Consider the following 48,092-nt stretch of genomic DNA (forward strand, 5'->3'; position numbering starts at 1 on the left):
ACCGATCTCCACGCTTTCCCCCTACACGACTCTTTCCCGATCTAGGGTGTTATCTCGATTCAGCTTCTTTGGGAAATAGCACATAACTTCATCGTCTGTGCACATTTGGATAAATGGGTCGGTGTCGGCGTCTTGGTATTAGATTTGCATAAACTTATTAGGGATGAGTATACAGTTTTTTTAAAAATTTATGTAATTTCAAAAGGTTGCGTTAAGGGGCTTAGGTAACGCCGAGTTTAATGAGTTATATAAAGCTTTGAATAAGTTGCATGAGGAAAACACCTATGCTTTAGATATAAAAAATTGAAGTAGATGTTCAAACTTATAACGATAAATTCCCATATTTGTATGACTATTACCAATAATTTCTTGAAAATAAAGAAAATTATGAAAAACTAGCTAAAAATTACCTTATTGCAAAATAAGAAAACCCCGCACTCAGCGGGGTTTTTACTTAATCAAATGAATGGTTAAGCATTTTCACGAGCAATCGCACGGTAACCAATATCTTTACGGTATTGAACACCATCAAAAGTCACTTTTTGACAAAGCTCGAGCGCTTTTGCTTGCGCTTCACCAATGGTATTACCGAGTGCAGTCACACAAAGTACACGACCACCAGCCGTTACGATGTCACCATTCTCAAGTGCTTTCGTACCTGCATGGAATACTTTCGCATCTGCCATTTCTGTGTCTAAACCAGAAATTACATCACCATTGCTAGAAGTTTCTGGGTAGCCTTTAGATGCAAGTACGATACCTACAGTTTTACGTTCATCCCATTCAGCTTCCGCAGGTAAGTTACCCGCAATACCAGCTTCAACCAAATCCACTAAAGATGATTTTAAACGCATCATGATTGGTTGAGTTTCAGGGTCGCCAAAACGACAGTTGAACTCGATCACTTTAGGCTGATCTTGTTCATCAATCATCAAGCCAGCGTACAAGAAACCAGTATAAACGTGACCGTCTTTTTTCATACCTTCAACGGTAGGACGCATTACTTCGTTCATGGTTTTTTCAAATACATCAGCTGTCACAACAGGCGCAGGAGAGTAAGCACCCATACCGCCCGTGTTAGGACCTTGGTCACCTTCAAAGATACGTTTGTGATCTTGTGAAGTCGCCATAGGTAAGATGTTGTCGCCATCAATCATACAAATGAAAGATGCTTCTTCGCCTGCAAGGAATTCTTCAATTACAACGCGAGAACCCGCATCGCCAAACTTGTTGCCTGCAAGCATGTCATCGATCGCATCGAAAGCTTCTTGATTGGTCATGGCAACGATCACGCCTTTGCCCGCAGCAAGACCATCCGCCTTGATCACGATTGGCGCGCCATTTTTTTCTACAAATGCTTTTGCTGCATCAACTTCTGTGAATACATCATAGAAAGCAGTTGGAATGTTATGGCGTTTTAAGAAATGTTTCGCAAATGCTTTAGAGCCTTCAAGCTGCGCAGCAAACTGGGTCGGTCCCCAAACTTTTACACCTGCTTCACGGCAGGCATCAACCACGCCATTTACCAGTGGCGCTTCAGGGCCAACAATCACAAGTTCAATGGCATTATTTTTAGCAAAATCGATAATCGCAGCATTGTCTAAAATGCTTAAATTCACGTTTTCACATTTATTTTCAGTGGCTGTACCTGCATTGCCCGGAGCAACAAAGACTTTAGCAACTTTATCATCTTGGGCGATTTTCCATGCCAATGCATGTTCACGACCGCCATTACCCAGAACTAAAATATTCATCTAAAAATCCCTCAAAAGAATAAAATCCCACCTTGCGAAGCCATGCTTCTCACCCTGTAAAAAAGAAGGGCTTCACGAATAAAAATGTCCCTTTATTTGTGAAAAGTCCCCCTTTTTACAAAGGGGGATTTAGGGGGGATTAATAAATACGACTTTGAATCAATTAGTGACGGAAATGACGCATGCCAGTGAACACCATCGCAATACCTGCTTCGTCAGCAGCCGCAATGGTTTCTTCGTCACGCATAGAACCACCCGGCTGGATAATACATTTGATACCTGCTTTCGCAGCGTTATCAATACCATCACGGAATGGGAAGAATGCGTCAGACGCCATGACTGCACCCTCAACCACCAAGCCAGCATGTTCAGCTTTAATTGCAGCAATACGAGCAGAGTTAACACGGCTCATTTGACCTGCGCCAACACCAATGGTTTGACGGTTTTTCGCATAAACAATCGCATTAGATTTCACGTATTTTGCGACTTTCCAGGCAAAGATCATGTCATCGATTTCTTGTTCAGTCGGAGCGCGCTTGGTCACCACTTTAAGATCAGCTTTAGTAATCATGCCCAAGTCTTGATCTTGTACTAACAAGCCGCCATTCACGCGTTTGTAATCAAGTTGCGATTGACGTGCATCGATTGCTGGAAGTTCACCGCAAACTAAAACACGTACGTTTTTCTTCGCACCAGTCACTTCAAGTACGCCATCAGCAATACTTGGTGCAATGATCACTTCAACGAATTGACGCTCAACAATCGCTTGTGCAGTTGCAACGTCTAATTCACGGTTGAATGCAATGATGCCGCCAAATGCAGATTCGGGATCTGTTGCATACGCAAGGTCATAAGCTGCTTGAATGCCGTCTAAAGACACTGCAACGCCACATGGGTTTGCGTGCTTAACGATTACACAAGCAGGTTTCGCAAAAGATTTAACACATTCAAGTGCAGCGTCTGTGTCTGCAATGTTGTTATAAGAGAGTTCTTTACCTTGTAGCTGTTTCGCAGTTGAAACTGAGGCTTCTGTCGCTGTGTCTTCAACGTAGAACGCAGCAGACTGGTGCGGGTTTTCACCGTAACGAAGATCTTGAACTTTGTTCAATTGTGTATTGAAGGTACGTGCAAACTTGTCCGCTTCACCTTCTTGTTTGCCTACGCGAGCGCCAAGGTAAGATGCGATCATGCCGTCATATTGTGCAGTATGTTCAAATGCTTTTACTGCAAGGTCGAAACGAGTCGCATGCGATAAAGCGCCTTCAGCTTTAAGCTCAGCTACAACAGTGGCATAGTCAGAAGCATTCACCACGATGCCTACAGATGCATGGTTTTTTGCCGCAGCGCGAACCATGGTAGGGCCACCAATGTCGATGTTTTCGATCGCATCAGCCAGTGAACAGTTTGGTTTTGCTACAGTTGCAGCAAATGGATAGAGGTTTACAACGACTAAATCAATAGCATCAATGTTGTGTTCAGCCATCACAGCTTCGTCTAGACCACGACGAGCCAGAATACCACCATGAATTTTAGGATGTAGCGTTTTTACACGGCCGTCCATCATCTCTGGGAAACCAGTATGCTCTGAAACTTCTACTACAGCGACACTATTGTCTTTCAACAATTTGTAGGTACCACCTGTAGATAAAATTTCTACCCCTAGAGCAGCAAGTTCTTGTGCAAATTCAACAATACCAGTCTTGTCAGACACAGAGATTAAAGCGCGTTTAATAGTCATGATCTTCGTCACAGTTTTCAAGGAACAGAATAAAACAAAATCAGCAATTTACAGGTTAAAAAAAATGCCTGCGGAAGCCGCAAGCATTTTATCATTTATTCACTCATTAAACCGTGAGCTTTTAACTTTTTACGTAAAGTACCACGGTTGAGTCCGAGAATCTCGGCAGCACGTGTTTGGTTACCACGTGTATATTCTAGAACTACAGATAGAAGAGGTTTCTCCATTTCTGCTAGCACCATGTCGTATACCTGAGATGGTTGCTCGCCCTGTAGTTGCGCAAAATAATGGCGAACTGCGCGATCTACGTGGATACGTAAAGCAACATCAGATTGTGCAGTAAAAATAGGAGATTTGCTATTCATGCGAATTAATCCGAAAAACAAATATCGCTTGGGTAAAGCGATATAAAAAGTGGTCTAAAATTGAAATGAACTCCGCTTTAGATCCTAAAACTGGAGTTCTAAAACTTAATCATTGCATTGAGCCAATAGCTTGACACATCTCAACGTTTTGGTCGAAAAATAAGCGTAACAATAGTTAAAGTTTTGTTACTGACCAAAATCAAAACAAAAAAATCTGCACGATACGCAATAAATTTTATAGCGCATTAGGCAAGACTGTATTTGTTGTGAAAAAGTAGCGAGGAGTTGCAGCACATAGCTTTCGTGGCGCGTATCATACCATTGTCTAAGCAAAAGTGAGCAAGAAAACTGCATTTTTTTTAACTTTTTTTAATTTTTTAATGCTTTCTATTCAGATTAAGGGCGAATTATTTCCAAACTATAGCGATCAAAGCTTTTACGATCGACAGGAAGCTCAAATTTGAATTTAAATGGACTGTTTTTCGGGATACGTTCAATATTGACCAGACTTTCAATCAGATACTCTTTGGCAGACAGGTTATAAGTCGCAACAACTTCACCGCGCTGTTCCAGATTGATTTTTAAAATCGGTAAAGCCAGGCTACGGTCATGGAAGTTGATCAGCTCACCGCTAAATTCAGTTTTCTTGTGACTGGTTGCCTTGATTTTGACTTTATTGACCTGAATCAGCGTGTAGTATTTTTCCAGATTGGAACAATTAAACACCTCGCATACATTGTTAAAGGCCAGACTCATGATATGACTATTTTTGATGTATTGCGGATTAAACCAGAAAAACTGGAACAGCAATACGCCAAATAGCATCAGGTTCAAGATGCTCCAGCCAATATAATACATTGGCCCACGGTATATCTGTTTTTCTGCCTGATCTTCCCAGTTCATGCTCGGCAGTACCGAGATAGGTTCGGTACTGAAATAGTTCAGATTGTTTAAATAGGTTTCCAGATCGATATTTGAATGTTCAACTTTCTGATCGAAAATATATAAAAGACTGTGCGTATTTTGCTGTTGATCGCGACCATATACAGGTGGGTTATATCGAGAATAGGTTTGATCCTGAGACGCTGAGGTAGTGACCGAGTTTTGGGCTTCGGCCACCAGATGCGATAAGGCATTAAATGAAGTGGTACATTTGGGACAGCAAACCATACCCTGCGCAATGGTGAGTTGAGCAACTGTGACCTTGTAGGTGGTGGAACAGGTAGGGCAATGGGTTCGTTTGTCACTCATAAACTATTTGTAGACTCATTCATTCTTATGGCGTTTACCCGAGATACGGCACCAGTGCTCGTCTCGTTTTTCTACGTCTAATATATCAAAATAATTTGAGTAAATGCTAGTAACATCAGCAACTTGCTCTTCGATAACTCCGGCAAGTGCGAACTGTCCCTCAGATTTAATTAAAGTTGCGAACTCAGGAGCCAACATCATTAGTGGCGCAGCCAAAATATTGGCAACAAATACGTCAGCCTTGGTAGTGCCGAGTTCATCTCTAAATTCTTCTGGCAGGCCGACATAAAGTTTGTCCAGTACACCATTCAGTTCAGCATTTTGCTGGGTGGCCAGAACTGCTTGTGGGTCAATATCAGTGGCATATGCTTTTTTAGCACCTAAGAGCAGGGCAGCTACCGCGAGAATGCCTGAACCACAGCCATAATCGATGACGATTTTGTCTTTAACGTCAATTTTGCCGAGCCATTGTAAGCACAAGAATGTAGAGGCGTGGTTCCCTGTACCGAATGCCAGACCCGGATCAAGCTTGATATTGACTGCATCGGCTTCAGGTGCTTGCATCCATTCTGGTACAATCCAGTATTTTTCAGCAATCTGGATTGGCTCATACGCATCCATCCAGGTGCGTTCCCAAGCCTGATCTTCAATGAATTCGTACTTGATCGGCGCTTCTGGCATTTGCGCACCAATAAAGGTTTCTAGTGCAGCAACGTCAATTTCTTCGCCTTCTTCCTGTGCATAAATACCAGTCACAATCACTTTATTCCAGAGTGGTGTTTCGCCTGGAAGTGGTTCCAGCAAATCCTGGTTTTCAGCATCATCCAGGGTCACACTCACTGCGCCTAGTGAGCTGAGTAATGTCTCAGTATAATCGACCTGAGCTTGTTCAACCGTAATATGAATTTGTAACCACTTCACAGAAATAACCTTTATACATTTTTCAAAAAGCTATTGTAACGGAAGTTCAGACACAACGCTGCTATCTTCTTGATGCATACCCAAAATAAAAAGGATGCCGAAGCACCCTGTATAAAGCTCTATAAAGACTTATGAAACCTTAGAGAGAAGAGGTGTTCTGTCTAATGGTGCAAAGCGGTTAAGAAGTAGACCAAAAATGGCAGCAAAAATATACATGAAGATTGAATAAACCGCGGCAGGCATGGCCACAGCAGTGCTGGACATCACGGTCAGGGCAATGGTCATGGCTAATGTGCTGTTGTGAATGCCGATTTCAAAGGCACTGGCCCGTGCCTGAGCGGTATCTATATTCATTAAGCGGGGGACAAAATAGCCGATGGTCAGGCTGAAAATACAGAACAATGCCGTGGCGACACCGACCTGAGTCAGATATTCGGCAATATTGGTGCGTTCACTATAGATGGCCCCGACAATAATCAGAATCAAGAATATGACTGCAAAAATACGCAGCGGTCTATTCAGTTTTTCAGTCAGGCGTGGTGCATGATGTCGAATCAGCATACCAATCGCGACAGGAATAATAATGATGCCAAACACCTGAAGAATTTTACCAAGCTGGAGTGTGATCTGCTGGCTGTCCTGCATAAAATGCATAATCGAAAAATTAACGATCAACGGTAAAGTTAAGGCTGCAATCACTGAATTAATCGCAGTCAGGGTGATGTTGAGTGCCAGATCACCTTTGAAAAGATAGCTAAACAGATTGGCCGTACTGCCGCCAGGTGAGGCAGCTAACAGCATCAGACCCACGGCAAGAAGTGGAGGCAGGGCCAAAACTTTACACAGGATAAATGCAATACCGACCAATAAGACCAGTTGGCAAAATAATGCGACTAAAACAGCTTTAGGATGTTGGGTGACCCGGGCGAAATCTTTGAGGGTAAGTTCGAGACCTAAACCCACCATAATAATCGCGAGCGCAAGCGGCAGTAAAATCGTAATAATGCCAGAATCCATCTGTCATGCTCCTTGTTAAAAATTATTTTAATACTTTTGCTTTTCTTGGGAAAAGCATACAGCTTTATCGCAGACTCAGCCAAATAAATTACAAATCCGATAAACGATTTTTATGGCGATAAGCGATATATTGGCGACTCATCATCACCCCGAAAATAGTCGCAAAACTATACATGACAATGGTGTAAATGCCGGCCGGAATCGCCATGGTGACATTGCCTAAGACCGAAATCGCAATGGTGATCGCAATCGCCGTATTATGAATGCCGATTTCAAAGGTACAGGCCCGTGCCATTTTTTCTGGAATACCCATCAGTAGCGGAATGCAATAACCAATAAACAGGCTGGAAAAACATAAAATCACAGTGGCTAAACCAATACTGGAAAAATATTCAAAGAGATTAAAACGATCTCTAAAAACGGCAAATATCAAGAGTATGCTTAAAAAACTAATTGAAACGAAGCGCATCGATTTGCTGACGGTAATGGATAAATGTGGAAATTTGGCTCGAAGCAGCATCCCGATGATCACGGGGATCAGGGTAATTAAAAACACCTGTATCACTTTTTCAACTGGAAATGTCACAGTCGAGTCGTGACTCATAAAGTATTGTAATGAGAGATTGATAATAAAGGGCAGGGTGAAAATAGAAATGATGGTATTGATGGCAGTCAGGGTGATATTCAGTGCGACATCGCCTTTATACAGATAGCTAAACAGGTTGGCGGTTGGGCCTCCTGGTGAAGCGGCCAGAAGCATTAAACCTACTGCGAGTAAAGGAGCTAAGTCCAGAATCAGGCAAATAAAGAAAGCAATACTGGTCAACAGCACGAGCTGTGTAAATAGGGCAATAAAAATGACTTTAGGATAGCGGCTTAAGCGCAGGAAATCCTTGATTTTTAATTCGAGTCCCAGCCCCATCATCATGATTGCCAAGGTAATAGGCAAAAAAAAGTTAAAAAACCCCGAATCCATGAAAAATCCCTTTTTATTATTGATTTTTAGATAGATTTTAAGTGTAGCGGAGCTGAATAAATAAGCAATATAAAACGGGCAAAATGTATTCACTTTGCCCGTCAAAGCTTTTACTTGAAATGTAAGCTATTTAGAGCTATGACAGCTTACATGCCTGGCTGAGTTTGCATTTGCGCATCAGGCGGAGTCTGCTGGTCATTCATTGGTTGCTGCATTTGCGGCTGGCTCATTTGTGGTTGCATTGGCTGACTGTGCATTTGGGATTGTCCCTGAGGGCGTGGCGGCATAAAGCCTAAAGCACATTTACCTTTGACTTCGGTTCCATTAATGGTGGCGGTGGTCGCGCTACTATTGCCACTACAGGTACTCATGAGTTCAGCTTCATCACCTTTGATTGAAGCATTTTTTGATGAAGCGAAAAACTGTGGCTCACAGGTTCCATTCCAGATAATGCCTCGATGAGCAAAACTGACTTGAGCACCTTGGGTTTTGCCTTTACAAACCTGTTGATACTTTTGCGCATTATAAGTGGTTTCGACCTTATCATTTGCTGAGGCTGCAAATGGCGCAAAACATAAACCACACAGAACAGTTGAGAGAAAAATATTCTTATTCATCAGTTATACCTTTGTTTGTAATGTAAGCAGTATATAGCTTAAAAAATACTCAAAATTAAACAGTGTAAATCGAGTAATTTTCTGAACTTATATGTTTAATTTATATAGTCCCTCTGCAAAGTTAAATTACAGTGCTTGATTCTTGTACAGGATGACTCATTTTTTATCTCAGGATAAATTCGACTGAATCTGTCTACTTTAGAATGAAATTTGCTATAATACTCAGCTATCCTTTTTTATCTCTCAATTACCACTATGCATTATCCTAAAGTATACGATGTCATTGTTATCGGTGGCGGTCACGCCGGTACAGAAGCAGCTCTGGCTGCAGCGCGTATGGGTCGACAGACTTTACTCTTAACTCATAACATTGAGACTTTAGGGCAGATGAGCTGTAACCCGGCCATCGGTGGTATTGGTAAATCGCACTTGGTGCGTGAAATTGATGCCTTGGGCGGTGCAATGGCACTGGCTGCCGACAAAGGCGGTATTCAGTTCCGTATTTTGAACTCGCGTAAAGGTGCAGCAGTTCGTGCAACACGTGCGCAGGCAGACCGTGTCCGTTTTAAAGCGGCAATTCGTGAAACCTTAGAGAATCAGGCGAACTTGGATATTTTCCAGCAAGCGGCTGATGACCTGATTGTTGAAGGCGATACCGTCAAAGGTGTGGTTACCCAAATGGGCATTCGTTTTGATGCCAAAACTGTGGTGTTGACTGCGGGTACATTCTTGGGCGGCGTAATTCACGTTGGTCTGGAAAAATCCAGTGGTGGTCGTGCCGGTGATCCGCCATCGATTTCATTGGCAGCACGTTTGCGCGAATTGAATTTACCTGTGGGGCGTTTAAAAACCGGTACACCACCGCGTATCGATGCACGTTCGGTCGACTTTTCTGTAATGACACCGCAGCCGGGTGATTTTCCATCTCCGACCATGTCGTTTATGGGCGATGCGTCTATGCATCCGGAACAGGTGAACTGCTATATCACCCATACCAATGAACGTACGCATGAGATTATTCGCGGTGGTCTAGATCGCTCACCAATGTATACCGGTAAAATTGAAGGTGTAGGGCCGCGTTATTGCCCATCAATTGAAGACAAGATTCACCGTTTTGCCGATAAAGACTCGCATCAAGTATTCTTGGAACCGGAAGGTCTGGATACGCACGAGCTTTATCCAAATGGTATTTCAACTTCATTGCCATTTGATGTGCAGTTTGAGTTGGTTCGCTCAATCCGTGGTATGGAAAATGCGCATATTTTGCGTCCGGGCTACGCCATTGAATACGACTATTTCAACCCGCAAGCGTTGAAATTTACCCTTGAAACCAAAGCGATTAATAACCTGTATTTCGCTGGTCAAATTAATGGAACCACTGGTTATGAAGAAGCAGGTGCACAAGGTTTGCTGGCAGGTTTAAATGCTGCACGTCGTGCCTGGGATCAAGAGCAGTGGACACCAAAACGCGATGAAGCCTATATGGGTGTATTGGTAGATGACCTGATTACGTTAGGCACCAAAGAACCGTACCGTATGTTTACCTCACGTGCTGAATATCGTTTGATGTTACGTGAAGACAATGCCGACCAGCGTTTAACTGCGATCGGTCGTGAATTGGGTCTGGTCGATGATGCACGTTGGGCGGTTTACTGCGAAAAAATGGAAGCAGTTGAAAAAGAAACCGGTCGTTTGCAGCATCTTTGGGCGGCGCCAAACAATCCGATGGGCAAGAAATTCGTTGAGATGACTGGCGCAGATTTATCTAAAGAATGTTCAGCGATCGATCTTTTGAAACGTCCAAATATTTCATTTGCACAAATTGCCGAGTTAACCGGTTCTGATGTGTCTGCGCAGGTCGGTGATCAGATTGAAATCGCAGTGAAATATGCGGGTTATATCAACCGTCAGCATGAAGATGTGGCACAAATGAAACGTCTTGAGGAAACCCGTATTCCAGGCGACTTCGATTATGACATCGTGTCAGGTCTGTCGCGTGAAATCACGTTGAAACTGAAGGATGTACGTCCTGAAACATTGGCGCAAGCCAGCCGTATTCCGGGTGTGACGCCTGCGGCTGTTCAATTGGTGATGATTACGATTCGTAAGAATGCACAAACGAAAAAATCTGCTTAAGAATACAGTGTGAAAAAGCCCGCGCAATGCGGGCTTTTTATCGGCTGATATTTTTGTATAAGTCTCGGCTATCATTCAATTATAAATAACTACTATTTAACTAAATGCCTTATTTATAAAGATAATAAAAATTATTAAGATGTAAAAAGTCTATAAATTTTAACTTTTAGGTCTAATGGAAAGGGTGTTGAGCCAAGTTGATGAACTTAAATCCGACTATTGTCGTGGTATTTCTCTGACCAGATTAGGATAAGAATAGGGGGAATAGGATCGTCAGGCTATCAAACGATTTATAGGTTATTGATGGAGATCAATCATGATACAGCCTTATAGTGAAAAATTACGAAAAATATTGACGATTTTCTTGTGCTTTTGGGTGGCATTTTTTGAGGGTTTCGATCTTCAGGCTCCTGGAATTGCAGCAAAAGGAATTGCGGCAAGCTTTGCTTTAGATCAGGTTCAGATGGGCTATGTGTTTAGTCTGGGCGTCTTTGGAATGCTCTTTGGTGCATTCTTTGGCGGACGTATCGCGGATTATTTGGGACAAAAGAAAGTCCTGATGTTGTCTGTGGCTATTTTTGGTGTGTTCATGTCGCTGACTGCAATTGCACCGAGCATCGAGGTTTTATATGCTGCGCGTTTCTTGACCGGTTTGGGTCTGGGTGCTGCAATGCCGACCATGATTTCCGTGGTTGGAGATGAAGCAACTGAAGCCAATCGCGGTAAGCTCAATAGCTTGATGTATTGTGGCCTGCCTGTTGGTGCTATTTTTGTCGCCGGTTTGGCTATGCTGCTTCCAGATATTCAATGGCAGACTTTATTTTTAATTGGTGGTTTAACGCCTTTAGCGCTTCTCCCTTTTATGGGCTTTATTCTTAAAGATCAACCTAAAGCAGCGGTAGCGCAAAAAAGATCTGGCGAAGCTGTACCGGGCATGGTCGAGGTTTTGTTCAAGCAGCAACAGTATAAAAATACAGTGCCGCTTTGGGTAGGTTTCTTCTTCACCCTGATGATCAACTATATTTTGATTAGCTGGTTGCCTAATTTGCTGATGGAACAAGGCCTGGAAAGACAGCAGGCTTTTCTGGTGATGCTGGTGTTTCAGGTGGGTGCAGTGATTGGAACCTTGGGTTTGGGGTATTTGTTAGATCGTTTAAAACTATGGCAAATGGCTGTCATTATTTATAGTGGTTTATTTGTTGCGCTGGTATTGTTGTTCACTACCACCTCAATTCCGCTATTAATTTTGGCCGGAGTAATGGGCGGGATCTTCTCTACAGGTGGTCAGTCTATTCTTTATGGCATTTCACCGATTTTTTATTCAGGTGCAGGAAAAGTCACAGGTGTGGGTAGCGCGATTTCTTTGGGGCGTTTAGGTGCCATGACTGGTCCGCTTTTAACCGGAAAAATTCTAGCATTAGGCTTGGGAACCACAGGTATTCTTATGGCAAGTTTGCCAGCTGTCGTGGTGTCGGCAGTAGCGGTGACAGCATTGTCTCGCTATAAAGCAGCGCATAAATAAGCCAATCCTCCATCATCAGATGAAAAAAAGGAATCTCAGGATTCCTTTTTTATTGCTTGGTGTTTTATTTAGCGAAGCCCATAGCAGAAATTTGTTAAAATATGGGTATAGTAAACAGATTGATCTTGATATGCCTTACCAACTGATCCAACTCGATATTCAGGCCACCGATAATATTGCCTGTCCACATTGCCAGCAGAGCATTATTGACTGGACTGAAGAACAATATGTGCAGCCGTGTGAGCATACGCTCTTTATTGCAATGGATATTGGCTTTGAATATATGACCGATGAATTTGAGCATAGCATGCCGCGTTCGGTAGATGATCTGCATGCCAATGACGATCAGGTGAATATGTTTGATGAAATTACCGCCAGTACTTATTCAGACTATCTGATCTTAAAGTCAGACTTGGGCGCAGCAGGTTATTCGCGTTATATCGGCTTGACTGTTTAACTCATCTCAGTATAAAAAAGCACCCGAAGGTACTTTTATAGATCTTGGACTTTCGATTTCTTCTTCTACCTCATCATCGGCCGTATCCATACCGAGTTCTTTGAGCTTGCGGGTCAGCGTGTTACGGCCCCAGCCCAAAAGTTCAGCTGCATGACGTTTGCGACCACGGGTTTGTTGTAATGCAGCATTAATCAGGGTGCGCTCAAACATCGGTGTAGCGACATCCAAAAGTTTCATCTCGCCATTTTTGAGTTTTTGCATGGCCCATTGACCCAGCAATTCATCCCAGTGCTGTGGACCCACTTGGTTTAAGTTTGGAATTGGTGAGCCTAAATCTAAATCTTGAATTGGGATTTGTTTCAGCTCAGGTGGTAGGTCTTCTGGATAGACTTCACGACCTGTGATCATCACGGTCAGCCAGCGACAGGTATTTTCAAGTTGACGCACATTACCTTGCCACGGCAGTTTTTGCATATATTCCTGGGTTTCAGGACGCAAAATTTTGGGATTAACGCCGAGTTCTTTACCAGCACGTGCCAGGAAGTGCTGCGCCAGCATCGGAATGTCTTCACTGCGATGTGCCAGTTTTGGAATGTGAATCCGAATCACATTCAGGCGGTGATACAAGTCTTCACGGAAACGGCCGTCATGTACCAGTTTTTCCAGATCCTGATGTGTCGCTGCCACGATACGCACATCGACCTTAACTGGAATATGACCGCCAACACGGTAGAACTCGCCATCGGCCAAAACACGCAATAAACGGGTTTGGGTTTCAAAAGGCATGTCGCCAATTTCATCCAGAAACAGCGTGCCGCCGTTGGCCTGTTCAAAACGACCTTGACGCTGGGTATTGGCACCGGTAAATGCACCTTTTTCGTGACCAAAAAGTTCGGTTTCGATCAGGTCTTTTGGAATAGCTGCCATATTGAGGGCAATAAAGGGCTTTGCACTACGCGGTGAATGGCGGTGCAAGGCATGTGCCACCAATTCTTTCCCTGTACCGGACTCACCATTAATGAGTACAGTAATATGCGATTGCGCTAAACGGCCGATGGCGCGAAACACTTCCTGCATGGCGGGAGATTCACCGATAATTTCAGTCGATTGAATCGGCGGGGCAACTTTTGCTGATTCTTGTTGTTGCAGCTTGGTAATATGCAAAATCGCACGATTGACCAGTGCCAGCGCTTCATCAATATCAAAAGGCTTTGGCAGATATTCAAAAGCACCAGTTTGATAACTTGATACAGCAGACTCTAGGTCTGAGTGCGCCGTCATGATAATCACAGGCAGGTCAGGATAATTGTGTTTGACCTTACCCAAGAAGGTGAGTCCATCAATCCCCGGCATACGGATATCGGTCAGAATCACATCTGGTGCATCAACACTGAGTTGATCTAGTGCGGATTGTGCTTCTTCAAAGCTGGTCACGTCCAAGCCTTCTTCTTTAAAGGTTTTTTCCAGTACCCAGCGCATGGCACGATCGTCATCAATCACCCATATTTTATTTCGCGACATGATTCGACTCCCAAGGTAAATATAAGCTAAACACGGTTTTTCCAGCCACGGACTGACATTCAATCATGCCGTTATGCTGATGAATAATATTTTGAGCAATACTGAGACCCAGTCCGGTACCTTTGGCGCGACTGGTGACCAGTGGATAAAACACAGATTCGATAATGTCTTCGGGGACCCCAGGGCCATTGTCTTCAATATCAATGCGTACCACAGAGCGATGAATTGCCCCGTTAATGGTAAATAGGCGCTGAATCCGGGTTCTTAAAACCAGTTCAGGCTGGTGATCGACAAAAAACTCTTTGTTCTCGGTCATGGCCTGTACTGCATTGGCGCAAATATTCAAGATCACCTGAATCAGTTGATCACGGTCTGCCAGCACTTCAGGTAAGGACAGGTCATAATCCCGAATAATCTTGATTTTCTTTTTGCTTTGATTGGCGATGAGTGAGCGCACCCGCTCAAGTGGCTCATGTACATTTACCAGCTCATAGCTTGGCAGTTGGCGTGAACCGAGCATGGTGTCGGCCAGATTTCGGAGTCGATCGACTTCACTAATAATAATATCGGTAAATTCTTTGTATTGTGGATCATTCAGACTGCGAGCCAGAAGTTGTGTTGCCCCCCGAATTCCGCCGAGTGGGTTCTTGATTTCGTGCGCGACACCGCGAATCAGCTGGCGAGCCACTTGATGTTGCTGAATCAGGTTTTCTTCACGCGAAATTTTAAGCATACGGTCACGAGGATTGAGCTCGATTAACAACAGTGGGTGATAGGGCTTACCCAGATTTAGTTGAGAAACCGTGTAATCGACATGAATGTCCTTAAAGTTGACAATCAGTGTGGCTTCACGGCGCGTATAAGGTTGGCCTGTAGTTAAAGTGTTGTTCAGCGCTTCTTCAGTATTAAACTCATCGGTCGGATGTTGCAGAAGACCCAGTGCCGGACTTCCACTGGCGCGAAATAAGCTCACATCAAATAAGGCTTCGCAGGCAGAGTTGAGATAATAAATATTAAGATCGCGGTCTACCAATAAGATACACGTGGTCATATTGTCCACTAAAACACGATAGTCGATCGGAATAAGCTGATCCATTCGCGGTTTTTTTCCTGTATTAAAATGGCGCAATGGCATCTTCATAAAGCAATTTAATCAATTTTAAGTTCTGATTTGATGCAAGATGCACGCCAACTTTTATGACTAAAGCTTATTTATTGCGATGAAATGCAGAAATGTGCCACAGCGACACAATTCATCTTAGGTATAGCGGATTAAATTGAGGCTGTAAATCTAAAATGTTCTATTTTGGTGCGCGCGCAAATATGTTGTATATTTTATGGCGTTATTTTAGTGCATGATGCAAAGAGTCAGGTTTTCAACTATTTTTATGATGCGAAAAGACATACAATACGCGCATTCTAGTAGAGCGAAAATTCATGAAGTCCCCCAAAGTCGGTTTTGTATCTTTAGGTTGTCCTAAGGCATTGGTAGATTCTGAACGTATTTTAACCCAGTTAAAGACTGAAGGTTATGACGTCGCTTCGGATTATGACGGTGCTGATTTAGTTGTAGTAAATACCTGTGGTTTCATTGAATCCGCAGTGCAAGAATCGCTAGACGCGATTGGTGAGGCGATGAGCGCGAATGGTCGCGTCATCGTAACAGGCTGTCTAGGTAAAGACGAAGACAAGATTCGCCAGATGCATCCGAATGTCCTGAAAGTGACAGGTGCAGCGGCATATAAAGATGTTATGGATGCGGTTCATCAATACGTGCCTGAACCGCCAAAACACAATCCATTTATTGATTTAGTTCCAGAGCAAGGTATCCGCCTAACACCTAAACATTATGCCTATTTGAAAATATCGGAAGGCTGCAACCATCGTTGTACTTTCTGTATTATTCCAAGCATGCGTGGTGATTTGGTCTCCCGTCCAGTTGGTTCTGTGCTTGAAGAAGCCGCAGCGCTGAAACGTGCCGGTGTTAAAGAAGTACTCGTTATCTCCCAGGATACTTCTGCTTACGGTCTGGACACCAAATACAAGCTGGATTTCTGGAACGGCCAGCCGGTGAAAACCAAATTCTATGACATGTGTGAAGCACTCGGTCAGTTGGGAATCTGGGTGCGTTTGCACTATGTTTATCCATATCCGCATGTCGATGCCGTGATTGACCTGATGGCTCAAGGCAAAATCCTGCCTTATCTGGATATTCCATTTCAGCATGCGAGTCCAAAAATTCTCAAGCTGATGAAACGTCCTGCGCACAGTGAAAACACACTGGAGCGATTGAATATCTGGCGTGAAAAATGTCCTGATCTGGTTATCCGTTCAACATTTGTGGTGGGCTTCCCGGGTGAAACCGAAGAAGACTTCCAGATGCTGCTCGATTGGCTGAAACAAGCTCAATTGGATCGTGTAGGTTGCTTTACCTATTCACCAGTTGAAGGTGCGACAGCAAACGATTTGCCAGACCACGTTCCTGAAGAAATTAAACAAGAGCGTTATGAGCGTTTCATGCAGGTTCAGCAAGAAATCTCGGCAGCCAAACTCCAAAAACGTATTGGTCAGACCATGACCGTGCTGGTAGATGATCTGGAAGAAGAATTCCCGGTGGCAGTTGCGCGTTCTTATGCAGATGCACCTGAAATTGATGGCAATGTTTTTGTGGAAGATATCGATAAAAGCGTCATTAAGGCAGGGGATTTGCTTGAAGTCGAGATTACCGATGCAGACGAGTACGATCTGTATGCAAAACTCATTTCAGTCAAATCTGCTTAAAATTTTGAATTAAAAAAATTTAAATTGAATACTTTGGAGTTTGATGATGTTGGATTCTAAAAAGCCACGCTTTGGTCGCATTCTGTTAAAGCTTTCTGGTGAAGCGCTGGCAGGCAATAAAGACATGGGAATCGATGCACAAGTGCTCGACCAGATGTCGCTTTCTATTGCGCACCTTGTGGGTTTAGGCGTACAAGTAGGTATCGTGGTCGGTGGTGGTAACCTGTACCGCGGTAGCCAGCTGCAAAAAGACGGTCTGGTTGGCCGGGTCACTGGTGATCAGATGGGTATGCTGGCAACCGTGATGAACGGTCTGGCACTACGCGACGCTTTGGTGCGCCGTAATATTAAAACCCGTTTGATGTCTGCACTGCCAATTGGTGCAGTGGTTGAGTCTTACTCGAGCCGTGATGCGATCCGTCACCTGACTCAGGGTGAAGTGTGTGTATTCGTGGCAGGTACAGGTAATCCATTCTTTACCACAGATACCGCAGCATGTTTGCGTGGTATTGAAATCGAATCAGATTTGATTTTGAAAGCCACTAAAGTCGATGGCGTATATAACAAAGATCCAAGCAAATATGACGATGCGGTTAAATATGACACTTTAACCTTTGATCAGGTGCTGGATGAAAAACTGGGTGTCATGGACTTAACTGCGATCTGTTTGTGTCGTGACCATAATGTGCCGCTACAAGTATTCGATATGAATAAATCTGGCGCATTACTTTCAGTGGTGATGGGCGAAAAAGAAGGGACTCACGTTACCAATTAATGACGTGAGCACCAAAGCACTTTATACTACGCGCTAATTTAGCAATTAACTTTTTTAGAATTAAGTAAGGAAGATCATATGATTAACGATCTTAAAAAAGACAGCGAAGACCGTATGAACAAAACTCTAGAATCTCTAGAGCATGGTTTTGCAAAAGTTCGTACCGGTCGCGCGCATCCATCTATTTTAAATAATGTGATGGTTTCTTACTATGGTTCAGACGTTCCATTGAACCAGGTGGCAAACGTTGGTGTTGAAGATTCACGCACCCTGTTGGTTCAACCATTTGAACGTTCAATGGTGGCTGCAATTGATAAAGCGATTCGTGAATCTGACTTGGGTCTTAACCCGATTTCAGCAGATGCGATCCGTGTACCTATGGCAGCACTCACTGAAGAAACACGTCGTGACATGCAGAAAGTTGCCCGTACTGAAGCAGAAAATGCGAAAGTGGCAATTCGTAACATTCGCCGTGATGTATTGGGTGATATCAAAGCTTTATTGAAAGAAAAAGAAATTTCTGAAGATGAAGAACGTCGTGCTGCTGATGAAATCCAGAAAATTACCGACAAATTTGTTGCTGAAGTTGACAAACGCTTGGCTGCGAAAGAAGCTGAATTGATGAAGGTCTAATTCATCGATGACCGCTGCTGAAGAAAACCCCTGTCTTCCGAAACATGTTGCCATCATTATGGATGGCAACAATCGTTTCGCCAAAAAAAATCAGATGCAGAAAGGTGATGGACACCGTGAAGGAAAAACGGTTCTGGATCCGATTGTAGAACACTGTAGAAAAAGAAATATCCAGGCTTTAACTGTTTTTGCCTTTTCCAGTGAAAACTGGAATCGTCCACAGTTTGAAGTCGAATTGCTCATGAAACTCCTGCTTGACACGATTCATGAGCAACTCCCCCGCATGGAAAAATTCAATATTGCCTTACGTTTTATCGGTGATCGCAGCCGTTTGTCCGCTGAATTGCAGGGACTCATGTTGCAAGCCGAACAAAGGACTGCTAATTTCAATAGTATGACACTCACTATTGCAATCAGTTATGGCGGTATGTGGGATATGGCACAAGCTGCAAAGCAAATTGCCAGTGATGTTTTAACAAATAAATTAGATCTTGATGCAATTGATACTGATGTATTTGGTCAATATGTCAGCCTCGGTGACTTACCAGCAGTTGATCTGCTGATTCGTACTGGCGGAGATTTCCGTCTGTCGAATTTTCTGTTATGGCAGGCAGCCTATGCAGAGCTTTATTTCACTGAGACGCTGTGGCCAGAATTTACCGTTGAAGAACTTGATGATGCACTTGCCGTATTTGGTGGGCGTGAACGTCGTTTCGGTAAAACATCAGAGCAGGTTCATCAGGAAAAACTTGAGAATTAATACATGTTTGAGCGGATTATAACCGCATTGGTGTTGGTAGCAGTTGTACTGAGCTGTATGTTTGCTACTGAATCACATTATCCAATGTTTGTATTGATGGTTCTTGCTGCCGGGGTTGCCGGTTATGAGTGGTTTAAACTCATGCCGCGAAAATTTAAGCAGGTCATCAAGCCCGTTGCATGGGGATATGGGGTGCTGACCGCGGCTCTATCAGCATTGGCATTGTATTTTGCTGAAGTCGCTTTGTTGTTATGGGTGGCTTCTATTATTACCTGGTTACTCAGTATTTACTGGGTCAAGTCTTATCCTGAGTATGACGGCTGGTACAATACAAGCCTAAATGGCATTGGTGTAGTGCTGATTTCTGCTGCTGTCACCGCAATTTTCTCGGTTTGGCAAAGTTCACCGTGGTGGTTGATGTACCTGTTTTTACTGGTATGGGGCGCAGACAGCGGTGCGTATTTTGTCGGCCGTAAATTCGGTAGGAAAAAGCTTGCACCAAATGTCAGCCCAAACAAATCTGTAGAAGGGCTGTATGGTGGTGTGATCACCTCAATGCTGATTGTGATTGCAGTTGCTTTGCTTTATCTGGAGATGACCTGGCCAGAACTTATTTTATTCCTGACCTTATCGGTGATCACGGTCTTCAGTTCAGTACTGGGAGATCTGTTTGAATCCATGATCAAACGACGTGCCGGTATTAAAGACTCGGGCCGTATTTTACCGGGTCATGGCGGGGTGCTGGATCGTATTGATTCTTTGCTTGCTGCAGCTCCAATCTTTGCGGCAGGTATTGCTGTTCTAAAACTTATTGGTGTAGATTTATAAATGTCACAAGCGGTTTGTATACTGGGTGCTACAGGTTCTATTGGTCAAAGTACTTTAAAAATCTTGCAGCGACATCCTGAAGCGTACTCGGTTTTTGCTGTAACCGCGCAAAGTCGTATTGCTGAACTGGTCAAGATTTGCCAGCAATACCGCCCTAAAGTGGCGGTGGTGCCTGCGGCAAAAGTGGATGAGTTTTCAAAACTCCTTCAGCAACATGGTCTGGCTGATATTGAAATTCTGCAAGATGAAGCCGGTTTAATTGCTGTGGCTGAACATGCGGATGTCGATATTGTCATGGCTGCCATTGTCGGTGCTGCCGGATTGTTGCCGACACTGGCTGCAGTAAAAGCAGGCAAGCGCGTACTGCTGGCCAATAAGGAAGCTTTGGTGATGTCCGGTGACCTCATGATGCAGGCTGCACGCGATCATGGTGCATTGTTGCTTCCGGTGGATTCCGAACACAATGCGATTTTCCAGTGTTTACCACAGCACTATTTTGAGGCAGAGCGTCATGGCAAGCCCAAGCTGGGTGTCTCGCAAATTTTGTTAACTGCATCTGGTGGGCCGTTTCTTAATCATAGTCTACAACAGCTTGAAGATGTGACGCCTGCACAGGCCTGCAAGCATCCCAACTGGTCAATGGGCCAAAAAATTTCGGTCGATTCAGCGACTTTAATGAATAAAGGTCTGGAATTGATCGAAGCCTGTCATTTGTTTGCAGTTCAAGAACAATTTGTTACAGTCGTGGTGCATCCACAGAGTATTATTCACTCCATGGTTCAATATGTAGATGGTTCAACTTTGGCACAAATGGGTAATCCGGATATGGGCACACCTATTGCACATGCATTGGCATGGCCTGAGCGAATCAGTACGCATGTACCAGCCTTAGATCTGTTTATGCACTCGCAGCTTAACTTTCAGGAACCGGATGTGATTCGTTTTCCTGCATTAAAGTTGGCGCGTCAGGCGATGCAGAGTGGCGGGATTGCACCCACGATTTTAAATGCGGCCAATGAAATTGCAGTTGACGCATTTTTACATCAGCAAATTAGGTTTACCCAAATTCCTCAAGTGGTTGAGCATGTCCTGAATCAGATGGACAATCAGCCGGCAAATGATCTGGAGGCTATCTTGCAGGCAGATCAAATGGCACGAGGTTTATCACAGCAGTATGTTGTGAATAAAGGAAGTTAAGACATGAACGCCTTGTTTATTATTGCAGCCGCAATCCTGTTACTCGGTCCCTTAATTGCGATTCATGAGTTTGGTCACTATATTGTGGCGCGTAAACTGGGCGTTAAAGTGTTGGTCTATTCGATTGGTTTTGGACCAACGCTGTTAAAGTGGACCTCAAAAAAATCCGGCATTCAATATCAGCTATCCGCCTTACCTTTAGGCGGTTACGTGAAAATGCTGGATGAACGTGAAGGCAATGTTGCTGAACAAGACTTGCCCAAAGCATTTAACCGTCAGCATCCCTGGAAACGGATTGCCATTGTGGCAGCGGGACCATTGATCAACCTCATTCTTGCGGTGCTGTTATTCTGGGTGCTGTTTTTACCGGCACAAGAGCAGCTGAATACCCGGGTCGGTAAAGTTTTACCAGATACGCCGGCTGCAACAGTACAAATGCAGCCGGGTGACAAAATTGTTGCTGTGGACGGGACTCCAGTCGAAACCTGGGAAAAACTGAGTTATGCGCTGGTGGATCGTGTGGGTGAAACCGGCGTAGTGTCTATTCAGGCAGAACGTGCCGGGGAAAACAAGCTGTTCCAGTTACCGATTCGGGACTATTTAAAAGACCAGAGTCAATCTCCGTTAGACAGTCTGGGCTTCTTGCCTTATCGACCGGAAATTCCGGCTGTGATTAGCAAGCTGACTGAAGATGGTGCAGCAATTCGCCAAGGCCTGAAGCAAGGTGACAAAATTCTGGCCATTGATGGTGTCCAGATGAAAGACTGGTTTGATGTGGTACAAATCGTACAGGCATCACCAGAAAAGTTATTGAAGATGGATGTATTGCGCGAAAACCAGGTGGTGCAACTTGAAGTGATGCCACAGGGCAAGCGTGACAATATGGGTAATGTCACGGGTATGCTCGGTGTACAAAGTGATCCGGGTAAAATCTCGATTCCCGCAGAATATAAGCAGACCATTCACTACAATCCAGCTGAAGCACTGGTGATGGCATTTGATAAAACTGCGCACTTATCTTCGATGATTCTGAACTCGATTGTCAAAATGGTACGTGGCATGATTGGACTGGATAACTTATCTGGACCGATCACCATTGCCAAAGTCGCAGGACAAAGCGCGGAAATGGGTTGGGAAACTTTTATTTCCTTTATGGCGCTAATGAGTGTAAGTTTAGGAATATTAAATCTACTGCCGATTCCAATGCTTGATGGCGGACATCTGGTTTACTATTTTGTTGAATTAATTCGTGGTAAACCTGTTTCCGAACAAATACAATTGGTTGGACTGAAAATTGGTATGGTACTGCTCGGCAGTATGATGCTTCTGGCATTATTTAATGATTTTATGCGTTTATAACAACGTAGATGGAATAAATTAACAGCGGAAAAGACTGGCATGCAGCACACACATTTATTTATGCCTCTGGCACTCGTTAGTGCAATGGCAGTAGCACAACAAGTATATGCAGCAGATGAATTCATTGTACAAGATATAAAATTTGATGGATTAGTGCGTTTAACTCCTGAGAATGTATATGGCCTCGTGCCAATTAACAGTGGTGATCGGGTCAATGATCCGGTCATTGCCAATGCAATTCGCAGTTTATATGCATCAGGCTTATTTGATGACATCAAAGCTGTTCAGCAAGGCAATACTCTAGTTTTTCAGGTGGTAGAGCGCCCAGTCATTTCGAAAATCGAACTGAAAGGCAATAAGCTGATTCCAAAGGAAGCACTTGAAGATGGCCTGAAAAAAATGGGTCTGGCTGAAGGTGAAGTGCTGAAAAAATCTGCTTTACAGACAGTCGAAACCGAGCTTGAACAGCAATACATGCAGCAAGGTCGCTATGATGCAGATGTTACCGTCACGACGACAGCAAGACCGAATAACCGAGTTGAATTGCTGATTGATTTTATTGAAGGTAAAGCCGCAAAAGTTTTTGATATCAATATCATTGGCAATACTGTTTTCAAAGAATCAGATATTAAGCAGGCATTTGCTGTTAAAGAAAGTAGCTGGAACTCGGTGATTTCACGTAATGACCGTTATGCACGTGAAAAAATGGCTGCAAGCCTTGAAGCATTGCGTGCTATGTATCTGAACCAAGGTTATATTAACTTTAATATTACCAATTCCAGTTTGAACTTGAGTGAAGATAAAAAGAATGTCTTTATTGAAGTGTCTGTAGATGAAGGCGAGCAATTTAAATTTGGTCAAACCAAATATTTAGGTGATGCACTTTATCAGACTGAAGAATTGCAAGCCTTACAGCTGTTTAAAGAAGGTGAAACTTATTCGCAAGAAAAAGTAAATGTGGTTAAGCAGCTATTACAGCGTAAATATGGTAATGCTGGTTATTATTATGCAGAAGTGAATATTGTTCCTCAAATTAATAATGAAACCAAACAGGTTGATTTAAATTACTACATTAACCCAGGTCAGCAAGTTACAGTACGACGTATTAATTTTACCGGTAATACCAAAACTGCAGATGAAGTATTGCGTCGTGAAATGCGCCAGATGGAAGGTGCTTTAGCCAGTAATGAAAAAATTGACTTGTCTAAAGTCCGTCTGGAACGTACCGGGTTCTTTAAAACAGTCGATATCAAGCCTGCACGTATTCCGGGTTCACCGGATCAGGTCGATCTAAATGTCGCAGTAGAAGAACAGCATTCAGGTACCAGTACCTTGGCAGTGGGTTTCTCGCAAAGTGGCGGTGTGACGTTCCAGGCAGGTTTAAGTCAAACCAACTTCCTGGGCACTGGTAATAGTGTATCGATCGACTTGTCGCGTTCTGAAACCCAAGATTATTATAACCTGAGTGTGATGGACCCGTACTTTACCATTGATGGTGTACGTCGCGGTTATAACCTTTACTATCGTAAGACCAAACTCGATGATGACTATAACGTCAACAACTATGTGACAGACAGTCTAGGTGGCGGAATTAACTTCGGTTATCCAATTGATGAAAACCAGAGTGTTAGCTTAGGTCTAACGGTTGACCAGACTGATGTAACGACCGGACCTTATGTCTCTACTTATGTTGCGGATTATCTAGAACGAAATGGCGGTAGAGAGACACGAAGTGGTGAATATTGTCCGGCTCAAATTGAGACACAAACAGGTAATTGTGTAGATGCTGAGGGTAATCCAGTTAGTACAACTACGTATGGTCAAGAGTTTAAAGGTGAGTTCTTTACCTATAACCTGAATTTAGGCTGGTCATATAATACTTTAAACCGTCCAATGTTCCCGACACGGGGTATGTCACATCGAGTGAATGGTGAAATTGCATTACCAGGCAGTGATGTTGAATACCAGAAGCTGACTTATGATGCTCAGGCCTTCTTCCCATTAGGTAAAGACTTTGTGCTGCGCGGTTATGGTAAGTTAGGCTATGGTAATGACCTGCCGTTCTATAAGAACTTCTATGCCGGTGGTTTTGGTTCAGTACGTGGTTTTGAAAATAGTACCTTAGGACCTAAATATCCGGGCGTGTATTTCTCTGATATTGGTCAAAACGATCCGTCTCCGGAAGAAGTGGGTGGTAATGCATTAGTTCAGTTTGGTACTGAACTGGTACTGCCTGTACCATTTAAAGGCGATTGGGCACGTCAGGTTCGTCCGGTCATCTTTGCCGAAGGTGCTCAAGTTTTTGATACTCAGTGTGATGTGTCAAGTGAAAACATTTTCGTAAATGGTGCTTCAGTAAATGGAAAACAATACTGTAAAGACAACTTCGGTTTCGATGCAGACAATATGCGTTATAGCGTCGGTGCGGGTTTCACCTGGATTACCATGATTGGACCATTGTCACTGAGCTATGCTTATCCGTTGAATAAGAAAGACGGTGATGAAACTAAAAATATCCAGTTCGAAATTGGCCGTACTTTCTAAGATTATTAGCTAATCCTGAATATAGATTTTGCTCATGAAGTTGCGAGGCTTTATGAGCAAATTTTTTTGAATGAGTAAGAATATGAAAAAAATGATCATGGCGATGAGCCTGGCTTTGGCAAGTGTTGCACCTTTGACTCAAGCAGCTGGTATTGGTGTGATTGACTTGGAGCGTGTAGTCGAAGGCAGTACTTATCTGAAACAGCAAAACACGGCATTTCAGCAAAAAATTCAGCCACAAACCAGCAAGATTGAACAACTCAGTAAAGAGCTGGAAGCTTTGCAGCAACGTGCTCAGTCTAATACCAAACTGAGCGATGCTGAAAAGCAGAAGATGTCTACGCAATATCAGGCCAAATTTCAGGAATTGAATCAGTTGCAACAATCTGTGCAGAATAATGTTCAAAGTTCGATTCAGCAGATTCGGACGGTATTTGATGCACGTGTAAAGCAAATTGCTGAACAATTGCGTAAAGAAAATAACCTGGATGTGGTTTTAAATAAAAATTCAGCACTTGCTTATGATGCTAAATATGATTTAACTGATAAAATGATTCAAAAGGTTAATGCAATTAAGTAATCAATGAATCATCAACAGCTTCAGTTAGCTGACCTTGCTCGCCTGGTTCAAGGCGAGTGCGTAGGTCAGGCAGATTTGCGTTTGAGCGCTTTGGCCAGTCTTGAGCATGCGACATCGCAAGATTTGGCATTCGTCAATGCAGACAAGTATGTAGAGCAAGCCAATCAAAGTCGGGCAGCTGCTTTAATTGTCACGGCTGAACTGAAACAACAAATAACGTCACATCAAAACTTTATTGTTGTTGCAAATCCTTATCTGGCTTTTGCGATCCTGACCCATGTATTTGAGAAAAAAAATACCCAGCGTGGTATCGAAAGTACTGCTCAAATTCATCCTTCAGCGATCATCGCCGATGATGCGTATATTGGACACTATGTGGTGATTGGCGAGCATTGTGTTGTGGGCGCCAATACCGTTATTCAGCCTCATGTACATGTCGATAATGATGTGGAAATCGGTCAGGACTGTTTTATTGATGCGCATGTGACGCTGACGGGTGGCGCCAAAATTGGCAATCGCGTTCGTATTCATGCCAATACCGTGATTGGCAGCGAAGGTTTTGGTTTTGCACCTTATCAAGGTAAATGGCATCGTATTGCCCAGCTTGGTTCTGTGCGTATTGCTGATGATGTGCGTATCGGGTCAAACTGTAGTATAGACCGCGGTGCATTGGATGATACGATTTTGCAACAGGGTGTGATTATTGATAATCTTGTGCAAATCGCGCATAACGTCAAGATTGGTGCCAATACCGCACTCGCAGCAAAATGCGGAATCGCCGGAAGCACTACAATTGGCAAAAACTGTGTATTTGCAGGTGCGGTGGGGGTAGTAGGCCACATTAATATCGCAGATAATGTCACAATTACTGGCATGTCAATGGTGACAAAAAATATTTCTGAGGCGGGCAGTTATTCTTCTGGCACACCTATGTTGGAAAGTTTGCACTGGAAACGTGCTGCTGTGCGTTTTAAACAATTAGCAGATGTGCCATTGACCCAGGTGATGAAACGACTAGATCATATGCAATCTCAAATTGAGTCCATTGAATCAACATTTAAGTTGCGTAAATAATTATGATGACAGAGTCGAATTTGCCTACATTCACGAAACCTGAATTGCCAATGAATATTCAAAAGATTCGTGAATATTTGCCCCATCGTTATCCATTTTTATTGGTTGATCGCGTGGTCGAGATTACCGAAAATGGCATTGTTGGTTATAAAAACGTCTCAATTAATGAAGAGTTTTTGCAAGGCCATTTTCCGAATTATCCAATTATGCCGGGTGTGCTGATTGTTGAAGCACTGGCACAAATCTCGGGAATCTTGGGTTTTGTGATGAACAATGAAACACCAAGTGCGGGTTCATTGTTCCTTTTTGCCGGTGCGGAGAAGGTTAGGTTTAAAAAACAGGTGGTTGCAGGCGATCAATTGGTATTAAAAGCTGAATTGGTGATGCAAAAGCGCGGCATTTACAAATATAATTGTATTGCCACTGTAGATGGCGTCGTCGCAACAACCGCGGAAATTATGGTTTCGCATCAAAAAGTCGAGCAGGCATGAGCAATAATCCCCTTATTCATCCAACTGCCATTATTGACGCATCAGCAGTCATCGCTGCTGATGTAGAAATTGGTCCATACTGTATCATTGGGCCAAACGTCACTATTGGTGCGGGTAGCAAACTTCATTCACATGTAGTGGTGGGTGGCTATACGCGTATAGGTGAATATAATGAAATTTTCCAGTTCGCCAGTGTGGGCGAGGTTTGTCAGGATCTTAAGTATGCCGGTGAAGAAACCTGGCTTGAGATTGGCGATCACAACAAGATCCGTGAGCATTGTAGTTTGCATCGTGGTACCGTTCAGGATCAGGGTTTAACCAAGATTGGTAGTCATAATCTTCTAATGGTCAACACCCATATTGCCCATGACTGCATGGTCGGTGATCACAATATCTTTGCCAATAATGTCGGTGTGGCTGGACATGTTCATGTCGGGGATTATGTGGTCATTGGTGGAAACTCAGGGATTCATCAATTCTGCAAGATTGACTCTTATAGCATGATTGGCGGAGCATCACTGATTTTGAAAGATGTGCCGGCCTATGTGATGGTGTCAGGTAATCCTGCGCACGCTTTTGCTATGAATATTGAGGGAATGCGTCGTAAGGGCTGGTCTAAGGCCATAATTGACGGTTTGCGTACTGCCTTTAAACTGATTTATAAATCAGGTTTAACCACTCAGGAAGCAATCGAGCAGATTCGTAAAGATATCTTGCCGGAAGTTGCCGAAGCACAACGTTTGATTGATTCTCTTGAACAATCCAAGCGTGGTATTGTGCGCTAAAATATTTCAAGTAAAAAAAGACACCTTTAAGGTGTCTTTTTTATTGCTGAATTAAGGGTTATCTAGAAGATTATTACTTAAAAAATTTAGCTTCTTCAGATTGCGGGTAATTACTGAGTAATTTGTTCTTGTACTGGGTGGCAATGGCCGGTTTTTGCTCGACGTCCTTGCTAATGTTATGCAGTTGATAAAGCGCACGCGAAGCACGGGTCGACTTTGGATAGCGGTCTGCCACAATGGTGTAATTGCGTTTTGCTTCTTCAAAATTTGGCGGATCGATGGCCAGATTGAATTCTGCTAACCAGAAATAGGCATTGCTGATATACACACTATTCGGATTGTTTTTAATAAAGTTCTGCATGGGTGCAATGGCTTTGGCTGCACCGCCATTTTTATAGGCATCTAAGGCTACTGTATAGGCTGCTTTGTCCAGCTCGGTGGGCTGTTGTCCGCTGCTCGCTGTATTGATCTCATTCGCATTTAAACTGGGAGAACTATCCTGTGGGTTGTCCTCCGTTGGGTTTTCTTCAGCCGGTTCAATTTTTTGCTGTAACAGTTCCAGGCGCTGATCGAGATCGGCATAGCGATTGGTCAGTTCGCTTTTCAGTTGGGCAATTTCATTTTCCTGTTCTTCCATTTTGCCGCGCAAGATCCGCAGATCACTTTCCAGTTGCTGGTTTTTTTGCATAATCTGCCAGCTGGTATTGGTTTGCACAGGTGTCGATACGCCGGCAGAACTCGCAGACTGGGTATTCATTGACGCTTGATTGGCAGTCTGGCTCAAGCCACGCGATTCAATTGGAATATTGGCAAATAGCGGTGTGGTAAAGAGTGCTGTCACTGCACACAATACGGTCTTTTTAAACATCATAAAATTTCCATAATTCTTTGTGAGATACGTATCCGCTGCTCATCTTTTAAAGAAGATCATTCATATACATTGCACACATTAAAAACGGCATTTTTAGAAATTGCAACAAGGTTTTACAAAGATCATGCGAATCTGGGTGTTGATGGATTGATTGTGAAGATCGCTTGAAAATCAGCAGAAATATTAATATTGTTTTTAAAATAATCAAACGGATAGCTTGATGGATTATTTTAAGGAACAAAGCTTGCAACTTGATTAAAAATCTCTATACTCTGTTTTTGTAATGGTAGCCCTGCTGGTTACTTCGCAATTGTACTCTATGAACCCCGCCAGGACCGGAAGGTAGCAACGGTAATAGAACTATGATGTGCCGGAGCTTTGCTGGTAGGGTTGCCACCATATTTTTAAATAATAAAAACATTTTATCCCAGCCTATTAATCTCAAAGCTCACTTCTAATATCAGCTAATTTTTAATATTTTATTATCCCGATAATTCGTTCTGCTAGCGAACTGATTTTCTCATTTTAAGATCAATCTGCAAACACTTTTGTAGTGGGTCTATTAATGAATCTGAATACAAATTAATCTTCCACTTTACGGTTAATCGCCTTAATAATCGTATCCATTTCAAAACCACGGTACATCAGAAAACGGATCTGTTTGGCCTTGAGCTTCGGATCTTTAGTAACTTCCGCCCCATATTTTTTGACTTTCAGCGCATAGGCTTGCTGCACCCAGTCAGTTTCTTTCAGTTCTTCTGCGATTAAAGCCGTATCAACTTTCTTGTTTTTTAATTTCATTTTAATCTGATTGGGGCCTTTGCCTTTACGCTTTTGGCTCGACAGCATGGTTTCTGCGACACGCTGATCACTCTGATAATTCTCTCGTGATAATTCTTCAACTAATTCCAGCACTTCATCGCGATCCTCTGCATATAGGCATAGCTTCTCGATCAGTTCGGCTTTGGCATATTCCTTGCGGGTCAGTACGGCAAAGGCATACGAACGCAAACGCGAGCCAGTTAAGCCCGGTTTTTTCTTTTCATCATCAGGGGGATCAAACAGGCGCTCTTCTGAGTCGAAAGTGGGTTTTTGTTTCAATGTGTTTTGCTGGGTCGCTTGATCATCAGCATCGCCAAATTGCTGTTTTAAAGTTTCATAATCGAGCAGTTTGCTGAATTTTGCCTCTGACATCTTTCTCTCGCATTTTATCATCTACCCATAATAACAAAACGCCCCGTAGGGCGCTGTGTCGTGATGTTTAAAGACTAGGCAAATAATAGATTAGGCATCTAAAAGATCTGCTTCTTCTTTATTATCTTCTTCAGTGATCACGGCTTTGGTCAGCAGTTGCTCGCGAATCAGCTTTTCAATGGTTTGTGCCATTTCTTTATGCTCTTCCAGATAACGGATGGTATTGTTCTTACCTTGGCCAATTTTGTCGCCTTGATAAGAATACCACGCACCGGCTTTCTGCACGATTTCTTGCTGTACAGCAAGATCGATCAATTCACCTAGATGGTTCACGCCTTTGCCGTACAGAATCTGGAACAGCGCTTCTCTAAATGGAGGTGCCATTTTGTTTTTCACGACTTTGACTTTGGTTTCAGAACCAACGATCTCGTCACCTTCTTTCACCTGACCAATACGACGGATGTCTAGACGTACAGATGCATAGAACTTCAATGCGTTACCGCCAGTCGTGGTTTCCGGGCTACCGAACATGACACCAATCTTCATACGAATCTGGTTAATGAAGATCACCATACAGTTGGAACGCTTGGCATTACCGGTGATTTTACGCAGTGCCTGGCTCATCAAACGGGCTTGCAGACCCATATGCGAGTCACCCATTTCGCCTTCAATTTCCGCACGTGGCGTTAGAGCAGCTACAGAATCGACCACGATCATGTCAATTGCACCAGAGCGTACCAGCATATCTGCGATTTCAAGTGCCTGTTCACCGTGATCGGGCTGCGATACCAGCAGGTTATCAATATCTACGCCAAGTTTACGCGCATATTGCGGATCAAGTGCATGTTCGGCATCGATAAATGCACATGTACCACCGGCTTTTTGACATTCTGCAATTGCTTGCAGGGTCATCGTGGTTTTACCTGATGATTCAGGACCATAAATCTCGACGATACGGCCCTTCGGTAGGCCACCAATACCGAGTGCGATATCCAGGGTTAAAGAACCTGTAGATACTGCTTCAACAGCCTGAACGGTATTGTCACCAAGACGCATGACTGTATTTTTACCAAACTGTTTTTCAATCTGGCTTAAGGCAGCATTAAGCGCCTTGTTTTTATTCTCATCCATCTTACAACCTCAATACGATGTCACTCAGTTAGTACTCAAGTGGATGTCTTAAATTAGAGCTTTGTTCCACAGGCGTATAGTGACAGAATTTTCCCTAGTGTTCTATCAATGTCAGCGCATGTACGACACATTCTGACGCTTGAATTTAATCGTCATTATACGACCATGACTGATCAAAACTCTGACTATTTTCATTTTTAAATTTACTGATATCCCGGCGATCTTTCTTGCTTGGACGATGATCGGGACGAGCTAGATTATGCAACTTTCTTTGTGAGGTAATCAATTCCCGTCGAGCAATACTGACTTCGGTTTCTTCATACAGTTTTTGTGCCACAGGTGCAGGGCCGCGAACATCAGAAAGTTCTTTCACCAGGACGGTTTTCTTGTCGATGCCTTGCTGAATCGTCAGTTCCATGCCAACACGGACTTCGCGTGATACTTTGACACGTTCACCATTGTGGTGGACTTTACCACCTTCAATTGCATGTTTGGCAATGGAACGGGTCTTGAAAAACCGTGCTGCCCAAAGCCATTTGTCTATACGCATGCCTACCGCATCTTCGGGTAAAGACGATTTACGCATATTTTTTCTCTACCTCAGCCTGATTTAAATAAGTGATTAAATCTGTTAATTGGTGCAGCATCGGATAATTGCAAGTCTCGCGTGCGACTTTGGCCGAGGAGGGGTGCTGGATACTGAACAGGTTTTCAATCCCGTAGGCTTTGGCACCATTCAGGACTTTTTCGGTATCATCAATAAAATAAGCATGTTGCGGATCGAAGGGATGCATGGCATTCAAGCCTTGCCAGAATTCAACAAATTCTTTAGCATGCCCAATCGTTTCTGAACTGACAATCACATCAAAATAATGGCTTAAATTTAAGTGATCCAGTTTAAAGGCCAGTCCGGCACAATCGGCATTGGTGGCCAGCCAGATCGGGTAGCCATTCGTTTTCAGATAATCCAGTAATTCGAGACAATACGGGCGTAAGGCGACTTTGTCTTTATGTTCAATCTGCATCGCCAGAACATCAACTTCGACTTTAGCCGTCCAGAAGCGTGAGGAGTACCAGTTTAGGGTATGATTATGTTCCTGATAGAATGCGGAGAGGGTCGCCTGACTGTGTTCCATGCTACAGCCATGTGTGGCAGCATAACGCACAGGCAGCAACTCATTCCAGATGAAATCATCGTAGGCAAGATCAAGTAAAGTTCCATCCATATCGAAAATTATGGTAGGTTTTTCAGAGCATTTTGACATATTTAGGTTTTCTATGTTTAAAGCAATAGCAGCACCACAAGATCCGATGATTTTGCAGTTTGTGCCCATTTTGACACAAGCCTGTGAAATTTTGCGAGAAGAATATCAGCGTTATTGTTCTGGTGCGGCTTTTGATGTCATCCAAAAAAATGATAATTCTCCGGTAACTCAGGCAGACTTAAGGGTCAATACTTTTCTAACTCAGGCTTTGGTAGATATTTCAGACCTGCCTTTATTGTCAGAAGAGGGCCAAGAACATGAGCGTCGTTCATGGCCAGAATTCTGGTTATTAGATCCGCTAGACGGCACCAAGGAGTTTTTGCATCAGCGGCCTGAATTCACCATCAATTTGAGTTTGGTTCGTGGAAGTTTGACGACTTTTGCCATATTGGCAGTACCAGAACAGCAAATGATTTATTTCTGTGCAGAGCAGGGGCTACCTTATAAATATGACCTTCAGCGAGATACGTGGTTTGGCTATGAAGCAGCGCCAACAGACCAAAGAATTGCGATTGGTCTGAGTCAAAGTAGCCAGCAGAAACCGAAATATGTCGACTATTTACAGCATCTGGCCAAACTTACCGAATATACAGAGTTCAAAGCGGGCAGCGCCTACAAGTTTTGTATGATGCTGGAAGATCAGGTGGATATCTATCCACGTTTTCATCCGACTTCGGAATGGGACACTAGTGCTGGTCAATGTATGCTGGAACGGATTGGTGGTGGTTTGGTCGATTTAAAAGGACGGCCATTTATTTATAATCATCGCGATACCTTGCTCAATGGCGGATTTATTGCCTATAAAAATAATAATATGAAAAATATTGCATTACAGGCGGTGGCTGACATGCAGGCCGAGCATTGAGCAAAATCCTGAGCATGGTATAGTGATGATTAACTCATTACCAATCCAGTTGGCTGTCACGTGTCCCTGAAACTGCTTCCACCGAGTATGTTAAGTGCAATTGATTTATTGCCTGATGTACAGACGCCTGTCACCTTATTCACACGCCATTCGGTTCGTGAAGATGTTCCGGGTCAAGGTCTGGCAGGTTATGACCTGCAATTGACTGGTCAGGGGCGGGATCTGGCACAGGAATGGGGCGCTTATCTGGCTGATCAGACAGATCGTGTAATTCATCACTGTATTTCGAGCCCGATCCAGCGCTGTATTGATACTGCTGCGCTCATGATTGAAGGTGCGGATGCGGTTACCCCTGAGCAGAATACCCATCGTATTGAAATTATCGAACAGGGATTGCTGGTCGAGCCGGGCAGTTTTGTGCTGGATATTCAAAAAGCCGGTCCTTATTTTGCCAAGCAGGGCGCTCTCGGTTTTGTGAACAGTTTTGTGAATAATGCCTTGCCGGGGATGAAACAGCCGATTCATGGTGTGGTGGATGTGCTGGAACTGATTTATAACACCCATCCGCAAAATAAGTATGGGCTGAGTCTGGCGGTCAGTCATGACACGATTCTGGCAGCGATGATTGCCGTAATGTCCGGGCGTCAGGACATCAGCCGAGAAGACTGGCCTAAAATGATGGAAGGTCTGTTTGTCTGGTTCGAGGGCGATGTTTTTCTGGAATCAAAACTGAAATGGATCTGGCGTGGTCAGGTACATGAGCTGGATATTGCTGATTTTAAGCGTTCCCAGTAATTTTAATTCAATAGGTATTCATTTATCATAAAGGAAGCCCAATCGTAGATATGATTGGGCTTTTTACATATAGGTCTGTTTTTTTCTAAATATTGGCTTTTAAACGCTGAGGATAGGCATTGAGATCAAGCAGGTCACCTGTATCATTCAGCGGCCAAAGAGGACTATTGACTGGAACCTGTTGCTGATGAATGCGACTATATTTGTCGGCGGCGATCAGTGTTGCGATGTCATGTTCCGGAAGGCTGTAAGCTGCAACGACTTGTTGGGGATAGCTGGTGCGTATATAAAAATCTACTTCATTTTCACCGTTATATCGGGCAAAGATATATTCTACTGCGGGCAAATACACACCATAGCCTAACCAGGCATCTACGCCTTGAGATGCCTGAAGTTCAGCAGTGCCTTTCATATTGGAAATCACCCGGCCTAAAATGTCTTTTTCACCTTGGGTCTTAAAGTATTCAATATATTGCTGTTCGATTGCTAGAAACTTCTCTAAAGATGGTAAATATTTTGTAATCATGGTTTTTATTCCCTTCACAGCCAGCAAAATAGTGACAAGCTTAAAATTATAGTGATGTAAGCAATATGATTTAGAATACCATAATTTTTATATGGGATTGTATCAGAGTAAAAAATTGAAAATAAAAATGAGAAAAATACAGAATCAGTTTTTAGCAGACACAAAAAAAGCCCTAAAAAGGGCTTTTTTCATTGCAACAAATTAGTTAGCTAATGCTTTAACTTGTGCGTTCAAGCGGCTCTTGTGACGAGCTGCTTTGTTTTTATGGATGATGCCTTTGTCAGCCATGCGGTCGATTACTGGAACAAGCGTTTTGTACGCTTCAGTAGCAACAGCATAGTCATTAGTGCCGATAGCAGCTAATGTACGTTTAAGATAGGTACGAACCATAGAACGCAAGCTTGCGTTGTGTTTGCGTGCTTTAACGTTTTGACGAGCACGTTTTTTAGCTTGAGCAGAGTTTGCCACTCGTGCACTCCTTGAAATAGATTGGTCTGGGCGGGCTGAAACTCAACTGAAAACCATCATCAGAGGAATTATCACCAGCCCGTAAACAAGTGCCATATTTTGATTAAACTGAGCACCGAAGTCAAGTCTTGACATGCTTTGACAACATTTTAGATGCAGAAAAATTCTAAAGAAAACGTTAGATTAGTATTCTACCTAGGAGATCGTATAAAAAATGACTAAATCGCTGATTCATCCCATCGTCATAGGTGCCACCGGTTTGGTGGGAAAACAACTCTTAAAACGTCTGCAAGACGAGCCAACTTGCCAGCAGATTACTGCAGTGGTCAGAAAATATCAAAATGATCTGGATAGTTTGGATAAAGTCCAGCAATTGGTACTTGAAGATTTCCTGATGCTGAATGATCAGGATGTCAGCGAGCACAGTCACGGTTTTAGCTGTTTGGGCAGTACCATGAAACAAGCCGGATCCAAGCAGGCCTTTTATAATATTGATTATACCATTAATGCCCATTTTGCCGAATTGCTGCAACAGACTTCAGCGCATTACTTGCTGTTGAGTGCGATGGGCGCCAACTCCCAGTCTCATTTTTATTATAATCAGGTTAAAGGCCAGCTAGAAGAATATGTACAGACCTTGAGTCTGGATAAAATCAGCCTGATTCGCCCTTCATTATTAATTGGCGAACGTCCCGAGCAGCGTTTTTTGGAGGATGCCGCACAGCAGGTTTATCATAAAATATCGCGTTTTATTCCGGATGGTTTTGCTTATAAGCCAGTGACAGCCGAGCAGGTAGCTCATACTATGGTCGAGGCCGCGCTGACTCAGACGGTAAAATTTGAAATTTATGATAATTTACGCATACAAAAAATGAAATGAGGGGAAACACCGTGTCTACAGCAGTATTTGTCACCTGTGACTTATTAGATGATCATCCGGAATTAGAGCTTCAAGTGGTGACACCTTGTCTTGACGGTAAATTTTTTAAGAGTTATGGCGCCCGTAAAACCTTTGGCGGTCAGATTGTGACGGTGAAATGTTTTGAAGATAACTCCCGGGTGAAAGAGTTACTGGCCACAGGTGGAACAGGCAAGGTACTGGTGGTCGATGGCGGTGCATCGATGCGCTGTGCCTTGATGGGTGACCTGATTGCGGAATCTGCGGTCAAAAATCACTGGAATGGTGTGATTATTTATGGTTGTGTGCGTGATGTCGATGCGATTGCTGAATTAGACCTTGGTGTACATGCATTGGCGGCTATTCCACAGAAGAGCAATCGCAAGGGCGTGGGTGAGGTGGATATCACCCTCTGTTTTGGTGGAGTCACGTTTAATGCTGGCGATTATGTCTATGCAGACAATAATGGCATTGTGGTCTCTAAAACAGCCTTAGTGGCTTAATTGGCCAAGTGTTACATTAAAGAATAACAACAAAACTGATCTATACCGCGAAAGACAGGATGCTTACATTCTGTCTTTCAGTTGAATAAAACAAAAACAGGAAAATATTATGTTGGGTCATCAAATTAAAGTTGCACAAGCTTTGGCCTCTGCAGTCGCTCAAGGTGGACGTGGCATGGTCGGTACACCATTTCCGAATCAGCCTGAAAAAGCCTTAAAGCTCTATGAATATGAGGGTTCGCCATTTTGTCGCCGGGTGCGTGAAGTCATGACTTTGCTGAATCTGGATTATGAAGTCTATCCATGTCCACGGGGTGGTACTCATTTTCGTCCCGAAGTTCAGCAATTAGGCGGAAAACTCCAGTTTCCATTTCTGGTAGATGAAAATACGGGCGATCGACTTTATGAATCGCAAGATATTATTCATCATCTGTTCAAGCACTATGGCAAAACAGGCAAGACACCCAAAAAATATGCTCACTATCCCAAAATTCCGGTGGCTGCAATTGCTGGCACGGTCATCAACGGTTTACGCGGAGGAATGGTGAATCCCAAGATCAAGGATCGGCCAACACCTGAACAGTTACTAGAATTATGGGGTTTTGAGGCCAGTCCTTATACCCGGATCGTACGTGCCGTTTTGAGTGAGCTGGAAGTTCCCTTTATTTTTCACAATGTCGCCAAAGAACGCTGGCAGGATTATGGGCCAGCCAAGTTGCGCTTAAGACCAGGGAAATATGAACCACTACCAGGCGGGAAGCGTGAACATTTATTTGAAATGATGGGAAATAATATTCAGGTTCCTTATCTGGTCGATCCAAATACAGGCGTGAATATGTTTGAATCAGCTGAGATTGTAAAATATTTAAAACAGCAATACGGCGCCGCTTAAAATATTCAGCCTATTAAAATTCTAAAATTGTGCTTAAGAAATGCCATTCACTGCGTAGATGGCATTTTTTATGCTGGTTTTAAGCAGACGGTATTTAGAATATCCCTATGAGGCTAGAAAGAAATAGCATAAAAATGAAATAAATCATGATTTTTAGAGTTTTTTTGGTTATATTTTACTCTTCAAGGTAACATAACAATAAATATAAGGGGCGTGCTTATGACAGCACTAGAGGCAGTCTTGCCAGTACCTGTATTAATCGTTGAAGATGAGTATGTCATTCAACGACGTTTAAAAATTATATTAACCAATTTGGGCTATAGCGAAGATGTTCTGCTCTTTGCCAATAATCTTAAAGAAGCATATTTCATTTTAAAACAACAGCCGATTTCACTGGCATTGGTCGATTTGGGGCTGCCAGATGGGAGTGGGATTTCGATTATTGAAAAAATTCGCGAAAATGACGCACAAACTCTGATTTTGGTGGTTTCGGCCTGGAGTACGCAAAACAGTTTATTTACTGCAATTCAGGCGGGTGCCACCGGTTATGTATTAAAAGAACGCGATGATGTGGAGGTCACTTTGGCGATCCGCAGTATTTTACGGGGTGGCGCGCCAATTGATCCTTTTATTGCGCGGGAAATTCTCAAGCAGATTTCTATACCTGCTTCATCACCACCAGTCGAACGCAACCATTCGGATGCCGAGCAGGAAGTGCTGACCCATCGGGAAAAAGAAATTCTGTCACTGGTCGCACAAGGCCTGAGTAATCGAGAGATTGCCGAGCAACTTTGTGTGTCACGTTATACCGTCGAAAGTCATATCAAGCATATTTACCGGAAACTGTCCGTCAGTCGGCGTACCAAGGCAGTCAGTACCGCACGGCATTTAGGAATTCTGTGATGCATCCAGCTCGTTCTGGAAGCAGGCAGCGACAGAGATTGCAATGGATCGGTATTTTGCTCTTTTGCTGCTGGCTGTGTCTGTTAAGTGGTATGAGTCAGGCGCAAGACCATTTTCAGGTCAATGATCTCTGTGATGTAAAGATTGACTACATTCAAAAGGTTCAGGTGCAAAATCCTAGCCAGATGCCTGCATCTGGCTGGCAAAGTGTCAGTTTACCGGATAACTGGCAGCGTAATTGGAAAGATTATCATGGTGGGGCCTGGTATAAAATTGTTTGGAACTGGTCATGCCAAGACAATATTCGTCTTGCAGAACCGATTGCCTTTTCCATTGATTATATTAATTCGGCCGGCGCCGTGTTCCTGAATGGTGATTTACTCTGGTCAGATCAACACCTGCAAGAGCCATTGTCAAAAAGTTGGAATATGCCGCGTTACTGGATTTTGCCCATCAGTGGCTTAAACAAGGACAGCAATGAAATTCTGGTTTATGTACAGGGTTATAGTTTTCAGAACGCCGGACTGGGTAAAATTGAATTTAATAATGTGCTGGTCAATAGCCAGAAGCATTTAGGCGAAATCTGGGATCGCCGCACGCTGTTTCAGATGAATATGATTTTCTCAGCAATGATTGGGATCATCTGCTTCATTGTCTGGCAATTTCGACGTTCAGAAACCACCTTTGGCTGGCTGGCACTCAGTTCATTCCTATGGATTCTGTTTATTTCCAATATGCTGACCACAGAAAGCTTTCCGTTTCGCTCCAGCATCGCGGCCAGCAAAGCCAATATGCTTTGTTTTATTGCCTATATCCACTGTTTTAGTCTGTATTTGATCCGCTTTTTAAAACAGAGATTTAAATATGTGGAGCGGGGATTTATCCTGATCACGCTTTTATTTGCTCTGCTGATTGTGATGAGTTCCTTGGATTATCTGGGGCAGGTACTGGGCACAGCATTTATTTTCTATGTGGGATTATTTATAAGCTGTATTATTTATGTGAGCTATCAGGCACTGAAAACCCGCAATGGGGAATATCTTTTCCTGATGCTGTGTCTGTGGGGGATTTTGTTATGTGTAATCGTAGATCTGATCATTTTAAGTCAAACGGCAATTAGTGATTTTTCACCTTTATCACCCTATACCTCACCAATTATTACCCTGTTTGTGGTACTGATTATGGCCACGCGGTTGAATCGTAATGTCAGGAAAATCGAAAAATTTAATAGCCAGCTAGAACGTAAAGTCCAGCAGGTCGGCGCTGATCTGAATAAAAGCCTGAACGATAAACATCAACTGGAGCTGGATAATGTCCGCTTACAGGAGCGGATTAACTTATCGCATGAACTGCATGATGGGCTAGGAGGCTCGATTGTGCGCTCTATGATTCTGGTCGATCAGAGTACTGACAGCATTCCCAACCGACAGTTTCTTTCCATGCTGAAATTGCTCAGAGATGATCTCAGACAAATCATTGATAGTGGTTCGTCTATCGAAAATAAAGTACCGGAAACCCCACTACTCTGGATTGCCCCGGTACGTTATCGTTTTACCCAGTTGCTGGAAGAGATAAATATTGAGGTTGAATGGTTATTTCCAAAAGTCTGGCAGCGTGAACCGACCGCATTGCAATGTTTGACCCTGATTCGGGTGGTCGAAGAAAGTCTGACCAATATCATTAAGCACAGTCAGGCCAGTCAGGCGAAAGTCAGTCTGGAATATTTTCTGCCACATCAACTCACTTTAAGTATTCAGGACAATGGCGTTGGGTTTGATGCTGAAATAGTGCAAAAAAATGGTCTGAGTATTGGGATGCGCAGCATGAAAATGCGGGTCGAACGTATGGGAGGCGTGTTTCAGATTGAGTCTGAGAAAGGGCATACAGTGATTCAGGTCGTATTGGAGCTCTATCAACCCTAATCTTTGCAAATAAAAAGAGGATTATTTAATCCTCTTTTTATTTGGCTTTAGCTTAGAATTAGTCTTGTTCTGCTGGCGGAACCAGCATCAGTACCGCATCATTTAATAATGCCGCGACATCTTCCAGAATATCTTCATCAGCGAAGTTTTCATCCAGCAATATGATTTCACCGTCTGCAAGCTGCTTGAGTTTTGTGCTAAATGCCTCAGAGATTTCAATCCCTTCACCATTGGCCCAGAACAGAACATCGCCGTCTGCTTCGGTGTAGAGCAGGCGTGAAGCCGGTTCGAGCATCAGGCTATAACCCTGATCCAGTGCTTCTTCCAGATCACCTGTGCCGATTTCTTCCGCTTCCGGAAGGTTCTCTGGATATTTGGGTTCTGACATTAAAGTCATAATGGCATCTTCTAAAACATTCGAATTATGCAGTTGCTGCATGATCTGTTCTTTTAGATATTCCAGCTCATTGCCGCTGACTTCACCAATGGCCCCGACTTGGTCACGAATAATATCAACCAGTGGATTGCGTAAACTTTCATTCTCAGAAAATTTATCACCGACACGATCCATCATATCGCTCACATTTGGCATACGAAAGCCAAAGGAAAAGGTTAGACAATCATCTTCTGCAACGCCGTAATGCGCCAAACCAGGTGGCACATACAGCAAGTCGCCAGGTGCCAGAACTTCGTCAAAATTCACCTCAATTTCAGGCAATAATTTCAGTGGCTGACCCGGAACCAATGCAGTTTCGGCATCACACATTTGTCCGAGCTGCCAGCGACGATGCCCGTAGCCTTGTACCAGAAAGACATCGTAAAAATCAAAGTGCTTTCCTACAGAGCCGCCTTGAGGTGCATAAGACACCATGATGTCATCGCGGCGCCATTGCGGAATAAACGGGAACTTTTTCCACATTTCCGACAGGTCAAATGAATAATGATCTACCGCCTGAACCAAAAGTGTCCACAGCTTGGGCATTTTCTGAAAATCAGCTTTAAGTAAAGGCGAAGATTTCACGCTCCACTGATTCGGATCACGGTCTTTTTGCTTGATTAAACGCGCAGTGACATGTTCCTCAAGCGCAAGTTCCATCACGTCATCAGGTTCAAGCAGATTGGCGATTTCAGGCATCGCATTACGCACCAGTAACGGTTTTTTTTGCCAGTATTCACTCAAAAATTGTTCAGCGGTGATTCCGCCTAAAACGTCTAAAGGTTGAGACATAGATTACAGCCTGAATTAAGGGGAGATTAAGGAACTAAAATTTTCAATTCACGAAGAATGTGACACAGCTTGATCATCGGCATGCCCATCAAAGTGGTCTGGTCTTGCCCGATCATTTCTTCAAACAGGCTGATGCCGAGGCTTTCACATTTGAAACTGCCGGCACAATGCAGTGGCTGTTCAATCGCGACATAACGTTCAATTTCGGCTTTGGACAGTTTACGGAACTTGACTTTATAGTGCTCGACCAGCGTTCGTTCATAACCAGTAGCCTGCTGTTGCACACTGAGTGCAGTACTAAAATAGACAATCTTGTCCGAATTGGCCTGTAACTGGCGAATGGCTTTTTCAGGGGTTAAAGGTTTGCCAATAAAAATATCTGGTGCGCCTTCACGCCATGCCACCTGATCCGAACCAATCACAATCGCTTCAGGATTTTTCTCAGCAATATATTTGGCTTTCTCAAAAGCCAGCCGCTTGGCCAAATCATCTGCGTGATTTTCACCGCGAGGAGACTCATCGATATCCGGTACTAGAGAAATATAATCAATATGCAGGCGATCCATCAACTCTTTACGGGTTTGGCTGGAGGATGCCAAAATAATCTGTACAGCATTCATTAGACAGCATATTCCTCAAGAATATTTAAAGGTACATAAGACAGCACCGCTTTATGGCAGGCTTGCAGCTTGATCGGGGGGGCTTGACCTGCTTCATAGGCTTCGACCCAGCGTGTCACGCAGAGGCACCAGAAATCACCGGGTTGCAGGCCAGGGAAGTCCAGCTCTGGCAAAGGTGTGATCAGGTCATTGCCCACTTTTTGCGAGAAATTGAGAAATTCCGACGTCATCTGCGCGCATACCGTATGCTGCCCCAGATCAGTGGTCGCAGTATGGCAAAAGCCATTGCGGAAATAACCGGTAATCGGATCGAAGCAGCAGCTTGATAAAGGCTCACCTAACACATTCAAACGGTTAAGATTTGGATCAGGATGTATCGACATAGGCACTGAATCTAAAAGAAGCTTTTTTCTATCATAACAAAACTTTGGCATTCAGAATGTTTTCTGCAAAAGATGCTAACCTTTTTCTGCATAATCATTTAAAATCGGCTGGTTTTAATATCTATAAAGTGAGCTCTACATGAACTTTCAGCGTATGACTGACCTCGATTTAGCAGGGAAACGTGTTCTGATCCGTGAAGATTTAAACGTTCCTGTTAAAAATGGTGTGATCACCAGCGATGCGCGTCTTCGTGCAGCATTGCCAACCATTCAAGCAGCAGTTGAAAAAGGCGCTGCAGTGATGGTGTATTCTCACCTTGGTCGTCCGGTTGAAGGTGAGCCTAAAGCTGAACAATCGCTTGCACCTGTAGCGGCTTACTTGACTGAAGCTTTGGGTCAAGACGTAAAATTATTGACCGACTACCTAGATGGCGTTGAGGTTCAGCCGGGTCAAGTTGTGTTACTTGAGAACTGCCGTTTTAACGTTGGTGAGAAGAAAAACAATCCTGAACTTGCTGCAAAATATGCAGCGCTGTGTGATGTATTCGTGATGGATGCATTCGGTACAGCGCACCGTGCAGAAGCATCGACTGAAGGCGTAGCGCGTCTTGCTAAAGTTGCAGCAGCAGGTCCTTTATTGGCAGCTGAACTTGATGCACTAGGCCGTGCACTTAAGACACCTGAAAAGCCAATGGTGGCAATTGTTGCGGGTTCTAAAGTATCGACTAAACTTGATGTGTTGACTTCACTGTCTGACATCTGCGATCAATTGATCGTGGGTGGTGGTATTGCCAATACTTTCCTTGCTGCGGCAGGCTATAACGTTGGTAAGTCACTGTGTGAAAAAGATCTGATCGATACTGCAAAAGCCATTGCTGCAAAAGTATCAGTGCCACTTCCAACTGACGTTGTGGTTGCCGATGCTTCTGAAATCAACTTTGAAGATTTCCTGGGTTCATTGGCTGCTGCGAAAGCAACTGTGAAAAATGTTGCCGATGTTGCTGATAACGACATGATTCTGGATGTAGGTCCGGAAACTGCGAAAGCATTTGCAGAAATCCTGAAAACCTCTAAAACCATTCTCTGGAATGGCCCGGTGGGTGTGTTTGAAGTCGATCAATTCGGCGAAGGTACCAAAACTTTATCTTTAGCGATTGCTGAATCTGCCGGTTTCTCGATCGCGGGTGGTGGTGACACATTAGCTGCAATCGACAAGTACGAAGTAGCAGATAAAATTGGCTATATTTCTACGGGTGGTGGTGCATTCCTCGAATTCGTTGAAGGTAAAACCCTTCCTGCAGTTGCCGTACTCTTAGAACGTGCTTGATTGCATGTCCTAAGCTAAAAAGCTGGCCAAGTGCCAGCTTTTTTATGTCATTTTTTTGACAATGAAAACTTACCCTTCATGGCTTCGTCATGAAAATGCAATAAATCTGTCATAAGATGCAGTCATTAAATCACCAAATGATGAGATCACGTGATGAAAAAACAGTTAACTTTGGCGGCTTTATTCGCTGCATCATTGGCACTGACTGCATGTGCGAAACAGGAAAATGCACCGGTCGCTGAAACAGAAAGCTCGGCAGCAGTGGCCAATGAGACTATAACGCCAGAGCAGCAAGCAGCCATTGATGCTATTGACCAGCCAGTTTTAGATGAAAAAAATACCGATATTCCAGCTGAAATTGCCAATGCGCCAGCAGATGAAGCAACTGCAGACCAGTCAGTTACAGCGACTTCTGAGCCTGTAGCACCTTAATCCAGTGCATGTGAGATAAAATCCCTGCAAAAGCAGGGATTTTTTTTAAATAGTGTTATTTGTTGCTGAATTGAAACCTTTGAACATGTAGAATATGTGGCATTCACTGGGAGGATATTATGGCTCTTATTTCATTGCGCCAGCTCTTGGATCACGCCGGCGAACATGCTTACGGCGTACCAGCATTTAACGTAAACAACTTAGAACAAATGCGTGCAATTATGCTTGCAGCAGATGCAACCAATTCACCTGTTATCGTACAAGCATCTGCGGGTGCGCGTAAATATGCAGGCGCTCCGTTCTTGCGTCACCTGATTTTGGCTGCAATTGAAGAATGGCCACATATTCCAGTGGTAATGCACCAAGACCACGGAACCAGCCCTGACATTTGCCAACGTTCAATCCAGCTCGGCTTTTCATCAGTGATGATGGACGGCTCACTTGGTGAAGATGGCAAAACCCCAACTTCATACGAATACAACGTTGATGTGACTCGTCGTACGGTTCAAATGGCACATGCATGTGGCGTTTCTGTAGAAGGTGAGATCGGTTGTTTAGGTAGCCTTGAAACAGGTATGGCGGGTGAAGAAGATGGCGTGGGCGCAGAAGGCGTACTGGATCATTCTCAACTCCTGACTTCAGTTGAAGAAGCACGTAGTTTCGTTGCAGATACCAATGTGGATGCGCTGGCGATTGCTGTAGGTACTTCACACGGTGCGTACAAATTTACGCGTCCACCTACAGGCGATATTCTGGCGATTGACCGCATTAAAGAAATTCATGCGGCACTTCCAAATACGCATTTGGTTATGCACGGTTCAAGCTCTGTGCCACAAGAGTGGTTGGCAGTAATTAACCAGTATGGCGGCGACATCAAGGAAACTTATGGTGTTCCGGTTGAGCAGCTGGTTGAAGCGATCAAACATGGCGTGCGTAAAATCAACATCGATACTGACTTGCGTTTAGCATCTACAGGTGCAATGCGTCGTATGATGGCAGAAAAACCAAGCGAATTCGATCCACGTAAATTCTTCAGCGCAACTGTAGACGCAATGAAGCAAATCTGTATCGATCGTTACGAAGCTTTCGGTACTGCAGGTAATGCAGACAAGATTCGCCCAATTTCTTTAGAGAAAATGGTGTCGTACTATAATAAATAATTCCCAGTGAATCATTTATAGAAAAAGCCCACAGCGAATGTGGGCTTTTTTGTAGACTGATAAAGATCAAGAATAAGAGCAGCATATGGAACTGATTTTCGCAGCAGCGCTGTGTAGCGTTGTGGTCTCAATATTATTAAAAGTCGCCAAAAACAGAGGGCTGAGTCCGATCCACATGATTAGCTGGAATTATGCCACCGCCAGCTTGTTGTGCTTTTTCTGGTTCAAGCCGGATATCCAGCATATTTCGCCAAGCCAGACACCATGGTTCCTCATTCTGGCATTGGGTATTTTGCTTCCGAGCGTATTTCTGTTGCTGGCCAAAGCCTTAGAAAGCGCTGGAATTTTAAAAACAGAAATCGCCCAGCGGCTTTCTGTAGTCTTGTCACTGGCGGCGGCTTATTTTATTTTTCAGGAACAGTTTAATCAGCTGAAAATACTCGGTATTGCCCTAGGTATTGGCGCAGTGCTGTGTATTTTATTTTCACATCGGCAAGGATCAGGACAGGGCAGTCAGGGCATGTTGTATCTGGGCTTGGTCTGGGTCGGTTATGCATTGATTGATGTATTGTTGAAATATACGACCAGTCTAGGTTTGCAATTCGCCGTGGCGCTGAATCTGATGTTTGTTTGTGCCCTGATCATTTCGATGGGCTATCTGTTATTCAAATATAAAAGCTTGGGCTCCATGCAGAATATAGGCGCTGGTCTGTTATTGGGTGTCCTGAATTTTGCCAATATTGCTTTCTATGTCAAAGCCCATATGCTGCTCAAGGATTCACCTGCGATCGTCTTCGCCGGCATGAATATTCTGGTGGTGGTGTTTGGAGTCATTGCAGGTCTGGTATTCTTTAAAGAGCGGCTCAAACCTGCAAGTACTGTAGGGTTGCTGCTAGGCTTGACTAGTGTGATTTGCCTAGCTTATGCAATGTCTGTTTGACATAAGAAGATGCAAATTCAATCGGATGCCGGAGCAGGTCGCCTGCTTCGGCCAGTCCAAGCAGTAAACCCGCCTGTTGGCAGTCAGGACAGTGCGGATAACGATGCTGTTGATCTTGGTAGTGTTGGAGATAAATTTTATCGCAATGATGGCATGCAAATTTCAGGGATTTGGAGGTAAGGAGCGACATAGATGACCTCTATTGTTATTCTATTGGATGACAATTAAATAAAGCAAAAAATAGGCCCGAACTGATATGGAAAGGGGCGCCTGGCCCCTTTTATAGCATAAGATCCTTACAGTTTGGTGAAAATGTCTTCAGCGGGTAGACGTGATTTCGGCAGTTTGGCATTGAAGTCATTTTCACTGCGATAACCCAAAGTCAGCAAGACAGAGGGAATTAAACCCTGTTCTGCGAGTTGTAATTCTTCACTAATTATCTCTTCATCAAAGCCGCCAATTGGTGTGGCATCGACACCTTCAATTCCGGCAGCCAACAGCATCTGACCGAGCGCAATAAAGGTCTGATTTTCAGCCCAGCGCTGAATGTCACCTTTTTCATTACGATAATAATGAATATAGCCTGCACGGGTGTTTTTCTGACCTTCTTTGGCCGATTCATCTTTAAAACGCCCGCTGAGATCATCGCGATTCAGTAAGTTTTCCAGATGCAGCTCATTAATATCGGCTTTGGTGCAAAATAAAATAGTATGCGAAGAATCCAGAACTTTGGGTGCATTGTAGGCATAAGTACCGATCAAGGCTTTGGCAATGCGCTGTTTGGCGGCATCATGATCGGCAATAAAAAAATGCCAAGGCTGAATATTGATCGAAGAAGGTGCAAAACGCAAAACTTCTAATAAACGTTCAAACTGGGCTGCCGGGATTTTCTTGCTAGGATCATAGGCTTTGGTGGCATAGCGGGTCTGTGTGATCTTGAGTAAATCCATCAATGGACTCCAATTTTTTTAAATAAAATGAGGTTAGATGCTCTGGGTCTATAAAATTTTCAGATCTGGGGATTATTACAATAAAACAGCATCAGGCAAAGTCTGTTGTTTAATGATCTTGATATAGATTCAAGCAAAACTTAGTGTTGAATCAGATGAAAACCCGGTTTTTGTCTATTGGCATTTTTTAGCAAGAAGCGTGGAAGAGTAAGTATCGCCGGCAATGTGCAAATGGGGCAGTGAATGCAGTTTACAATTATTTTAAAGATCAACTGAAGACCTGGCAGAAAATCGCGTGGTGGATTGGACTGTAAAATGCCGGAAATGAATCTGAGTGAATAGGCTGTAGAGATTTTTATTTTCTATCAGGAATAATCTGGTTATTTAAATCCAAGTGAATGTTAATGAACCGCTACAAAGAGGAACAATTTGTACGAAAAATAGCTTAGAGAATAGCGCTGATAAAGTGTGCAAAATAATTATTTAAAAGAATAGGGTTAGTCTTTATTTGTAATGACAATGTGTGTTTGCTTTCTAGTAAATAAGCATGTATACTTATAAACACTTCGAGTGGGTATAGTTCCCGCTTTTATTATTTCTAGCTAATTGTGATTCACTTTTGGTTCAAGCTTGAGCTTGAATAACATCTAGTAACTACAGAATTATTATACAAATTTGGTTTTCTTAATCTCTTTGTACAGTCACAAAAAGCTCATTTTATGAGTAAATATTTTGAA

General features: G+C 43.4%; 48 protein-coding genes and 1 other RNA gene. 27 read left to right on the plus strand and 22 right to left on the minus strand.

All coding sequences use genetic code 11. The features are described 5' to 3' along the window. Nucleotides 1-470: 470 nt before the first annotated feature. The 8 genes from purD to FTV48_RS08640 all read right to left on the minus strand — a co-directional run bounded on the left by purD (nucleotide 471) and on the right by FTV48_RS08640 (nucleotide 8,639). Nucleotides 471-1,754 carry a phosphoribosylamine--glycine ligase gene (purD, locus tag FTV48_RS08605; protein WP_180000030.1) on the minus strand — a complete coding sequence of 428 codons (1,284 nt, stop codon included), beginning with the start codon at nucleotides 1,752-1,754 and terminating at the stop codon, nucleotides 471-473. 163 nt (nucleotides 1,755-1,917) lie between these two features. After that, a complete protein-coding gene (gene purH, locus FTV48_RS08610) occupies nucleotides 1,918-3,492 on the minus strand; it encodes a bifunctional phosphoribosylaminoimidazolecarboxamide formyltransferase/IMP cyclohydrolase (protein WP_005096691.1) in 1,575 nt (524 codons plus the stop codon). A 95-nt stretch (nucleotides 3,493-3,587) separates the two neighbouring features. Continuing rightward, a complete protein-coding gene (fis, locus tag FTV48_RS08615) occupies nucleotides 3,588-3,857 on the minus strand; it encodes a DNA-binding transcriptional regulator Fis (protein ID WP_001086304.1) in 270 nt (89 codons plus the stop codon). A gap of 396 nt (nucleotides 3,858-4,253) precedes the next feature. Continuing rightward, complete coding sequence (locus FTV48_RS08620; protein WP_005171257.1) at nucleotides 4,254-5,108, minus strand: DUF3426 domain-containing protein; 855 nt, start codon at nucleotides 5,106-5,108, stop codon at nucleotides 4,254-4,256. Nucleotides 5,109-5,123: 15 nt separating this feature from the next. Continuing rightward, nucleotides 5,124-6,029 carry a 50S ribosomal protein L11 methyltransferase gene (prmA, locus tag FTV48_RS08625; protein WP_005171256.1) on the minus strand — a complete coding sequence of 302 codons (906 nt, stop codon included), beginning with the start codon at nucleotides 6,027-6,029 and terminating at the stop codon, nucleotides 5,124-5,126. Between the two features lie 129 nt (nucleotides 6,030-6,158). Beyond that, nucleotides 6,159-7,046 carry a bile acid:sodium symporter family protein gene (locus FTV48_RS08630; RefSeq protein ID WP_005096694.1) on the minus strand — a complete coding sequence of 296 codons (888 nt, stop codon included), beginning with the start codon at nucleotides 7,044-7,046 and terminating at the stop codon, nucleotides 6,159-6,161. Between the two features lie 88 nt (nucleotides 7,047-7,134). Next, the gene (locus FTV48_RS08635) at nucleotides 7,135-8,022 is read right to left on the minus strand and encodes a bile acid:sodium symporter family protein (RefSeq protein ID WP_180000032.1); all 888 of its coding nucleotides are present in this window, start codon (nucleotides 8,020-8,022) and stop codon (nucleotides 7,135-7,137) included. Nucleotides 8,023-8,168: 146 nt separating this feature from the next. Then, complete coding sequence (locus FTV48_RS08640; RefSeq protein WP_005171252.1) at nucleotides 8,169-8,639, minus strand: hypothetical protein; 471 nt, start codon at nucleotides 8,637-8,639, stop codon at nucleotides 8,169-8,171. 255 nt (nucleotides 8,640-8,894) lie between these two features. Between FTV48_RS08640 and mnmG the strand changes: the two genes are divergently transcribed. From mnmG to FTV48_RS08655, 3 genes are all read left to right on the plus strand, one after another. Next, nucleotides 8,895-10,775 carry a tRNA uridine-5-carboxymethylaminomethyl(34) synthesis enzyme MnmG gene (gene mnmG / locus FTV48_RS08645; RefSeq protein WP_100328704.1) on the plus strand — a complete coding sequence of 627 codons (1,881 nt, stop codon included), beginning with the start codon at nucleotides 8,895-8,897 and terminating at the stop codon, nucleotides 10,773-10,775. A 316-nt stretch (nucleotides 10,776-11,091) separates the two neighbouring features. Then, on the plus strand, nucleotides 11,092-12,297 hold the full coding sequence (gene mhpT, locus FTV48_RS08650; protein ID WP_005171250.1) for a 3-(3-hydroxy-phenyl)propionate transporter MhpT: 1,206 nt from the start codon (nucleotides 11,092-11,094) through the stop codon (nucleotides 12,295-12,297). 130 nt (nucleotides 12,298-12,427) lie between these two features. Next, nucleotides 12,428-12,754, plus strand: coding sequence for a hypothetical protein (locus FTV48_RS08655; protein WP_100328982.1), 327 nt, complete (start codon nucleotides 12,428-12,430; stop codon nucleotides 12,752-12,754). A 6-nt stretch (nucleotides 12,755-12,760) separates the two neighbouring features. Here the strand turns inward: FTV48_RS08655 and glnG are convergent, their stop codons facing one another. After that, nucleotides 12,761-14,275 carry a nitrogen regulation protein NR(I) gene (gene glnG / locus FTV48_RS08660; RefSeq protein WP_180000034.1) on the minus strand — a complete coding sequence of 505 codons (1,515 nt, stop codon included), beginning with the start codon at nucleotides 14,273-14,275 and terminating at the stop codon, nucleotides 12,761-12,763. Beyond that, nucleotides 14,262-15,371, minus strand: coding sequence for a nitrogen regulation protein NR(II) (glnL, locus tag FTV48_RS08665; RefSeq protein WP_005096702.1), 1,110 nt, complete (start codon nucleotides 15,369-15,371; stop codon nucleotides 14,262-14,264). The genes glnG and glnL overlap by 14 nt, the downstream gene beginning before the upstream one ends. A gap of 341 nt (nucleotides 15,372-15,712) precedes the next feature. On the opposite strand from glnL, the gene rimO reads away from it, so the two are divergent. The 12 genes from rimO (at nucleotide 15,713) to lpxA (ending at nucleotide 28,082) form a co-directional block, all read left to right on the plus strand. After that, the gene (rimO, locus tag FTV48_RS08670; protein WP_005096703.1) at nucleotides 15,713-17,056 is read left to right on the plus strand and encodes a 30S ribosomal protein S12 methylthiotransferase RimO; all 1,344 of its coding nucleotides are present in this window, start codon (nucleotides 15,713-15,715) and stop codon (nucleotides 17,054-17,056) included. Nucleotides 17,057-17,102: 46 nt separating this feature from the next. After that, on the plus strand, nucleotides 17,103-17,831 hold the full coding sequence (gene pyrH / locus FTV48_RS08675) for a UMP kinase (protein ID WP_004279886.1): 729 nt from the start codon (nucleotides 17,103-17,105) through the stop codon (nucleotides 17,829-17,831). 78 nt (nucleotides 17,832-17,909) lie between these two features. Next, nucleotides 17,910-18,464, plus strand: a complete 555-nt coding sequence (gene frr, locus FTV48_RS08680; RefSeq protein ID WP_005096705.1) for a ribosome recycling factor — start codon at nucleotides 17,910-17,912, stop codon at nucleotides 18,462-18,464. Nucleotides 18,465-18,471: 7 nt separating this feature from the next. Next, nucleotides 18,472-19,224, plus strand: coding sequence for a polyprenyl diphosphate synthase (gene uppS / locus FTV48_RS08685; RefSeq protein ID WP_005096706.1), 753 nt, complete (start codon nucleotides 18,472-18,474; stop codon nucleotides 19,222-19,224). A 3-nt stretch (nucleotides 19,225-19,227) separates the two neighbouring features. Continuing rightward, entirely contained in the window at nucleotides 19,228-20,052 is an 825-nt protein-coding gene (locus FTV48_RS08690; protein ID WP_100355039.1) for a phosphatidate cytidylyltransferase, read from the plus strand. Beyond that, a complete protein-coding gene (gene ispC, locus FTV48_RS08695) occupies nucleotides 20,053-21,249 on the plus strand; it encodes a 1-deoxy-D-xylulose-5-phosphate reductoisomerase (RefSeq protein ID WP_180000036.1) in 1,197 nt (398 codons plus the stop codon). Between the two features lie 3 nt (nucleotides 21,250-21,252). Continuing rightward, a complete protein-coding gene (gene rseP, locus FTV48_RS08700) occupies nucleotides 21,253-22,608 on the plus strand; it encodes an RIP metalloprotease RseP (RefSeq protein ID WP_180000038.1) in 1,356 nt (451 codons plus the stop codon). 84 nt (nucleotides 22,609-22,692) lie between these two features. Further along, nucleotides 22,693-25,152: an outer membrane protein assembly factor BamA gene (bamA, locus tag FTV48_RS08705; RefSeq protein WP_370982084.1), complete on the plus strand. Its 2,460-nt coding sequence runs from the start codon at nucleotides 22,693-22,695 to the stop codon at nucleotides 25,150-25,152. Nucleotides 25,153-25,234: 82 nt separating this feature from the next. After that, a complete protein-coding gene (locus FTV48_RS08710) occupies nucleotides 25,235-25,732 on the plus strand; it encodes an OmpH family outer membrane protein (RefSeq protein ID WP_005096711.1) in 498 nt (165 codons plus the stop codon). Between the two features lie 3 nt (nucleotides 25,733-25,735). Continuing rightward, nucleotides 25,736-26,806, plus strand: coding sequence for a UDP-3-O-(3-hydroxymyristoyl)glucosamine N-acyltransferase (lpxD, locus tag FTV48_RS08715; protein ID WP_180000040.1), 1,071 nt, complete (start codon nucleotides 25,736-25,738; stop codon nucleotides 26,804-26,806). A 5-nt stretch (nucleotides 26,807-26,811) separates the two neighbouring features. Then, on the plus strand, nucleotides 26,812-27,297 hold the full coding sequence (fabZ, locus tag FTV48_RS08720) for a 3-hydroxyacyl-ACP dehydratase FabZ (protein ID WP_171063349.1): 486 nt from the start codon (nucleotides 26,812-26,814) through the stop codon (nucleotides 27,295-27,297). Beyond that, on the plus strand, nucleotides 27,294-28,082 hold the full coding sequence (lpxA, locus tag FTV48_RS08725; protein WP_074382858.1) for an acyl-ACP--UDP-N-acetylglucosamine O-acyltransferase: 789 nt from the start codon (nucleotides 27,294-27,296) through the stop codon (nucleotides 28,080-28,082). Before fabZ ends, lpxA begins: the two co-directional genes overlap by 4 nt. Nucleotides 28,083-28,155: 73 nt before the next feature. Here lpxA and FTV48_RS08730 read toward each other — a convergent pair whose 3' ends face one another. Then, nucleotides 28,156-28,953, minus strand: coding sequence for a YbgF trimerization domain-containing protein (locus FTV48_RS08730; protein ID WP_074382857.1), 798 nt, complete (start codon nucleotides 28,951-28,953; stop codon nucleotides 28,156-28,158). 293 nt (nucleotides 28,954-29,246) lie between these two features. On the opposite strand from FTV48_RS08730, the gene ffs reads away from it, so the two are divergent. Further along, nucleotides 29,247-29,343: signal recognition particle sRNA small type (gene ffs / locus FTV48_RS08735), an RNA gene on the plus strand. A gap of 192 nt (nucleotides 29,344-29,535) precedes the next feature. Here the strand turns inward: ffs and FTV48_RS08740 are convergent. From FTV48_RS08740 to FTV48_RS08755, 4 genes are all read right to left on the minus strand, one after another. Beyond that, complete coding sequence (locus FTV48_RS08740; protein ID WP_180000042.1) at nucleotides 29,536-30,147, minus strand: regulatory protein RecX; 612 nt, start codon at nucleotides 30,145-30,147, stop codon at nucleotides 29,536-29,538. A 90-nt stretch (nucleotides 30,148-30,237) separates the two neighbouring features. Further along, nucleotides 30,238-31,278 (minus strand): recombinase RecA, encoded by a 1,041-nt coding sequence (gene recA / locus FTV48_RS08745; RefSeq protein ID WP_005096717.1) that lies wholly within the window; start codon nucleotides 31,276-31,278, stop codon nucleotides 30,238-30,240. A 145-nt stretch (nucleotides 31,279-31,423) separates the two neighbouring features. Beyond that, nucleotides 31,424-31,864 (minus strand): RNA-binding S4 domain-containing protein, encoded by a 441-nt coding sequence (locus FTV48_RS08750; RefSeq protein WP_005096718.1) that lies wholly within the window; start codon nucleotides 31,862-31,864, stop codon nucleotides 31,424-31,426. Next, nucleotides 31,857-32,543, minus strand: a complete 687-nt coding sequence (locus FTV48_RS08755; protein ID WP_034608527.1) for an HAD-IA family hydrolase — start codon at nucleotides 32,541-32,543, stop codon at nucleotides 31,857-31,859. Before FTV48_RS08755 ends, FTV48_RS08750 begins: the two co-directional genes overlap by 8 nt. A 13-nt stretch (nucleotides 32,544-32,556) precedes the next feature. Here FTV48_RS08755 and FTV48_RS08760 point away from each other — a divergent pair, with 13 nt between their 5' ends. Both FTV48_RS08760 and FTV48_RS08765 read left to right on the plus strand, forming a co-directional pair. After that, nucleotides 32,557-33,408 carry a 3'(2'),5'-bisphosphate nucleotidase CysQ gene (locus tag FTV48_RS08760; RefSeq protein WP_180000044.1) on the plus strand — a complete coding sequence of 284 codons (852 nt, stop codon included), beginning with the start codon at nucleotides 32,557-32,559 and terminating at the stop codon, nucleotides 33,406-33,408. 60 nt (nucleotides 33,409-33,468) lie between these two features. Beyond that, nucleotides 33,469-34,203, plus strand: a complete 735-nt coding sequence (locus FTV48_RS08765) for a phosphoglycerate mutase family protein (RefSeq protein ID WP_034608526.1) — start codon at nucleotides 33,469-33,471, stop codon at nucleotides 34,201-34,203. 85 nt (nucleotides 34,204-34,288) lie between these two features. Here the strand turns inward: FTV48_RS08765 and FTV48_RS08770 are convergent, their stop codons facing one another. Both FTV48_RS08770 and rpsT read right to left on the minus strand, forming a co-directional pair. Next, complete coding sequence (locus FTV48_RS08770) at nucleotides 34,289-34,729, minus strand: hypothetical protein (RefSeq protein WP_180000046.1); 441 nt, start codon at nucleotides 34,727-34,729, stop codon at nucleotides 34,289-34,291. 201 nt (nucleotides 34,730-34,930) lie between these two features. Beyond that, entirely contained in the window at nucleotides 34,931-35,197 is a 267-nt protein-coding gene (gene rpsT, locus FTV48_RS08775) for a 30S ribosomal protein S20 (protein WP_005171172.1), read from the minus strand. Between the two features lie 214 nt (nucleotides 35,198-35,411). Between rpsT and FTV48_RS08780 the strand changes: the two genes are divergently transcribed. From FTV48_RS08780 to FTV48_RS08800, 5 genes are all read left to right on the plus strand, one after another. Further along, on the plus strand, nucleotides 35,412-36,077 hold the full coding sequence (locus tag FTV48_RS08780) for an NAD(P)H-binding protein (RefSeq protein ID WP_100357128.1): 666 nt from the start codon (nucleotides 35,412-35,414) through the stop codon (nucleotides 36,075-36,077). 11 nt (nucleotides 36,078-36,088) lie between these two features. After that, on the plus strand, nucleotides 36,089-36,598 hold the full coding sequence (rraA, locus tag FTV48_RS08785; protein ID WP_180000048.1) for a ribonuclease E activity regulator RraA: 510 nt from the start codon (nucleotides 36,089-36,091) through the stop codon (nucleotides 36,596-36,598). Nucleotides 36,599-36,707: 109 nt separating this feature from the next. Further along, on the plus strand, nucleotides 36,708-37,490 hold the full coding sequence (locus FTV48_RS08790; RefSeq protein WP_074382852.1) for a glutathione S-transferase N-terminal domain-containing protein: 783 nt from the start codon (nucleotides 36,708-36,710) through the stop codon (nucleotides 37,488-37,490). 219 nt (nucleotides 37,491-37,709) lie between these two features. Further along, nucleotides 37,710-38,393, plus strand: a complete 684-nt coding sequence (locus FTV48_RS08795; protein WP_005096728.1) for a response regulator transcription factor — start codon at nucleotides 37,710-37,712, stop codon at nucleotides 38,391-38,393. After that, nucleotides 38,393-40,315, plus strand: coding sequence for an ATP-binding protein (locus tag FTV48_RS08800; protein WP_180000050.1), 1,923 nt, complete (start codon nucleotides 38,393-38,395; stop codon nucleotides 40,313-40,315). Before FTV48_RS08795 ends, FTV48_RS08800 begins: the two co-directional genes overlap by 1 nt. A 58-nt stretch (nucleotides 40,316-40,373) precedes the next feature. Here FTV48_RS08800 and FTV48_RS08805 read toward each other — a convergent pair whose 3' ends face one another. From FTV48_RS08805 to FTV48_RS08815, 3 genes are read right to left on the minus strand one after another with little or no spacing between them, the layout of a single operon-like run. Further along, the gene (locus FTV48_RS08805) at nucleotides 40,374-41,543 is read right to left on the minus strand and encodes a cupin domain-containing protein (RefSeq protein WP_180000052.1); all 1,170 of its coding nucleotides are present in this window, start codon (nucleotides 41,541-41,543) and stop codon (nucleotides 40,374-40,376) included. A 26-nt stretch (nucleotides 41,544-41,569) separates the two neighbouring features. Next, nucleotides 41,570-42,163 (minus strand): nucleoside triphosphate pyrophosphatase, encoded by a 594-nt coding sequence (locus tag FTV48_RS08810; protein WP_180000054.1) that lies wholly within the window; start codon nucleotides 42,161-42,163, stop codon nucleotides 41,570-41,572. Next, nucleotides 42,163-42,546, minus strand: coding sequence for a DUF2237 family protein (locus tag FTV48_RS08815; RefSeq protein WP_005096732.1), 384 nt, complete (start codon nucleotides 42,544-42,546; stop codon nucleotides 42,163-42,165). Before FTV48_RS08815 ends, FTV48_RS08810 begins: the two co-directional genes overlap by 1 nt. Nucleotides 42,547-42,685: 139 nt before the next feature. Between FTV48_RS08815 and FTV48_RS08820 the strand changes: the two genes are divergently transcribed. From FTV48_RS08820 to FTV48_RS08835, 4 genes are all read left to right on the plus strand, one after another. After that, nucleotides 42,686-43,873, plus strand: coding sequence for a phosphoglycerate kinase (locus tag FTV48_RS08820; RefSeq protein ID WP_180000056.1), 1,188 nt, complete (start codon nucleotides 42,686-42,688; stop codon nucleotides 43,871-43,873). Nucleotides 43,874-44,026: 153 nt separating this feature from the next. Then, nucleotides 44,027-44,305, plus strand: a complete 279-nt coding sequence (locus tag FTV48_RS08825) for a hypothetical protein (protein WP_005171152.1) — start codon at nucleotides 44,027-44,029, stop codon at nucleotides 44,303-44,305. Between the two features lie 119 nt (nucleotides 44,306-44,424). Further along, a complete protein-coding gene (gene fba / locus FTV48_RS08830; protein WP_005096736.1) occupies nucleotides 44,425-45,465 on the plus strand; it encodes a class II fructose-bisphosphate aldolase in 1,041 nt (346 codons plus the stop codon). 85 nt (nucleotides 45,466-45,550) lie between these two features. After that, nucleotides 45,551-46,405 (plus strand): DMT family transporter, encoded by an 855-nt coding sequence (locus FTV48_RS08835; RefSeq protein ID WP_180000058.1) that lies wholly within the window; start codon nucleotides 45,551-45,553, stop codon nucleotides 46,403-46,405. On the opposite strand, the gene FTV48_RS14945 is transcribed toward FTV48_RS08835, so the two are convergent. Beyond that, the gene (locus FTV48_RS14945; RefSeq protein ID WP_253602642.1) at nucleotides 46,368-46,595 is read right to left on the minus strand and encodes a hypothetical protein; all 228 of its coding nucleotides are present in this window, start codon (nucleotides 46,593-46,595) and stop codon (nucleotides 46,368-46,370) included. The genes FTV48_RS08835 and FTV48_RS14945 overlap by 38 nt on opposite strands. 106 nt (nucleotides 46,596-46,701) lie before the next feature. Then, nucleotides 46,702-47,355 (minus strand): oxygen-insensitive NAD(P)H nitroreductase, encoded by a 654-nt coding sequence (nfsB, locus tag FTV48_RS08845; protein ID WP_005096739.1) that lies wholly within the window; start codon nucleotides 47,353-47,355, stop codon nucleotides 46,702-46,704. Nucleotides 47,356-48,092 lie beyond the last annotated feature (737 nt).

Source organism: Acinetobacter sp. YH18001, assembly GCF_013416975.1.
Classification (GTDB): domain Bacteria; phylum Pseudomonadota; class Gammaproteobacteria; order Pseudomonadales; family Moraxellaceae; genus Acinetobacter; species Acinetobacter pseudolwoffii.

Coding starts and splice junctions, on each gene's coding strand:
- purD (WP_180000030.1), bottom strand. CDS start 1,754: ATGAATATTTTAGTTCTGGGTAATGGCGGTCGTGAACATGCATTGGCA.
- purH (WP_005096691.1), bottom strand. CDS start 3,492: ATGACTATTAAACGCGCTTTAATCTCTGTGTCTGACAAGACTGGTATT.
- fis (WP_001086304.1), bottom strand. CDS start 3,857: ATGAATAGCAAATCTCCTATTTTTACTGCACAATCTGATGTTGCTTTA.
- FTV48_RS08620 (WP_005171257.1), bottom strand. CDS start 5,108: ATGAGTGACAAACGAACCCATTGCCCTACCTGTTCCACCACCTACAAG.
- FTV48_RS08630 (WP_005096694.1), bottom strand. CDS start 7,046: ATGGATTCTGGCATTATTACGATTTTACTGCCGCTTGCGCTCGCGATT.
- FTV48_RS08635 (WP_180000032.1), bottom strand. CDS start 8,022: ATGGATTCGGGGTTTTTTAACTTTTTTTTGCCTATTACCTTGGCAATC.
- FTV48_RS08640 (WP_005171252.1), bottom strand. CDS start 8,639: ATGAATAAGAATATTTTTCTCTCAACTGTTCTGTGTGGTTTATGTTTT.
- mnmG (WP_100328704.1), top strand. CDS start 8,895: ATGCATTATCCTAAAGTATACGATGTCATTGTTATCGGTGGCGGTCAC.
- mhpT (WP_005171250.1), top strand. CDS start 11,092: ATGATACAGCCTTATAGTGAAAAATTACGAAAAATATTGACGATTTTC.
- FTV48_RS08655 (WP_100328982.1), top strand. CDS start 12,428: ATGCCTTACCAACTGATCCAACTCGATATTCAGGCCACCGATAATATT.
- glnG (WP_180000034.1), bottom strand. CDS start 14,275: ATGTCGCGAAATAAAATATGGGTGATTGATGACGATCGTGCCATGCGC.
- glnL (WP_005096702.1), bottom strand. CDS start 15,371: ATGGATCAGCTTATTCCGATCGACTATCGTGTTTTAGTGGACAATATG.
- rimO (WP_005096703.1), top strand. CDS start 15,713: ATGAAGTCCCCCAAAGTCGGTTTTGTATCTTTAGGTTGTCCTAAGGCA.
- pyrH (WP_004279886.1), top strand. CDS start 17,103: ATGTTGGATTCTAAAAAGCCACGCTTTGGTCGCATTCTGTTAAAGCTT.
- frr (WP_005096705.1), top strand. CDS start 17,910: ATGATTAACGATCTTAAAAAAGACAGCGAAGACCGTATGAACAAAACT.
- uppS (WP_005096706.1), top strand. CDS start 18,472: ATGACCGCTGCTGAAGAAAACCCCTGTCTTCCGAAACATGTTGCCATC.
- FTV48_RS08690 (WP_100355039.1), top strand. CDS start 19,228: ATGTTTGAGCGGATTATAACCGCATTGGTGTTGGTAGCAGTTGTACTG.
- ispC (WP_180000036.1), top strand. CDS start 20,053: ATGTCACAAGCGGTTTGTATACTGGGTGCTACAGGTTCTATTGGTCAA.
- rseP (WP_180000038.1), top strand. CDS start 21,253: ATGAACGCCTTGTTTATTATTGCAGCCGCAATCCTGTTACTCGGTCCC.
- bamA (WP_370982084.1), top strand. CDS start 22,693: ATGGCAGTAGCACAACAAGTATATGCAGCAGATGAATTCATTGTACAA.
- FTV48_RS08710 (WP_005096711.1), top strand. CDS start 25,235: ATGAAAAAAATGATCATGGCGATGAGCCTGGCTTTGGCAAGTGTTGCA.
- lpxD (WP_180000040.1), top strand. CDS start 25,736: ATGAATCATCAACAGCTTCAGTTAGCTGACCTTGCTCGCCTGGTTCAA.
- fabZ (WP_171063349.1), top strand. CDS start 26,812: ATGACAGAGTCGAATTTGCCTACATTCACGAAACCTGAATTGCCAATG.
- lpxA (WP_074382858.1), top strand. CDS start 27,294: ATGAGCAATAATCCCCTTATTCATCCAACTGCCATTATTGACGCATCA.
- FTV48_RS08730 (WP_074382857.1), bottom strand. CDS start 28,953: ATGATGTTTAAAAAGACCGTATTGTGTGCAGTGACAGCACTCTTTACC.
- FTV48_RS08740 (WP_180000042.1), bottom strand. CDS start 30,147: ATGTCAGAGGCAAAATTCAGCAAACTGCTCGATTATGAAACTTTAAAA.
- recA (WP_005096717.1), bottom strand. CDS start 31,278: ATGGATGAGAATAAAAACAAGGCGCTTAATGCTGCCTTAAGCCAGATT.
- FTV48_RS08750 (WP_005096718.1), bottom strand. CDS start 31,864: ATGCGTAAATCGTCTTTACCCGAAGATGCGGTAGGCATGCGTATAGAC.
- FTV48_RS08755 (WP_034608527.1), bottom strand. CDS start 32,543: ATGTCAAAATGCTCTGAAAAACCTACCATAATTTTCGATATGGATGGA.
- FTV48_RS08760 (WP_180000044.1), top strand. CDS start 32,557: ATGTTTAAAGCAATAGCAGCACCACAAGATCCGATGATTTTGCAGTTT.
- FTV48_RS08770 (WP_180000046.1), bottom strand. CDS start 34,729: ATGATTACAAAATATTTACCATCTTTAGAGAAGTTTCTAGCAATCGAA.
- FTV48_RS08780 (WP_100357128.1), top strand. CDS start 35,412: ATGACTAAATCGCTGATTCATCCCATCGTCATAGGTGCCACCGGTTTG.
- FTV48_RS08790 (WP_074382852.1), top strand. CDS start 36,708: ATGTTGGGTCATCAAATTAAAGTTGCACAAGCTTTGGCCTCTGCAGTC.
- FTV48_RS08795 (WP_005096728.1), top strand. CDS start 37,710: ATGACAGCACTAGAGGCAGTCTTGCCAGTACCTGTATTAATCGTTGAA.
- FTV48_RS08800 (WP_180000050.1), top strand. CDS start 38,393: ATGCATCCAGCTCGTTCTGGAAGCAGGCAGCGACAGAGATTGCAATGG.
- FTV48_RS08805 (WP_180000052.1), bottom strand. CDS start 41,543: ATGTCTCAACCTTTAGACGTTTTAGGCGGAATCACCGCTGAACAATTT.
- FTV48_RS08810 (WP_180000054.1), bottom strand. CDS start 42,163: ATGAATGCTGTACAGATTATTTTGGCATCCTCCAGCCAAACCCGTAAA.
- FTV48_RS08815 (WP_005096732.1), bottom strand. CDS start 42,546: ATGTCGATACATCCTGATCCAAATCTTAACCGTTTGAATGTGTTAGGT.
- FTV48_RS08820 (WP_180000056.1), top strand. CDS start 42,686: ATGAACTTTCAGCGTATGACTGACCTCGATTTAGCAGGGAAACGTGTT.
- FTV48_RS08825 (WP_005171152.1), top strand. CDS start 44,027: ATGAAAAAACAGTTAACTTTGGCGGCTTTATTCGCTGCATCATTGGCA.
- fba (WP_005096736.1), top strand. CDS start 44,425: ATGGCTCTTATTTCATTGCGCCAGCTCTTGGATCACGCCGGCGAACAT.
- FTV48_RS08835 (WP_180000058.1), top strand. CDS start 45,551: ATGGAACTGATTTTCGCAGCAGCGCTGTGTAGCGTTGTGGTCTCAATA.
- FTV48_RS14945 (WP_253602642.1), bottom strand. CDS start 46,595: ATGTCGCTCCTTACCTCCAAATCCCTGAAATTTGCATGCCATCATTGC.
- nfsB (WP_005096739.1), bottom strand. CDS start 47,355: ATGGATTTACTCAAGATCACACAGACCCGCTATGCCACCAAAGCCTAT.